Below are 56,684 nucleotides of genomic sequence, written 5' to 3'. Positions count from 1 at the left end.
TACCTGGACGTCTTCGTTCGTCTGTGCGACGTGGACCGCCGGGGTCGCTCGTGGAACGTGTGCGACGGCCTGGTGCGGGTCACGCCCGAGCGCTTCCCGCCCGACCCTTCCGGGGCACTGCGGATTCCGGTGCGGCTCTGGCCGACCGCGTACCGCTTCGCCGCCGGGCACCGACTGCGGGTGCAGGTCTCCGGTGGCGCCCATCCACGGTGGGCCCGCAACCCCGGCACCGGGGAACCCCTCGGTACGGCGGTGACGCTGCGTGCCGGTTGGCGACAGGTTCTGCACGATCCGGCGCATCCCTCGGCGCTGCTGTTGCCAATCGTCCACTCTGACCCGCGGCAGTCTCCAGTTTGCACTGACCTGCTCTGAGCTGGGCGTTTGTCCAAAACGCGGGCTATGGTTGAGTCAACGCCCGGCGCCGTGCACCAGTAGACCGGGCTCGTCCGAAGCCCAGCACCGCGTACGCGGTGTGACGTCGTGCCCGGTCCCCGCCTCTCGGAAAGGGGGACCCCCATGACCCGGGCCCCGGCTAATCTTCTGGCCGTCCGAAGCCTGCTCCTCACTCACCTCGACAACGCCCCCGGGCCAGACGACCTGGACCCGGGCGAGGTCGGCATCGTCGGCGACTCGGCCCACCGGGGTGGCTACCACTGCGGATCGGACCGGGTGGTCACGAACGACTACTCGGTGGTCGAGTCGCCCCGCGACCGGGCCGGGCTGACCCTCGACGCGGCGGCGCTGGACGTCGGCCAGTTCAATGTCCGCTCCGGTGGTCGTACGAACACCCTGCCCAGCTTCTCGGTCTGGTGCGTCGCGCAGTGCGTCGCGAACGCGGCCGACGCCCGGGACATCCGGGAGATCATTTACAGCCCCGACGGCACCACTGTGCGGCGGTGGGACCGCCTCGGCAAGCGCACCAGTGGCGACAGTTCCCACCGCTGGCACACCCACTTCAGCTTCTTCCGCGACGCCATCAAGGCGGGCCGCGACCAGCGGCCCCTGTTCCGCCGGTACCTCAGCTCCATCGGACTCCTGGAGGACGACGACATGACCCCCGAAGAACACAACTGGCTGGCCACCGTCCACAAGAACCTCACAGTGCTGGACGGCCGTAACCCGATCGGGCAGATCTACACCCGGATGGCGGTCGGTGAGGATGCCACCGTCCCGAACTTCGTCTCGGCGCACCCGACGCTGACGTCGCTCGCCGCCCAGGTGAGCGCGTTGCAGGCGGCGCTGACCGCGCTGTCCAACCGGGACTTCACCGACGAGCCGGCGATCGTCCAGGGCGTCCTGGCGTCGCTGACGCCGGAGAAGATCGCCGCAGCCATCCCGCCCACCATGGCCAAGCAGGTCGCCGACGAGTTGGCCCGCCGGCTGGTCGCCTGAGCGAGGGGCGGCCCGAGGCCGCCGAGCCGCCCCTCTTGGCGCATCCGCAACGGCTCTTGAGCAATAGTTATTGCGCAAGAGCTGTTGCGGATGCCATCCTGTCGGCATGGACAGCTCCGACGTACGCCAGATCACCGACTCCCGGGTGCTGGCCGCCATGTCCCACCCGCTGCGCCGCCGGCTGATGGACGTGTTCAAGGTCCACGGGCCCTCCACCGTCGGGCTGCTCGCCGAGCGCACCGACCAGGCCCCCGCGAACGTCAGCCACCACCTCAAGGTCCTCGCCGCCGCCGACCTGGTCACCGAGGCGCCCGAGTTGGCCCGGGACCGGCGCGAGCGGTGGTGGCGCCTGGTCACCCGAGCGCTGAGCTGGTCCAACGCCGACTTCGACGCCGACCCGGCGGCCCGAGCGGTCGCCGACGCCGCCACCTCGCTCAACCTGGACCGGCACGTCGCCCTGGCCCGGGCCTGGCACGCCGCCGACGAGAGCACCCAGGCCACCTGGAACGACGCGCCGTTCTCCACCGACCACTGGCTACGCCTCACACCCGAGGAACTGGCCGAGCTGAGCCGCGAGATGATCGACGTCCTCGCGCGCTGGGCCGACCGGGAGCCACCCGACGACGACGCCGACCGCAGGCCGGTCTTCGTGTTCGTCCACGGCATACCGGCCAAACCGTGACCACCGCCACCCGCGACGACACCCTCGACGTCCGTCCGACCGGAGGGCTGCTGCGGCACCGCGACTTCCGGCTGCTCTGGGCCGGCCAGGCGGTCAGCAGCGTCGGCAGCAACGTCACCACCGTCGCGCTGCCCCTGGTCGCGGTCGCCGTCCTCGACGCCGGCACCTTCCAGGTGGCGGTGCTCACCGCCGCGGCCTGGCTGCCCTGGTTGCTGATCGGCCTGCCGGCCGGCGCGTGGGTCGACCGGCTGCCCCGCCGACCGGTGATGGTGATCTGCGACCTGCTCTGCGCGGTGGCCTTCCTCAGCGTGCCAGTGGCCGCGCTGGTGGACCGGCTCACCGTCGCGCACCTGCTGGTGGTCGCCCTCAGCGCGGGCGCCGCGCGCGTCTTCTTCGAAACCGCCGACCAGGTCTACCTGCCGGTGCTGCTGCGACCCGAGCAACTGCCGGAGGGCAACGCCAAGCTCCAGGCGACCCAGACAGTGAGCTACGTCGTCGGACCCGGCCTCGCCGGTCTGATCGCCCAACTCGTCGGTGCCGTCGCCGCGCTGCTGCTGGACGCGCTCACGTTCCTGCTCTCCGCGGTGTTCCTGCTGCGCATCCGCACCCGCGAACCACGCGTACGCCCCTCGGAGCGGTCCCGATCGCTGCGCCGCGACATCAGCGAAGGTTTGCGCTTCGTCATCAGGGACCCGTACCTGCGGGTGCTCACGCTCTTCGGCGCGGCCAGCAACATCGGGCTGACCGGATACCAGGCCGTCCTGGTGGTCTTCCTGGTCCGCGAACTGCGTCTCGAGCCGGGCCTGGTGGGCGGGCTCGTCGGGGTGATGAGCGCCGGCGGAATCATCGGCGCGCTGCTCGCTACCACTGTGGCCCGGCGCTTCGGCACCGCGCGGGCGCTACTGATCGCGGCGGCGTTCACCGGCCCGCCCGCGCTGCTCATCCCGCTCGCCGCACCCGGCGTCGGGCTGGCCTGGCCCGCCCTCGGCGGCCTGCTGATCGGTCTCGGGGTGGCCATCGGCAACGTGGTCAAGGGTGCCTTCCGGCAGACCTACACGCCGCACCACCTGCTGGGCCGGGTGACGGTGAGCATGCATCTGCTCAACTACGGCACGATCCCGCTGGCGGCCGTGCTGGCCGGTGCCATCGGCGCACGTTACGGCGTCGAGACGGCAATTGTCGTGATGACCGCCTGGCTGGCGCTCACCCCGTTGATCCTGCTGGTCGGGCCAATCCGGAGGCGGCGGGACCTGCCCGCCGCCCCGGCGGCGTCTTGAGTGCGCTGCGACGGCGGCCGGAGACCGGCCGCCGTCACCGGCACGGAGCTACATCGGGCGGACGTTGTCCGCCTGCGGACCCTTCTGCCCCTGGGTCACCTCGAACTCGACCTTCTGGCCCTCGTTGAGCTCCCGGTAGCCGCTCGAAGCGATGGCGGAGTAGTGGACGAACACGTCCGGCCCTCCACCGTCCTGCTCGATGAAGCCGAAGCCCTTTTCCGAGTTGAACCACTTAACCGTGCCGGTTGCCATGCATCTCTCCCTGTTCAAAGCGGCTGACCCTCGGCCTCTGGCCGATGATCGCCCGTACCTGTTCGACAGTAACGGGCAAAACCCCGATCCGCTGGCCGAAGTGCCGTAGGTATTTGACTGAACTCGGGTGAACTCTGCGCGGCGGCATGCGAAACCCGCCCCGACCAACCGCCGCTGGGGCATGCTTGCGCCGATGAGAGATGCCGCAGCCGACGCGCTGACCGAGCTGGAACGCGAGATCCACGCGCCCGGTGCCGGTCTGGACCGGCTCCGGCTGATGCCCACTCCGTTCGTCCCCGAGGTGCGGCTGCACCTGGCCGAGGACGCGATCGTCTGGTGGGCCCGGATGGAAGCAGCCGCCGGACACGCGCTGCCAGCGCCGTACTGGGCGTCCGCCTGGGCCGGAGGACAAGCCCTGGCCCGCCACCTCCTGGACCACCCGGAGCTGGCAGCCGGCCGCCGGGTGCTCGACCTCGCCGCCGGGTCCGGACTGGTGGCCATCGCCGCCGCGCTCGCCGGCGCCGCGGAGGTCATCGCCAACGACATCGACCCGTACGCCGTCGCGGCCGTCACCCTCAACGCGCGGGCCAACCACGTCGCCGTCGACGCCACCGGGGACGACCTGCTCGACAGCACCGAAGCGAAGGTCGACCTGGTCGTCGCCGGAGACGTCTTCTACGACCGCGCGATGGCCGACCGCATGCTGCCCTTCCTGCAGCGGGTCGCCGCCGCAGGCGCCGACGTGCTGGTCGGCGACCCCGGCCGTGGACACCTACCCACGGACCGCCTGACCGTGCTGGCCGACTACCCGGTACCCACCACCGAACCGTCGGTCGACTCGTCGCTACGCCACGTGCAGGTGCTGCGCCCCGCCTGAGGCGGACCCCGACTCAGGGGCGACCCCGAGGCGGATACCAGGGGTCACTAAGGGCTACGACCCGATGTCCGAAGTGGTGCCACGGCCATAGCGTCGACGCATGACGCAATGGCTGGCCCAGATCGGAGAACTACCGATTCTGCTGCTGATGGGTGCGCTCGGGCTCGTCATGCTCTTCGACGCCGTACCCCTGCTGGGTGTCCTGGTCCCCGGCGACGTCGCGATCCTCGCCGCCGTCGGCGTCGGCCGCCCCAGCGCCGGGTTGGCCACCTTCACCGCGGTGCTGGTCGGCTGCCTGGCCGGCTGGTCGCTGAGCTTCCTGGTCGGCCGGCGCTACTCCGACCGACTGCGCGACAGTCGCGTCGGCGGCTGGATCGGCGAGGCACGCTGGACAGCGGCCGAAGGAATCCTGCGCCGCGGCGGCGGCCGGATGATGATGGTCGCGCCGTTCCTGCCGGTCTTCAACGCGCTGCTGCCACTGGCCGCCGGCGGGCTGCGGATGTCGTACGGCCGATTTCTCGGCTGCGCGACGATCGGCGCGGCCGCCTGGGCCGGTCTCTACCTCGCCCTGGGCACCGCGTCGCGGTCGGTGGCCGGGCTGCTGCCGGGCGACCCCAGCCCGCTGCTGGTCACGATGGGGGTCGGGCTGGTGCTCGCCTCCATCGCGTTGCTGGGGGCGCGGCGGCGGTTGTTCTCCGTCGTTGGCTGAGCTTTCTTCGTTCGCGGGGGCGCGGGGGCGCTTGGGCGCGGGGGCGCTTGGGCGCTTGGGCCGGGTTGCGGTGGGTGGGGGGCGGGGGCCCGCCGTGCCCGGCTCCGGGCGGTCAGGCTTGATCCCTGCGCCGGGCACGGCGGGCCCCCGCCCCGTCGTGGTTCCGGTTTGTGCGAGGGTGCCGCCTTCGCCGGTGGGTTTTGATCTTGGTTGTTCTTGGTCGACGTTGGGTCTTCTGGTTGGTGGTGGGGTAGTGGGTTACCAGCCTCTGGCTTTCCACTGGGGGAGGGCGGGACGCTCGGCGCCGAGGGTGCTGTCCTTGCCGTGGCCCGGGTAGAACCAGGTGTCGTCCGGGAGTTGGTCGAACAGCTTGTGCTCGACGTCGCCGATCAGCGCCGCGAAGCGCTCCGGGTCCTTGTCGGTGTTACCCACCCCGCCGGGGAAGAGACTGTCGCCGGTGAAGAGGTGCGGGGTGCCGGCCGGGTCGCGGTAGAGCAGCGCGATCGAACCCGGGGTGTGCCCCTTGATGTGGATGACCTCCAGCGCGCAGTCGCCGACCGCCACGGTGTCGCCGTCGGCCAGCCGCTCCGCCTCGATCGGCAACCCTGACGCGTCATCGGCGTGCACCAACGCCCGGGCGCCGGTCTTGGCGACGACCTCCTCCAGCGCCACCCAGTGATCCATGTGCTGGTGGGTCGTCACCACGGCGGTGAGCCCACCGTCACCGATCAGTTCGAGCAGCCGGGGCGCCTCGTTGGCGGCGTCGATCAGCACCTGATCACCGGTGCCCGTGCAGCGCAGCAGGTAGGCGTTGTTGTCCATCGGACCCACCGACAGCTTGCTGATGGTCAGCCCGTCCAGCTCCCGAACCGCCGGTGCGCCGCCGTGCGTGACGTCTCCGCTGTATGTCATGACGTTTTCTATATCCATTCCGGTGGAGTAGGCAGGGGACCGTCAGGGATGACGGAGAGCAGGGCGCCGTCGGCGCGGCCGATCAGCCAGGCGGCGAGGTCGGGGGCGGTGCCGGCGACGACCGGGGCGTCCACGCGTTCCCCGATCACCACCTCATGCTCGCTGCCGTCGAGGCGCAGCACCATCGACGGCGGTGTCGGCCCCGTGGCGTGATGACTGGCCGCCTCCCGCAGCAGACGGTGGGCGAACGTCTCCGACCAGTCCGCGGCCCGGTAGTCGACGGCCAGATCGAGGTGATGCACCTCGATCTCCCGCAGCCGGCCCCAGACCAGCAGCGCCGCCGGCCACGGGCCCCTACGCGCCTGCACCGTCGCCGCCCAGGCGTCGGCCGGCATCGCCGCGACCGCCTCGGAGAACAGGTCCGCGGTGCGTCGCAGGTCGTCCAGGTGCGCGGCCGGTGGCCGGTCCGAACCGGCTTCGATGTCCGCGGTGCGGGCGTCCAGCGAGGCGTACATCGGCAGCGCCGCCCCGGTGCGGGCCGCGGTGAGCAGGTTGACGAAACCGTCGGCGTTGCGCGCCACATGCGCCAGCACGTGGCCGCGCGTCCAGCCCGGCAGCAGCGACGCGGCGGCCAGGTCCGCGGTGTCGAGGGAAGCGGCGCTACGCAGTAGTCGGCTGGTCGCCGCGTCCACCTCGCCCATCAGCAACAGCGGATCCGTGGTCACCCGTCGACCCTAGCGGTCCGCCGTCGCGCCGTCGCCGCGGAAATCGCTTTCGGCGCGTCGGTGCGGGACCTACCGTCAGCGGCAGACGCGGCACCGGGACATCGGACGGAGGTGGTGATCATGCCGGACGTGGCACGCGTGTTCCGCCATCACCAGCTTCGACACCGATGAGGATGCCATGACGATCGATCTGACCGCCCTCGGCTGGGACGCCGAGCGGACGGCGTACGCCGCGCGCCGCGGCGAGCACCAGCCGGGTCGGGTGGCCCGGGTGGACCGGGGGGTCTGCACGGTGCTCACCGCAGTCGGCCCGGTCCGGGCCAGCCTGGGTGGGGCGGTGCTGACCGTCGCCGCCCGGGACCCGTCCGCGCTGCCCTGCGCCGGGGACTGGGTGCTGCTCACGCACTGGCCGGACCGCCGCGTCACAGTCGAGGCGGTGCTGCCGCGGCGAGGCGCGCTGATCCGGCGTACCGCCGGCAAGGACGCCAGCGGTCAGGTGCTGGCCGCCAACCTCGACGCCGCCGCCGTGGTGGAGCCGGTGCACCCCGAGCCGGACGTGGGCCGGATCGAGCGGCTGCTCTCCCTGGCCCACGAGTCCGGCGCCCGGCCACTTGTCGTACTGACCAAGGCGGACCTCGCTGCCGACCCGGCCGCGCTGGCCCGCCAGCTGGCCGCCGTCGCCCCCGGGGTGCCGGTGCTGCCGGTCAGCGCCGAACGTGGCCTCGGGCTGGAACCGCTGCGCGCCGAGGTGACGCCCGGCCGCACCCTCGGCCTGCTCGGCCCGTCCGGTGCGGGCAAGTCGAGCCTGGTCAACGCCCTCGTCGGGGCGGTGATGATGCCCACCCAGGCGATCCGGCGGGTGGACGGCAAGGGCCGGCACACCACCACCTGGCGGGCCCTCGTACCCATCCCCGGTGGCGGTGCGGTGATCGACACGCCCGGCGTCCGGGCGGTCGGCCTGCTCGACGGCGCAACCGGGCTCGACCGGGCGTTCGCCGACATCGCCGGGCTGGCCGAGGGTTGCCGGTACGCCGACTGTGGCCACGACGGCGAGCCGGCCTGCGCGGTCCGGGAGGCGCTGCACACCGGCGAGCTCTCCACCCGTCGGTGGGAGAGCTGGCGGCGGCTGCAGGGTGAGGTGGCCCACGAGAGCCGACGGCGGGAGGCCCGGGTGGCGGCGGAGCGACGCGGGGGGTGGCGTTCGGCCCGGCGTCGGGCCGCGCGTCCGCCGACGCCCGGCGGCTTCTGACCGGCGCCTGCGGACCGCGCGTGCGCGGGGTTTGTGGGCGGCGCTTTGGCGGGCGTGTGGGCGGCGGGTACGCGGGGCGTATGGGCGGCGCGGCCGACCGGGCTGAGCTGGGGGAATGTGCGGGCGAGGGAAACTGTCATACCTCGGGGCTAGAGTTGCCGAGGCGTGTTTTCCGCGCCCGCACGACCGCTCAAGACCACCCAGAGCGGGACAGATCCTTCGCTTCATCTTCTTCCGGGAGTACACGCACAGTGGCCGACCGACTGATCATCCGTGGCGCGCGCGAGCACAACCTGCGTGACGTCAGTCTCGACCTGCCCCGGGACGCACTCATCGTGTTCACCGGGCTGTCCGGGTCGGGCAAGTCGAGCCTGGCCTTCGACACGATCTTCGCCGAGGGGCAGCGCCGCTACGTCGAGTCGCTCTCGTCGTACGCCCGGCAGTTCCTCGGTCAGATGGACAAGCCAGACGTCGACTTCATCGAGGGCCTGAGCCCGGCCGTCTCGATCGACCAGAAATCCACCTCGCGTAACCCGCGCTCGACCGTCGGCACCATCACCGAGGTCTACGACTACCTGCGTCTGCTCTACGCCCGCATCGGTGAGCCGCACTGCCCGGTCTGTGGTGAGCGCATCTCCCGGCAGAGCCCGCAGCAGATCGTCGACCGGGTCCTCGCCATGGCCGAGGGCACCAAGTTCATGGTGCTCGCCCCGGTGATCCGTGGCCGCAAGGGCGAATATGTCGACCTCTTCGCCGAGCTCCAGGCCAAGGGCTACGCCCGGGCCCGGGTCGACGGCGTGGTGCACCCGCTGACCGAGCCGCCGAAGCTCAAGAAGCAGGAGAAGCACACCATCGAGGTGGTGATCGACCGGCTCACCGTCAAGCCGAGCGCCAAGCAGCGGTTGACCGACTCGGTCGAGGCCGCCCTGGGTCTGTCCAGCGGCTTGGTCCTGCTCGACTTCGTCGACCTTCCCGAGGACGACCCGGACCGCGAGCGCCGCTACTCCGAGCACCTGGCCTGCCCCAACGACCACCCGCTCGCCATCGAGGATCTCGAGCCTCGGGTGTTCTCCTTCAACGCGCCCTACGGCGCCTGCCCGGAGTGCACCGGCCTGGGCACGAAGAAGGAGGTCGACCCGGAGCTGCTGGTCCCCGACCCGGAGCGCAGCCTGCGCGAGGGCGCCATCCAGCCCTGGTCCACAGGGCACAACCTGGAATACTTCCTGCGCCTGCTGGAGGCGCTCGGCGAGGCCCAGCACTTCGACATCGACACCCCGTGGCGGGCGTTGCCAGCGCGGGCGCAGAAGACGATCCTGCACGGCTCCGACGATCAGGTGCACGTGCGCTACCGCAACAAGTACGGCCGTGAGCGTTCCTACTACACCGGCTTCGAGGGCGTGGTGCAGTGGATCGAGCGCCGGCACTCCGACACCGAGTCCGAGTGGTCCCGCGACAAGTACGAGGGCTACATGCGCGACGTGCCGTGCGCGGCGTGCGGCGGTGCCCGGCTCAAGCCCGAGGTGCTCGCGGTCACGCTGGCCGGCAAGAGCATCGCCGAGGTCTGCAACCTGTCCGTGGGGGAGTGCGCCGACCTGCTCGCCGGCATCGAGCTGACCGACCGGCAGAAGATGATCGCCGAGCGGGTCCTCAAGGAGATCAACGCCCGGCTGCGGTTCCTGCTCGACGTCGGCCTGGACTACCTCTCCCTGGACCGCCCGGCGGGCACGCTCTCCGGCGGCGAGGCACAACGCATCCGGCTGGCCACCCAGATCGGCTCCGGCCTGGTGGGCGTGCTCTACGTGCTCGACGAGCCGTCGATCGGGCTGCACCAGCGCGACAACCACCGACTGATCGAGACCCTGATCCGGCTGCGTGGGCTCGGCAACACCCTGATCGTGGTGGAGCACGACGAGGACACCATCCGCACCGCCGACTGGATCGTCGACATCGGGCCGGGCGCGGGTGAGCACGGCGGCAAGATCGTGCACAGCGGCTCGGTGCCGGCGTTGCTGAAGAACAAGGAGTCGATCACCGGGGCGTACCTGTCCGGTCGGCGGTCGATCCCGACGCCGACGGGCCGCCGCCCACAGGACCCGGCCCGCGAGCTGGTGGTGCACGGCGCGCGGGAGCACAACCTGCGCAACCTGACCGTCTCGTTCCCGCTGGGCCAGCTGATCGCGGTCACCGGGGTCAGCGGCTCGGGCAAGTCGACGCTGGTCAACGACATCCTGTACGCGGTGCTGGCCAACCAGATCAACGGCGCCCGGCTGGTGCCCGGCCGGCACACCCGTGTCTCCGGGCTGGAGCACGTGGACAAGGTCGTCGGCGTGGACCAGTCGCCGATCGGCCGCACACCGCGCTCCAACCCGGCCACCTACACCGGCGTCTGGGACCACGTCCGCAAGCTCTTCGCCGAGACCACCGAGGCGAAGGTGCGCGGGTACGGCCCGGGTCGGTTCTCCTTCAACGTCAAGGGCGGGCGCTGCGAGGCGTGCTCGGGTGACGGCACCATCAAGATCGAGATGAACTTCCTGCCCGACGTGTACGTCCCCTGCGAGGTATGCAAGGGCGCCCGGTACAACCGGGAGACCCTGGAGGTGCACTACAAGGGCAAGACCGTCTCGGACGTGCTGGAGATGCCGATCGAGGAGGCCGCCGAGTTCTTCTCCGCCATCCCGGCCATCCACCGGCACCTGAAGACCCTTGTCGACGTCGGCCTGGGCTACGTCCGCCTCGGCCAGCCCGCGCCGACCCTCTCCGGTGGTGAGGCGCAGCGGGTCAAGCTCGCCTCCGAGTTGCAGAAGCGCTCCACCGGGCGGACGGTCTACGTGCTCGACGAGCCGACCACCGGTCTGCACTTCGAGGACATCCGCAAGCTGCTGATGGTGCTGGAAGGGCTTGTCGACAAGGGCAACACGGTGATCACGATCGAGCACAACCTCGACGTGATCAAGACCGCGGACTGGCTGATCGACATGGGTCCCGAGGGTGGCCACCGTGGCGGCACAGTGCTCGCCACCGGCACCCCCGAGGAGGTCGCCGAGGTGGCCGAGAGCCACACCGGCGAGTTCCTGCGCCAGGTGCTCAAGCTCGACGGCAAGGCCAAGGGTGCGGCTGCCGCCACCACCCGGGCCGCCAAGGCCAACGGCGTGACCAAGGCGCGGACCAGCCGTAAGGTGCCGGCCGCCGCGCGTTGACCTTTCGGTGCGTGTTCGCGGGGCGGGGCGGGTCGGTTGACGACCCGCCCCGCCCCATTTGCCGGGTCGGACGAGTCGCGCGATGAACCATCCGGCACAGTTGCCCGTGTGGAGAAGTGTGGCCGGCTTTCGACCGGCAGCGGGCTAGAGAGAGGCGAGGCATGAGTGACGATCAGGCGCTGACCGGTCCGGGTGTGCAGACCCGTCGTACCCTGCTCACCGGCGTCGGGGCGGTCGGCGCGGCCGTCGTCCTGGCTGCCTGCGGCAGCGACGACGGCGGCAGCGGCAGTGACGCACCCACCAGTGGCGGCCCGGCGGTACCCAGCACCGGTGACGCCGGCGGCGGCGACCGACAGAACGCCCAGTCGTTGGCCACCACCGCCGACATCCCGGTCGGGGGCGGCAAGGTCCTCGCCGCCGAAGGTGTGGTCATCACCCAGCCCGCGGCAGGCCAGTTCAAGGGCTTCAGCCCGATCTGTACGCACCAGAACTGCCCGGTGACGAACGTCGACGGCGGCACCATCAACTGCACCTGCCACGGCAGCAAGTTCTCGATCGAGGACGGCTCGGTGAAGGCCGGCCCGGCCACCAAGCCGCTGCCGCCGAAGGAAATCAAGGTCACCGGCGACCAGATCTCGCTGGCCTGATCCGACGCGGGGCCGGCGGGCTGGCCCGGCCGCATGCTGACCGGCCGGTCGGCGGCCCGGCGTCGCAGGCTCGGCTCGCGTTTCGGCACGTCGGGGTGTCAGCGGTGTGCCGACACCCCGACTGCCGGGACGCCGAGTGGATCACGCTCGCGGTGGGCTGTCGGTGCTGCGGACTAGGCTTGTTGGCGTGGCTGACCCCTCGACCTACCGCCCCGCACCCGGCACCATCCCGGAGCTACCGGGGGTCTACCGCTTTCGCGACGGCACCGGCCGGGTGATCTACGTCGGCAAGGCGCGAAATCTGCGCAGCCGGCTCAACTCCTACTTCGGCGACGTCTGGAACCTGCACGAGCGCACCCGGCAGATGGTCACCACCGCCGAGTCGGTGGACTGGATCACCGTCGGCACCGAGGTCGAGGCGCTCCAGCAGGAGTTCACCTGGATCAAGCAGTACGACCCGCGGTTCAACGTCCGCTACCGCGACGACAAGTCGTACCCCTATCTCGCCGTCACCCTCGACGAGGAGTACCCCCGGCTGCAGGTGATGCGCGGCGCCAAGCGCAAGGGCGTGCGTTACTTCGGTCCCTATTCGCATGCCTGGGCCATCCGGGAGACCCTCGACCTGCTGCTGCGGGTCTTCCCCGCGCGGACGTGCTCCGCCGGGGTGTTCAAGCGGGCCGGTCAGGTCGGTCGTCCCTGCCTGCTGGGCTACATCGGCAAGTGCTCGGCGCCGTGCGTCGGCACCGTCTCCGCCGACGAACACCGGGCCATCGTCGACGGGTTCTGCGACTTCATGGCCGGGCGCACCGACACCATGGTCCGCAAGATCGAACGTGAGATGACCGAGGCGAGCGAGCAGCTGGAGTTCGAGCGGGCCGCCCGGCTGCGCGACGACGTGGCCGCGCTGCGCCGGGCCATGGAGAAGCAGACAGTGGTGCTCGGCGACGGCACCGACGCGGACGTCGTCGCGTTCGCCGACGACCCGCTCGAGGCGGCTGTCCAGGTCTTCCACGTCCGCGACGGCCGGGTCCGCGGCCAGCGCGGTTGGGTGGTGGAGAAGACCGAGGATCTGACCACCGGGGACCTGGTGCACCACTTCTGCACCCAGGTGTACGGCGGCGAGCACGGCGAGGCCGACGTTCCTCGGGAACTGCTGGTCCCCGAGCTACCCGCGGACGCCGACGCGCTGGCCGAGTGGCTCTCCAACCACCGCGGCAGCCGGGTGTCGCTGCGGGTGCCGCAGCGGGGCGACAAACGCTCACTGATGGAGACGGTGGAGCGCAACGCCAAGGACGCGCTGGCCCGGCACAAGCTCAAGCGCTCCGGTGACCTGACCACCCGGGGCAAGGCACTGGACGAGATCAGCGAGGCGCTCGGCATGAGCACGTCGCCGCTGCGCATCGAGTGTTTCGACATCTCCCAGATCCAGGGCACCGACGTGGTCGCCAGCATGGTGGTCTTCGAGGACGGGTTGCCCCGCAAGAGCGAGTACCGGCGGTTCATCGTCCGGGGCGCCACCGACGACCTCTCCGCGATGTCCGAGGTGCTGCGTCGCCGCTTCGCCCGCTACCTGGACGCGAGGGCCGAGACGGGCGAGGTGGGCGTGGAGTCGGGCGACGACTCGGCCGCCCCCCAGGACGCGGTCGAGCCCCAGGTCGGCGTCCTGATCGACCCGACCACCGGCCGGCCCCGAAAATTCGCGTACCCGCCGCAGCTGGTGGTCGTCGACGGCGGCGCCCCCCAGGTCGCGGCGGCCGCGCAGGCCCTCGCCGACCTGGGCATCGACGACGTGGCCCTGTGCGGGCTGGCCAAGCGGCTGGAGGAGGTGTGGCTCCCGGACGACGAGTTCCCGGTCATCCTCCCGCGCACCTCGGAAGGGCTCTACCTGCTGCAACGGGTGCGTGACGAGGCCCACCGGTTCGCCATCACCTTCCATCGGCAGCGCCGCTCCAAGCGGATGACCGAGTCGGCGCTGGACCACGTACCCGGCCTGGGCGAGGTGCGTCGCAAGGCGCTACTGCGGCACTTCGGCTCGCTCAAGCGACTCTCGGCCGCAACGGTCGAAGAGATCACCGAGGTGCCGGGGGTGGGACGGCGCACCGCCGAGGCGATCCTCGCCGCCTTGGACGAGGACACGAAGGTCGGCGACGGCACAGAGGCGAAGCCCAGCACCTGAGCGCGGCTCGCGCTCGCCCTCGTCGGGTGGTCGCGACCCCGCATGATCGTGCTCGATCCTTGTTGTAGTGGCCTCGTTGGCATGGGGAAGGCACTGTTTCCTGGATCGAGCGCGATCTTGGCCGGGCCGGGCCGGGGTGGGTCGTGCCGGGATGGGTCGGCTCGGGTGCTCACGGAGTAGACCGGCTTGGTCCACTCGGGTTTCCTGATGTCGAGGTATCCCGGCATCAGGAAACCGCGATTTCCGTGAACCCGAGTCGATCAGGTCACCCTGGCCGCCATGTCCGGTTGGCCGGCTGGGCGGGGGTGGGTCTTATGTCGGGTTTGGTGTGAAGTGTCGGGTGGTCGGAGCCACCCCGGCGGCGGAATCGTGGGCCGGCCGGGGTCGTTATACCTGGCAGACCACCGCAACAGTCCAGGTCACGGCGCGTGCCGGCCCTGCCGGGAACACCCGCCAGGCCGCCTCGGTTACATCCCCCGAACGGCCGAGCACCACCACGGCCGACCCCCGCCGGTAGGCGGAATGGCCTGCCACCGCGGATGGTTACACCCTGTCCCGACGCCGACCCCCTGTTGCGGGTCACCGGGCAGAACCCCTCGAACTTCCCCCGCACGCACCACCCCCCGTTGAGTGTCGTGCGGGTACACCCCCGATGCAGAGGAGCACGCCATCATGCGTACCGATCTGATCCGTAAGACCGCCCTGACCGCCGCCGGCCTCGCCTTCACCGGAGGCGCCATCGCCGGCCCCGTCACCACCGCCTTCGCCGCCCCCACCACCAGCAAGCCGGCCACGCAAACGCAGACCGACCGCAAGGGCCACGGTGAGCGGGAACTCGGCGTGCGCTACGAGGCGCAGCCGAACTTCTACTACTGCGGGCCCGCCGCGACCCGTAACGCCCTGAGTGTTCAGGGTAAGAACATCAACGTCGACGACATGGCCAAGGAGATGGGCACCACCGAGGCCGGCACCAACTCCATCAACGACATCACCCCCGTCCTGAACAAGGAAACCGGCAAGGCTGACGCCTACCGGTCGGTGGAGATCAGCACCCCCGACGCCGACGCCAAGCAGACCGACAAGCTGCGCGCCGACATCGTCCGCACCGTTGACGACGGCCGGGCCGTGGTCGCGAACATCGCCGGCACCAGCACCGACACCGACGGTGTCACCCACTCCTACGAGGGCGGGCACTACATCAGCGTCGTCGGCTACCACGACAACGGTGACACGGTGAAGATCGCCGACTCCGCCGACCCGAACACCGCCTCCTACTGGATCAGCGTCGAGCACCTCGCGGACTGGATCGCCACCCGCGGCTACGCCACCAGCTGACCCCACACCACCACCAGCACATGACCGAAGGGCCGGACCCCCATCACGGGGTCCGGCCCTTCGGCGTGAGCTCAGTCGGTGGCGAGGACGGCCAGGATCTGCTCGCCGTACTTGGCGAGTTTGTTCTCGCCGACCCCGCTGACCCGGGACAGGTCGGCCAGTGTGCTGGGCGCGTCGCTGGCGATCTGTCGCAGCGTGGCGTCGTGGAAGATGACGTACGCCGGGACGCCCTGCTCCTTGGCGGTGGTCGCGCGCCAGGCTCGCAGCCGCTCGAACAGCGACGCGGCGGCCGGGGTCAGCTCGGCCACGACGGTGGACGCGCCGCGCGGCTTCGATGATCGGCTCGATGCCGGCTTCTCCGGCTCACGGCGCATGGTGACCGTACGGCGGCGGGCGAGGACGTCGGCGCTCGCCTCGGTCAGCGCCAGCGTGCCGTAGTCGCCCTCCACGGCGAGGAGCCCTTCGGCGAGCAGTTGCCGGACCACGCCCCGCCACTCGGCCTCGCTGAGCTCGGAGCCGATGCCGAAGACGGTCAGCGAGTCGTGACCGTACTGGCTGATCTTGTCGGTCTGCTTGCCGAGCAGGATGTCGACGCAGTGCCCGGCGCCGAAGCGCTGGTTGCGTTCGCGGTCGAGGCGGAAGACGGCGGAGAGCAACTTCTGGGCGGCTACGGTGCCGTCCCAGGACTCCGGTGGGGTGAGGCAGGTGTCGCAGTTGCCGCAGGCGGCCGTGGTCGTCTCGCCGAAGTATTCGAGCAGTTGGACCCGCCGGCAGCGCACCGTCTCGCAGAGGGCGAGCATCGCGTCCAGGTGCGCGGCCAGGTTGCGGCGGTGGGCGAGGTCGCCGTCGGACGTCTCGATCATCTTGCGTTGCTGGACGACGTCCTGGAGCCCGTACGCCAGCCAGGCGGTGGACGGCAGGCCGTCCCGGCCGGCGCGGCCGGTCTCCTGGTAGTAGCCCTCGACGGACTTGGGCAGGTCGAGATGGGCGACGAACCGCACGTCGGGCTTGTCGATGCCCATGCCGAAGGCGATGGTGGCCACCATGACCAGGCCGTCCTCGCGCAGGAAGCGCTGCTGGTTGCGGGCGCGGGTGCCCGCGTCCAGCCCCGCGTGGTACGGCAGCGCGGCGACCCCGTTGGCGGTGAGGAACTCCGCGGTCTTGTCGACCGAGGCCCGGGACAGGCAGTAGACGATGCCGGCGTCGCCGGGGTGCTCGTCGCGCAGCAGGGTCAGCAACTGCTTGCGGGGCTCCCGTTTGGGCACGATCCGGTACTGGATGTTGGGCCGGTCGAAGCTGGCCACGAAGTGCCGGGCGTCGTCGAGTTTGAGCCGGGTCGCGATCTCGGTGCGGGTGGCGCTGGTCGCGGTGGCGGTCAGGGCGATGCGGGGCACCTGCGGCCAGCGTTCGTGCAGCATCGAGAGCGCGAGATAGTCGGGGCGGAAGTCGTGCCCCCACTGGGACACGCAGTGCGCCTCGTCGATCGCGAAGAGGGAGATGCGGCCCCGGTCGAGCAGGGCGAGGGTGGATCGGACGCCGAGCGCCTCCGGGGCCAGGTAGAGCAGGTCCAGTTCGCCGGCGACGAAGGCGGCCTCCACCCGCCGCCGGGCGTCCAGGGTCTGGGTCGAGTTGAGGAACCCGGCGCGTACGCCGACCGCTGTGAGGGCGTCCACCTGGTCCTGCATGAGCGCGATCAGCGGGGACACGACGACGGCGACCCCGTCACGGACCAGGGCCGGGATCTGGTAGCACAGGGACTTGCCGCCACCGGTGGGCATCAACACCAGCGCGTCGCCGCCAGCGACCACATGGTTGATCACGTCCTGCTGGAAACCACGGAACGCGTCGTAGCCGAAGACCCGGCCCAGCACGTCCAGGGCGTCGGAGGCGGTACGCAGGTCGGTGGGAGAGGCCATCCGGGGAGTCTACGAGCCGACGCCGACAGCGCCCGTCCGGCGCACCCGGGTCGGGTGGCCGGACGGGCGAGGCGGTCAGCCGGGCTGGCGGGACCTGTTGGCCAGGCCGCGCGGCGGGGCCTTCATCCCGACCACGATGTCGACGATCTCGATGTAGCGGGCCTTGTTGCCCATGCGGAAGGCGGTGGCCGCCGCGTTGATCTCCTCGAGGGTGTCGGCCTCGACCATGGTGACCTGGTCGTACTTGCCGTTCACTCCGGTGCACACGACGTGGGTGAGCTGTTTGGCGAAGCGGCCCAGGTCGCGGGCGTGCTCGGCGGAGATCTCGTGGATGCCCTCGCGACCGAGGGCGAAGTACTCGGGGCTGATTCGCATGAACAGGAAGCCGACGTACTTGTTCTTGTCCGCCAGGTCGTGCATCGCATCCTCCAGATGTCGGTCTGACCTGCGACGATCACGTTGAGCGTATTGACAACTACTGATCGTCATCAAGCGTGTGCGCTGTCGGGAGGGCGACCCTCGAAACGGTCCGCGGTCGCCGTCCGGCCACGGGTGCCGGGCCGCGACCTGGCGGCGGGATAGAGTCGCTGATTGACCAATCGCGGCCGAGGGCGGCCGCGGCGCCACGGCTTGGGGGTACGGGTGAGCGAGGCGCGCACAGCCGGTGACCGGATCGACGGCCCGGATGCCGATGACGAGCAGATGACGGCTGAGTCGGAGACCACCCTGGTGGTGGTCACCGGCCTCTCCGGGGGTGGCCGCAGCACTGTGGCCAGGGCGTTGGAGAACGTCGGTTACTACGTCGTGGACAACCTGCCGCAGGCCCTGATGCTGGACATGGCCGAGCTGGCGTTCAAGGCGGGCGGCGCGGCCCGGCGTACCGCCATGGTGCTGGACGTGCGGTCGCGGGCCTTCTCCACGGACCTGGCCGGGGCGATCCGGGAGCTCAAGGAGCGCGGATTCTCGCCCCGGGTGGTCTTCGTCGACGCCGACGACGAGGTGCTGATCCGGCGGTTCGAGAGCGTTCGGCGTTCGCATCCGTTGCAGGGTGACGGGCGGCTGGCCGACGGCATCGCCGTGGAGCGCGGCCTGCTGGAGGAGGCGCGTGACCAGGCCGACGTGATCATCGACACCAGCCACCTGAACGTCAACCAGCTCCGGCGCCGCATCGAGGAGCTGTTCGGCGGCGAGGACGCCCGCCGGCTGCGGGTCACGGTGTTGTCGTTCGGCTTCAAGTACGGCCTGCCGCCGGACGCCGATTTCGTGTTGGACGCCCGCTTCCTGCCCAACCCGTACTGGGTGCCGGAACTGCGGGAGCACACCGGGCGGGAGGAGGCGGTCAGCGCGTACGTGCTGGGCCAGGAGGGCGCGGACGCCTTCGTCGCCTCGTACGCCGACCTGGTCAACGCCACCACTACCGGCTTCGAGCGGGAGGGCAAGCGGTACCTCACCGTCGCCGTGGGCTGCACCGGCGGCAAGCACCGCAGTGTGGCCATCGCCGAGGAGTTGGCCAGCCGACTGCGTCACTCCGGGTTGGCGGCGAACGCCCAGCACCGCGACCTGGGGCGGGAATGACGGCCCGGCGGGTGGTGGCGTTCGGCGGCGGGCACGGCCTGTCCGCCTCGTTGCGTGCGCTGCGCCACTGCGCTCCCGAAATCGACCTCGACATCACCGCGGTGGTCACGGTGGGTGACGACGGTGGTTCCAGTGGTCGGCTGCGGGCCGAGCGGGGTGGCCTGCCGCCCGGAGATCTGCGCCAGGCGCTGGTGGCGTTGGCCGGGGACCACCCGGCCACCCGGCGCAGCGCCGGGCTGTTCCAGCACCGCTTCGCCGCCGTACCGGTGGGCGTACCCGGGCCCGGCGCGACCGGCTCGGGCCCGGCGGCGGGCGGCGACCCGGACCGGGACGGCGCGGCCCCGCGCGGCACCGACGGGGCGTCGGCCGGCACCGACGGTCTGACCGGGCACGCCGTGGGCAACCTGGTGCTCTGCGGCCTCATGGAGCTGCTCGGCGACCCGGTGGCCGCGCTGGAGCACGCCGGCGCCATGCTCGGCGCTGTGGGCCGGGTGTTGCCGATGTCCCGCCAACCGGTCGGCATCGAGGCGCGGGTACGCGGTGCCGACCCGGCCGCCCCCGACGAGGTGCGCACTGTCAGTGGCCAGCACCAGGTGGCCGTCACCACCGGCCGGGTCGAGTCGTTGCGCCTCACCCCGAGCGCCCCACCGGCGTGCGCCGAGGCCATCGAGGCGATCCGGGCGGCCGATTGGTTGATCTTCGGGCCGGGCAGCTGGTACACGAGTGTGCTTCCGCACCTGCTGGTGCCGCAGTTGGCCGACGCGATCGTGTCCACCTCGGCCCGGCGGCTGGTCACGCTGAACCTCGCCGCGGAGAAGGAGACCCTCGGGCTCTCCGTCGCCGATCATCTCGCGGCGCTGCACTGGTACCTGCCCGAACTCAAGGTCGATCTTGTGCTCGCCGATGCCAAGGCGGTGGGTGACCCCGAACCGGTCGAACGTGCGGCAGAATCGCTGGGTGCCCGCCTGGTCCTCGCCCCCGTCGCCGTTGTCGACGGGACTCCCCGCCATGATCCGGCTGCCCTGGGCGCCGCGCTGGTGCCTGTCCTGGGTGCCGATCGTTAGACACGTACGTAATCTCCGGCGACACGCCGGAACAGGTCCGTGAGGGGACGCACAATGGCGATGACGGCCGCGGTCAAGGACGAGCTGAGTCGGGTCGACGTGCCCAAGCCCTGCTGTCGGCGGGCGGAGATGGCCGCGCTGCTGCGCTTCGCTGGCGGGCTGCACATCGTTTCCGGCCGCGTGGTGGTGGAGGCTGAACTGGACACCGGGGCGGTGGCCCGGCGGCTGCGCCGGGAGGTCGCCGAGGTCTACGGCTACCCCAGCGAGATCCACGTGCTGGCCTCCGGTGGGCTGCGCAAGGGCAGCCACTTCATCGTGCGGGTGGTGAAGGACGGCGAGGCCCTGGCGCGGCAGACCGGCCTGCTCGACGTGCGGGGTCGCCCGGTGCGCGGGCTGCCCCCGCACGTGGTGGCGGCCAACGTCTGCTGCGCGGTCTCCGCGTGGCGGGGCGCGTTCATGGCCCACGGTTCGCTCACCGAGCCGGGCCGCTCCAGCGCGCTGGAGATCACCTGCCCGGGGCCGGAGTCGGCGTTGGCGCTGGTCGGCGCGGCCCGCCGCATCGGCATCACCGCGAAGAACCGCGAGGTACGCGGGGTGGACCGGGTGGTCGTCAAGGACGGTGACGCGATCGCCGCGCTGCTCACCCGGATCGGCGCGCACTCCAGCGTGCTGGCCTGGGAGGAGCGCCGGGTACGCCGCGAGGTGCGGGCCACCGCCAACCGGCTCGCCAACTTCGACGACGCCAACCTGCGCCGGTCGGCGCGGGCGGCGGTCGCCGCTGCCGCCAGGGTCACCCGTGCGCTGGAGATCCTCGCCGACGAGGCGCCCAACCACCTGACCGACGCTGGTCGGCTGCGTCTGGAGCACCGGCAGGCGTCGCTGGAGGAGTTGGGGGCCCTGGCCGACCCCCCGCTGACCAAGGACGCCATCGCGGGGCGGATCCGCCGGCTCCTGGCGCTGGCCGACAAGCGGGCCCGCGACCTTGGCATCCCGGATACGGAAGCAGCCGTCACGCCCGACATGCTCGTGGTCTGATAGGACGGTGGGGCCGCACGGTGCGCCCGGGAGCACTACCCGGCGCAGCGTGGTCTCGCACGCTCGGATAGGGTCGCTGCGTACGGCAAGGGGGCCGACACCGGCACTCCTCGTCGTGCCCCACCGCCTCGGGCGGTCAGGTCCTCAGACCGCGCGGCGGGGTGGCCGAGATGAACCGTCGACGGCCGGCTCCAACGGTCGGCGCACACCATTCCCGCCGGCCCGTTGTCTGAAGCCGGCGGACCAGAACGCGAGGAGATGGGACCTGTGACCATCCGGGTTGGCATCAACGGCTTTGGCCGAATCGGCCGTAACTTCTTCCGGGCAGTGCTGGCGTCTGACGCCGACATCGAGGTCGTGGCGGTGAACGACCTGACCGACAACGCCACGCTCGCCCACCTGCTCAAGTACGACAGCATCCTCGGCCGCCTGCCGTACGAGGTCAAGGCCACCGCCGACGAGATCACCGTCGGTGGCAAGACCATCAAGGCGTACGCCGAGAAGGACCCGTCGAAGCTGCCGTGGGGCGAGGTCGGCGCCGACGTCGTCATCGAGTCGACCGGCTTCTTCACCGACGCCACCAAGGCCAAGGCGCACGTCGACGGCGGGGCCAAGAAGGTCATCATCTCCGCCCCGGCGAAGAACGAGGACGTCACCGTCGTCATGGGTGTCAACCACGACACCTACGACCCGGCGAAGCACACCATCATCTCCAACGCCTCGTGCACCACCAACTGCCTCGCCCCGATGGCGAAGGTCCTGCACGACACGTTCGGCATCCAGCACGGTCTGATGACGACGATCCACGCGTACACCCAGGACCAGAACCTCCAGGACGCGCCGCACTCGGACCTGCGTCGTGCCCGGGCCGCCGCGCTGAACATCGTGCCGACCTCGACCGGCGCCGCCAAGGCGATCGGCCTGGTCCTGCCGGACCTCAAGGGCAAGCTCGACGGGTACGCCCTGCGGGTGCCGATCCCGACCGGCTCGGTCACCGACCTCACCGTCAACGTGGGTCGCGAGACCACCGTGGACGAGGTCAACGCCGCGCTGAAGGCCGCCGCGGACGGCCCGCTCAAGGGCATCCTGGTCTACAACGAGGACCCGATCGTCTCCAGCGACATCGTGACCGACCCGGCGTCGTGCATCTTCGACGCGCCGCTGACCAAGGTCGTCGGCAACCAGGTCAAGGTCGTCGGCTGGTACGACAACGAGTGGGGCTACTCCAACCGGCTCGTCGACCTCGTCAAGCTGGTCGGTTCGTCGCTGTGAGCATCCGGACCCTCGACGACCTGCTCGCCGAGGGGGTGTCGGGTCGGCGCGTGCTGGTGCGCGCCGACCTGAACGTCCCGCTCGACAAGCAGACCGGTGCGATCAGTGATGATGGCCGGATCCGCGCGGTGCTGCCGACTCTCGGCGCACTGGTCGAGGCCGGCGCGAAGGTTGTCGTCTGCTCGCACCTGGGCCGCCCGAAGGGCGCTCCGGACCCGCAGTTCAGCCTGGGCCCGGTCGCCGGGCGGCTCGGTGAGCTGCTCGGCGCGCCGGTGCACTTCGCCACCGACACCGTCGGTGATTCCGCCCGCTCCACGGTCGCCGACCTGGCCGACGGTCAGGTCGCCCTTCTGGAGAACCTGCGTTTCAACGCCGGTGAGACCAGCAAGGACGAGGCCGAGCGGGGTGCCTTCGCCGACCAGCTCGCCGCGTTCGGCGACGCGTACGTGGACGACGCGTTCGGTGCCGTGCACCGCAAGCACGCCAGTGTCTTCGACGTGCCGGCCCGGTTGCCACACGTCGCGGGCCGGCTGGTGCTGCGTGAGGTCGAGGTGCTCTCCAAGCTCACCGGTGACCCTGAGCGCCCGTACGTGGTGGTGCTCGGTGGGTCGAAGGTGTCCGACAAGCTCGCCGTGATCGAGGCTCTGCTGCCCACTGTCGACCGGCTGCTCATCGGCGGCGGGATGTGCTTCACCTTCCTCAAGGCCCAGGGCCTGGAGGTGGGCACCTCGCTGCTCGAGAAGGACATGGTCGACACCTGCCGGAACCTGCTGGAGCGTTCCGGCGGCAAGATCATGCTGCCGGTCGACGTGGTGGTCGCGGACGCGTTCGCTCCGGACGCGGCGCACGACACGGTGCGGGTCGACGGCATCCCGAGCCACCGCCTCGGCCTGGATGTCGGCCCGGAGACGGTGGCGGGCTTCAGTGCCGCACTGTCCCAGGCGAAGACGATCTTCTGGAACGGCCCGATGGGCGTGTTCGAGATGCCCGCCTTCGCGGCGGGCACCCGGGGGATCGCCGAGGCGATCACCAAGGCCGACGCGTTCAGCGTCGTCGGCGGCGGTGACTCGGCGGCGGCCGTCCGTGCCCTGGGGCTGGACGAGTCGTCCTTCGGGCACATCTCCACCGGCGGTGGCGCCTCCCTGGAATACCTCGAGGGCAAGACCCTCCCCGGCATCGCGGCCCTGGAGAACTGAATGTCGAGCACCACCCGCCGGCCGCTGATGGCCGGCAACTGGAAGATGAACCTCAACCACCTCGAGGCCAACCTGCTGGTGCAGAAGCTGGCGGCGAGCCTCACCGAGAAGCAGCTCACCGACGTCGAGACGGTCGTGTTGCCGCCCTTCACCGACCTGCGCACCGTGCAGACCGCTGTGGACGGGGACAAGCTGCTCATCGGCTACGGCGGGCAGGACCTCTCCCCGCACGCGTCCGGCGCGTACACCGGGGACATCTCCGGGCCGCTGCTGGCCAAGCTTGGCTGCACGTACGTGGTGGTCGGGCACTCCGAGCGGCGGGCCTACCACCACGAGGACGACGCGCTGGTCAACGCCAAGGTCAAGGCGGCGCTCACGCACGGCCTGACGCCGATCCTGTGCGTGGGGGAGGGGCTGGACGTCCGCGAGCAGGGCACCCACGTGGCGCACTGCTCCGACCAGCTCGACGGGGGCCTGGCCGGGCTCACCCCCGAGCAGGTTCGGCAGGTCGTGATCGCGTACGAGCCGGTCTGGGCGATCGGCACGGGCAAGACCGCGACCCCGGACGACGCCCAGGAGGTCTGCGGGGCGGTGCGTCAGCGACTGGCGGAACGCTTCGACCAGGAGACCGCCGACCAGGTTCGGGTCCTCTACGGCGGCTCGGTCAAGGCGTCCAACATCGCCTCGATCATGGCCCAACCGGACGTGGACGGGGGCCTCGTGGGGGGCGCCAGCCTGGACGCCGAGGAATTCGCTCAGATCTGCCGGTTCCCGGAGCACCTCGCCCGCTGATCGCTCGGTATCCTTGACACCGCCCGTCCGCCGGTCGGTGCCGCCGTGCCCGATCAGACCGGGCGAGGATCGCTACGAGAGGAACTGACCCCAGCCATGCCGATCTGGTTCGCATACACGTTGATCGTGTTGCTGGTCATCACGAGCATTCTGCTCACCCTGCTGATCCTGCTGCACCGCGGCAAGGGTGGCGGTCTGTCGAGCATGTTCGGCGGTGGCGTCAGCTCCAGCCTTGCCGGCTCCTCGGTCGCGGAGAAAAACCTGGACCGCTACACCGTTCTGGTGAGCGTCGTCTGGTTCGCCGCCATCGTCGGCCTCGGGCTCTGGCTGCGCCTCCAAATGAACAGCGGCGCCTGAGCAGGCTCAGTAAGTCGTACAATCTGCGCGCGGTTCGTCACTCGACGGGCCGCGCGCAGGCTTTTCTCCGCTGCACCGCGTCGCCCGCCGCTCCACCCCCGAAGACGGCGGGTCCCCTCCGACGACAGGAGCGAGCAGCCGTGCCGAATGGCAACGTTATCCGGGGAGCCCGGGTCGGGTCCGCACCGATGCGCCCGGACGAGCGGCACCAACCCGCCCCCCGACAGGACGTCAGCTACTGGTGCCGTAACGACCACCGGGTCGACATCCGGATCGCCGCGGACGTCGAACCGCCACCTGTGTGGGACTGCCCCCGCTGTGGCCTACCCGCCGGTCGGGACGCTCAGAACCCGCCGGGTCGGGTCCGCGCCGAGCCGTACAAGAGCCACCTGGCGTACGTGAAGGAGCGGCGCACCGCCGAGGAGGGGGAGGCCCTGCTCGCCGAGGCGCTCGCCGCACTACGCCGTCGACGCGGCGAGTAGCGGGCTCCTCCCCGCGCTCAGCGCAGGCTGCGCAGTCGGACGGGTACGTCGGCTGCGGCCGCCCGGTCCAGCAGCCAGCGGGTACGGTTCACGCCGTGTACGCCGGCCGCCGGCAACTGCACCGGCCCGGCGCCCGCCAACGCCATACCCACCGCGCGAGCCTTGTCGGCGCCGGCGGCCACCAGCCAGACCTCCTCGGCGGTGTTGATCGCCGGCAGGGTGAGGGTGGTCCGCGTCGGCGGCGGTTTCGGGCTGCCCCGCACCGCGCTCACGGGCCGGGTCTCGTAACCCACCGGGTGCTCGGGGAAGACCGAGGCCACGTGGCCGTCCTCGCCGACGCCCAGCATCAGCACGTCGAAGTGCGGCAGGGTGGCGTGCCCGGGCCGGGCGGCGCGGGCCAGTTCCTCCGTGTACGCGGCAGCAGCCGCCTCGGGGTCGTTGCCGGCCGGGCCGTCCGAGGCCGGCATGGCGTGCACCCGGGCCGGATCCAGTGGCACCACGTCCAGCAGGGCGGCGCGGGCCTGCGTCTCGTTGCGGTCGGGATCACCGGCGGGCAGGAACCGTTCGTCGCCCCACCACACGTCGACCCGGGACCAGTCCACCGCGTCGCGGGCCGGCAGCGTCGCCACCGCCCGGTACACGGCCGCGGCGACCCGACCTCCGGTGAGCACCACCGAGGCTTCGCCCCGGTCGGCCTGGGCGTCGAGCAGCTTCACCAGCAACCGGGCCGCCACGGCCTGCGCCAGCAGGTCGGCGTCGGCGTGGACGGCGACACTCGCCTCACTCATGGTTGCGCCTTCGTTTCCGGACCGCGAGGCGGTCGCTGTCGTGCCCGGGGCGGTGTGCCCGAGGTGGTCGGGGCGAGAACCCCGGAGATTGCGGGGCAGGGCCGGTGCGTACCGGCCCTGCCCGACGGTGTGCCCAGGCTGAGGGCTCAGCCCTCGCCGCTCGTGCCGATGTGCGCGGTCACCCCGGCCTCGGCGCGCTGCGCGGTGGCCGGATCCTTCCAGACGTGGACCCGCTGCGGGGGGCGCTGCTCCAGCCCTCGCAGCCCGACCGTCGCGCCCAGCGCCTCCGCGTACACCTGGTCGGCGTCGAGCCGGCGCAGCTCCTCGGCCAGCTCGTCGCCGAGTGGGCGGCGCACCAGCGGCAGGGCCCGGTCGTCCTGGCCCGTCCGTCGGAACACGGCCAGGCTGTCCTCGCGGGTCAACGTCAGCTGGTCGCCGTTGGCGCAGCTGAGCTGTACCTCCCGCATCCGAGGGAACTCGTCGCTGTCCACCCGGCGTGGGGTGATGCCGAGCCGGCTGGACAACCAACCGGCCATCAGCGCCGCCGTCGGGTCGGTGGGAGGCGCGACGATGGTCGCCTCGGTGACCCGCTCGCTGGTGGTGTCGAACGCCCCGGCGACCAGGGTGCGCCACGGGGTGATCCGGGTCCACGCCAGGTCCGTGTCGCCCGGGGCGTAGTCCCGGGCACGCTGCCGCAGCGCTTCCACCGGGTCGGCGGCCTGCGCGGAATCGGTGATCCTCCGGTCGGCCACCACCCCGAGGAAGTCGGTGGCGATCTCCGCCGGTGGCTCGCCGTGCCACCAGGTGACAACCGGTACGTCGGGAACGAGCAGCGGCATCACTACCGACTCGGCGTGCAGGGACAACCGGCCGTACATCCGGGTGACAACCGCCTCGCACGGGCCGAGCCGGCCACCCACCACGATCTCCGCGTCCAGTCGGTTGCGGTCCCGCTCGATCTCCGAGCGGACCACCACCAGGAGGCGGCACGGGTGCGCGGCGGCCGCGATCGTCGCCGCGGCCTCCGCCTCCCGGACCCGCTTCTCGTCCACGACCACGATGAGGGTGAGCGCCATGCCGCTGGCCACCCCGCCGGCGCTGCGCCGCTCGGCGGCGAGCGCCTTGACCACCTCGTTGCCGGTGGTGTCCCACAGCCCGATCATGCTCGTCTCCAGGCGCGGCCCTCACGGGCCAGCATCTCGTCGGAGGCCCGGGGGCCCCACTCGCCGGCCCGGTACGGCTCCGGGGTGGTGCCCTCCCAGGCGTGCTCCAGAGGGTCGATCACCTGCCAGCTCTGCTCGACCTCGGCCGCGTCCGGGAAGAGGGTGCGGTCGCCGATCAGCACGTCCAGCACCAGACGCTCGTACGCCTCGGGGCTGGATTCGGTGAACGCCTCGCCGTACTGGAAGTCCATGGCGATGTCGCGGACCTCCATTGTCGTGCCCGGCACCTTCGAGCCGAACTTGAGCACCACGCCCTCGTCCGGCTGCACCCGGATGACCAGCTGGTTGTTGCCCAGCGACTCCATGTCGGCGTCGTTGAACGGCAGGTGCGGCGCCTTCTTGAACATGATGGCGACCTCGGTGACCCGCCGGGGCAGCCGCTTGCCGGCCCGGATGTAGAACGGCACCTCCGCCCAGCGGCGGTTCTGGATGCCCAACCGCACCGCCACGTACGTCTCCGTCGTGGAGCCGGCGGGGACGTCCCGCTCGTCCAGGTAACCGACAGCGCGTTCGCCGCCGACCCAGCCCGGCAGGTACTGACCGCGCACGGTGTCCCGGGCGACGTCCTTCGGCAGGGTGATGGCCTTGAGCACCTTCAGCTTCTCGGTCCGGATCTCGTCCGCGTCGAAGCTGGTCGGCTCCTCCATCGCCACCAGGGCGAGGAGTTGAAGAAGGTGGTTCTGCAGCACGTCGCGGGCGGTGCCGACGGTGTCGTAGAAGCCGGCGCGGGTGCCGATGCCCACGTCCTCCGCCATGGTGATCTGCACCGAGTCGACGTACTTGGAGTTCCACAGCGGCTCGAACAGGTTGTTGGCGAACCGCAGGGCGAGGATGTTCTGAACCGTCTCCTTGCCCAGGTAGTGGTCGATCCGGAAGACGTCCTGCCGGGTGAACACGTCGTCGACGAGGTCGTTGAGCGCCTTCGCCGAGGGCAGGTCGTTACCGAACGGCTTTTCCACGACGACCCGGCGCCAACCGCCGGACTTGTCGTTGTCGGCCATCCCGGTGCGGGCCAACTGCTTGAGCACGACGGGGAACGCGGCCGGCGGGATGGAGAAGTAGAACGCCGCGTTGCCGGTGATGCCGTGGGTCTGACGCAGATCGTCGAGCGTGGAGGCGAGGGTGTCGAAGGCGGCGTCGTCGTCGAACGACCCGCCGACGAACTTGATGTTGCCGGCCAGCCGCGCCCACACCTCGTCCCGCCACGGGGTGCGGGCGTGCTTGCGGGCAGCCTCGCAGGCCAACGTCTCGAAGTCGCCGTCACCCCAGTCGCGGCGCGCGAAACCGAGCACCACGAAGCCGGGCGGCAACAGCCCTCGGTTGGCCAGGTCGTAGACCGCGGGGAGCAGCTTCTTGCGGGCCAGGTCGCCGGTCACCCCGAAGATCACCAGAGCGCAGGGCTCCGGGATCCGGGGCAACCGGCGGTCCTGCGGGTCGCGCAGCGGGTTCACCGAGCCATCGTCGGTTCGCGACTGCGGGGCTCGCAAACCCGACTCACTCCTCGCGCTCACGGCGCCCCCTCGCTTCCGCTTCAGTCACGTCGTCCATCCTCACGCCCGCAGATCACCGGCCGCGTCCAGTAGCTGGGCGACACCGGCGGCCCGGTCAGTCAGGTGCAACCGCAGCAGCGGCCGCTCCCGACCGGCGAGAGCCTGCCGGTCACCGGCGGCCTGCGCCGCCTGCAACTCACCGAAGGTGTACGGCTTGCCCGGCACCTCCAGATCCTCGGCGACCGCGCCGGTCACCTGGAGGTAGCTGCCCACCTGCGGGCCGCCCTTGTGGTACTGGCCCGTCGAGTGCAGGAAGCGCGGCCCCCAGCCGAACGTGACCGGCCGGCCGCCCGCCTGCGCCAGCAGCGACCGCAGCCGGGCCGTGTCGGCGTCGGCGAACCGGTCGAGGTACGCCATCACCGCGAGGTAACCGTCGTCGCCCAGCCCGTCGAGCAGCCAGCGCAGCACACCGGCCAGGTCCCCGGGGGCGCCCTGTGGGGCGTACACCTCGATCGCGCCCTCGGTGAACGACGGCGTCTCCGCCGGCAGGCCCGAGGCCAGGATCTTGTTGGTGTTCTCCTTGGACTCGGTGACGTTCGGCTGGTTGAACGGGTCGATGCCGAGCACCACGCCGGCCACCGCGGTGGCGTACTCCCAGGCCAGGAACTGCGCGCCCAGCGGGCCGTTGACGGCCACGTCCGGGTTGGTCCCGCCGCCCGGCATGTCACCGGGGGCCAGCGCGCCGCCGTAGCTGACGGTCAGCACGTCCGCGCCGGTGGCGCCGGGGCTCTGCGGAGACTCCACGACCACCGGGAGGATGCCCACCCCGGCCTTGCCGGTCGACTCGGCGATCAACTGCTCGGCCCAGTCGCCGAGCCCGTCGATGCCGGTGCCATCGGAGAGCAGAGCGACCTTGTCGCGGGCGAGCGTTGCCGCGGCGCCCAGGGCGGCGCCCAGCGCCAGCGCGGGGTTGTTCTGGTCCGCGCCGAGCGACGTGGCCAGCGCGTCGGCCTGGTCGAGCAGCTCCGCCACCTCGACCCCGGCCAGCGCCGAGGGCACCAGACCGAACGCGGTCAGCGCCGAGTACCGGCCGCCGACGTTCGGGTCGGCGAGCACTGTGAACGCGCCCATCTCGGCCGCTGTGGTCTCCAGCGGCGAACCCGGGTCGGTGACGATGACGAAGTGCCGGCCGGCCTCCGCCTCGGTCATCCCGGCGTCCAGGAACGCCTGCCAGTACGCGCGCCGGTGGCTGTCGGTCTCCACCGTCGACCCGGACTTGCTGGCCACCACCACGACGGTGCGCTCCAGCCGGTCACCGAGCGCCGCCCGAACCTGACCCGGGTCGGTGGTGTCCAGCACTGTCAACGGGCGACCCAGCGTCCGGGTGATCACCTCGGGCGCGAGCGACGAACCGCCCATGCCGGCGAGCACCACGTGATCCAGGTCGGCCAGCTCCGCGGTCAGCTCGGCCAACTGGACGAGCAGCTCGCGGCTGCGCCGGTGGGTGTCCACCCAGCCCAGCCGGATCTTCGCCTCGGCTTCGGCGTCCGGACCCCACAGGCTCGCGTCCTTGCCCGCCAGCTTGCCGGGGACGCCGGCCTTGACCAACGCGTCCCGAGTCGAGGCGGGCGCGGCCTTGTCGACCGCGTCGGCTCCGTACACGGCGAGCCCGGCGGCTGCCTCCACCGGCCCGGCGAGAAGGTCGCTCATGCCGTCACTCCGCTTCGCTCGCTGCGCTCGCTCATGCGTTACCACCGGCCTTCTCGGCGGCCTTGGCGTTGCCCTTGGCCGCCTTGTTCGGGGCACCCTTGCCCTTGGCCGCCGCCTCCAGGGACTTGCGGACCCCGTCAAGAAGCTCCTGCCAGCTGGCCTCGAACTTCTCCACGCCCTCGCGCTCCAGGGTGACGATCACGTCGTCCATGTCCACCCCGACCGACTCCAGGTCGGCGAAGACCTTCCGAGCCGCGTCGTAGGCGCCGGTGATGGTGTCGCCGCGGGTCTCGCCGTGATCGGCGTACGCGTGGATGACCGACTCCGGCATGGTGTTGACGGTGCCGGGCGCGATCAGCTCCTCGACGTAGATGACGTCCCGGTAGTCCGGGTTCTTCGTCGAGGTGGACGCCCACAGCGGCCGCTGCGGGTGCGCGCCGGCGGCGGCGAGCGCCTTCCAGCGGTCGGAGGAGAAGACCTCGGTGTAGCGCTCGTACGCCAGTTGCGCGTTGGCGACGGCGGCCTTGCCCTTGAGGGCCTTCGCCTGGTCGGAGCCGACCTTCTCGAGCCGCTTGTCGACCTCGGAGTCGACCCGGGAGACGAAGAACGACGCCACCGAGCCGATCTTGGACAGGTCGTGGCCGTTCGCCTTGGCCTGCTCCAGACCGGTGAGGAACGCCTCCATGACCGCCGAGTAGCGGTCCAGACCGAAGATCAGCGTGACGTTGACGCTGATCCCCTCGGCCAGGGTGGCGGTGATCGCCGGGAGGCCGGCCTCGGTGGCCGGGATCTTGATGTACAGGTTGGGGCGGTCCACCAGCCACCACAGGGCCTTGGCCTCGGCCACCGTCCGGTCGCTCTCGTGTGCCAGCCGGGGGTCCACCTCGATGGAGACCCGGCCGTCGACACCGTCGCTGCCGTCGTACGACGGGCGCATCACGTCGCAGGCCCACCGCACGTCGTACGTGGTGAGCATGCGCACCGACTCCTCGACCTCGACGCCACGGGTGGCGAGGTCGTGCAGCTGCCAGTTGTACTCGTCGGCGTCACTCAGCGCCTTGGCGAAGATCGTCGGGTTGGTGGTGACGCCGGCCACGTGCTTCTCGCGGCGCAGCTGGTCCAGCCCGCCGGAGCTCAAACGCACCCGGGAAAGATCATCGAGCCAGACCGCCACACCCGCGGCGGTGAGCTCATTCAGCTTGTCCGTCATGCCATCCACGCTCCCTCAGTTGCCGGTCGTGAAACCGGTGATGTCGCCCACCCGGGCCAGCGAGGCGTGTGCTGCCGCCACGATCCGGTCGGGGGTGAACCCGAACTGCTCGAAGAGCACGGTGTGCGGGGCGCTCGCTCCGTAGTGCTCCAGGCTCACGCTCTCGCCCAGGTCACCGACGACTCCGCGCCAGGACATCGCGATGCCCGCCTCCACGCTCACCCGTGCCTTTACCCCGCGCGGGAGCACCGACTCCCGGTACGCCTCGTCCTGCTCGTAGAACCATTCCTGGCAGGGCATCGAGACGACCCGGGTCGGGGTGCCGTCGGCCTCCAGCCGCTCCCGGGCGGTCAGGCAGAGCTGCACCTCGGAACCGGTGCCGACGATGATCACCTGAGGCTTGCCGTTGGACGCCTCGGCCAGCACGTAGCCGCCCTTGGCCACGCCCTCCGCGCCGCCCAGGACGTCGCGGTCCATGGTCGGCAGCGGCTGACGGCTCAACGCCAGCGCGGTCGGCCGGTCGGTGTGCTCCAGCGCCTGCCGCCAGGCCCAGGCGGTCTCGTTGGCGTCCGCCGGACGGACCACGTCCAGGCCCGGGATGGCGCGCAGCGCGGTCAGGTGCTCCACCGGCTGGTGGGTCGGGCCGTCCTCGCCGAGGCCGATCGAGTCGTGCGTCCAGACGTAGGTCACCGGCAGCTTCATCAGCGCGGCCAGCCGCACCGACGGACGCATGTAGTCGCTGAAGACCAGGAACGTGCCACCGTACGGGCGGGTGCCACCGTGCAGGGCGATGCCGTTGAGGATCGCGCCCATGGCGTGCTCACGGATGCCGAAGTGCAGCGTGCGGCCGTACTCGTGGCCCGGGAAGTCCTTGGTGGCGTGGGTGGCCGGAATGAACGACGGCTCGCCCTTCATCGTGGTGTTGTTGCTCTCGGCCAGGTCGGCCGAGCCGCCCCACAGCTCCGGGAGCACCGGCGCGAGCGCCTCCAGCACTTTGCCGGAGGCGGCCCGGGTGGCCACCCCCTTGGCGTCCGCGGGGAAGACCGGCAACGCGTCGGTCCAGCCGTCGGGGAGTACGTGACCAGCCAGCCGCTCGTAGAGCGCGGTGCGCTCCGGGTTGGCCTTCTTCCAGGCGTCGAACGCGGTGGTCCACTCCTGCTGGGCGTCGGAGCCCCGGCCCATCACGGTGCGGGCGTGGCTGAGCACGTCCTCGTCGACCTGGAAGGTCTGCTCCGGGTCGAAGTCGAGGATCCGCTTGGTGGCCTTCACCTCGTCGGCGCCGAGCGCCGAGCCGTGGATCTTGCCGGTGTTCTGCTTGTTGGGCGCGGGCCAGCCGATGATGGTGCGCAGCGCGATGAAGGACGGTCGGCCGGTTTCCGCCTTGGCGGCGACCAGCGCCGCGTACAGCGCCTCGGCGTCCTCGTGGTAGTCGCCCTGGTCGGCGTCGCCGCTGCGCCAGTCGACGGTCTGCACGTGCCAGCCGTACGCCTCGTAGCGGGCGGCCACGTCCTCGCTCTTGGCGATCCGGGTGTCGTCCTCGATGGAGATCTCGTTGTCGTCGTAGATCACCGTGAGGTTGCCCAGTTGCTGGTGCCCGGCGAGGGCGCTGGCCTCGTGGCTGATGCCCTCCTCGATGTCACCGTCGGAGACGATGCACCAGATGTCGTGGTCGAAGACGGACGCGCCGAGCTCGGCCTCGGGGTCGAACAGGCCGCGCTCGCGGCGGGCAGCCATGGCCATGCCGACGGCGTTGCCCAGACCCTGCCCGAGCGGGCCGGTGGTGGTCTCGACGCCCGGCGTGTGCCCGTGCTCGGGGTGCCCCGGCGTCTGCGAGCCCCACTGCCGCAGCGACTTGAGGTCGTCCAGGCTCAGCGGGTAGCCGGAGAGGAACAGCTGGATGTAGAGCGTCAGGCTGGAGTGCCCGGCGGAGAGAACGAACCGGTCGCGGCCGGGCCAGTTCGGGTCGGCCGGGTTGTGCCGCATGACGCGGTTGAAGAGGAGGTACGCCGCGGGCGCGAGGCTCATCGCGGTGCCCGGGTGGCCGTTGCCGGATTTCTCTACGGCGTCCATGGCCAGCACGCGGACGGTATCTACGGCCCGGCGATCGAGGTCGGACCAGTTCAGTGCGGAGTGCTCGGGTCGTTTAACAGCCACGATGGTTGTGCTCCTCGGCAGATGGGCGGAACCCTCACCGATGACCTTATCGAGCGTCCCTAAACGCGCGCCCGGGGATCTCAGCATGGTGTGCGCTACGTGACGATCCGGATGCTCGGTTCAACCCTGTGGTGTGACGGCCCGCACCGTTGTCGGGTCGGCCGGGCAGCCAAAACGACGACGCGTAGTGTGTGGGTCGGTATGCGGGCCCGTGCGGTCCCGACCAATCCGATCTCCCCGTGCCCGATGCCGGAAGGTGGCAATCCGTGAGCATGATCACCGAGCGCCCCGCGAGCAACCCGGCCGGGCCACACCCGGCGCGGGCGGCCGAGGGCCCGGTGGCCCGGCGGGACGTACGCGCGGTCCTGTCGTCGTACGTGGCGCTCACCAAGCCGCGGATCGTCGAGTTGCTGCTGGTCACCACCATCCCGGCGATGATGCTCGCCGAGGGTGGGCTGCCGTCGCTGTGGCTGATGGCCATCGTGCTGATCGGCGGCTCGCTCGCCGCCGGCGCGGCCAGCGTCCTCAACTGCTACATCGACCGCGACATCGACCAGCTGATGCGGCGTACCAAGCGTCGCCCGCTGCCGGCGCACACCGTGTCGCCGCGCAGCGCGCTGATCTTCGGTCTGGTGCTGGCGGCCGTGTCGGTGGCCCTGATGGCGGCGTTCACCAACCTGCTGGCCGCCGGGCTGACCCTCGCCGCGATCGCCTACTACGACCTCGTCTACACCCTGTGGCTCAAGCGTTCCACCCCGACGAACACCTTCTGGGGCGGCGCCTGCGGGGCGGCGCCGGTGCTGATCGGGTGGGCTGCGGTGACCGGCTCGCTGGCGCCGGCCGCCTGGGGGCTCTTCGCTGTCGTCTTCTTCTGGCAGATGCCGCACTTCTACCCGCTCGCCATGAAGTACAAGGACGACTACGCCCGAGCCGGCATTCCGATGCTGCCCGTGGTGGCCTCGACCCGCCGGGTGAACGCCGAGATCCTGATCTTCGCGTGGCTCACAGTGCTCACCTCCCTGGCCGTCTGGCCGCTGGGGCTCAGCGCGATCTACGGGGTGCCGACACTGGTGGTGGGTGCCATCTTCGTTGTCGAGGCACACCGGCTCTGCCGGCGCGCCACGCGCGGCGAGGCGGTCAAGCCGATGCGGCTGTTCCACTGGTCGACGACGTACCTGACGATCGTCTTCGTGGCCGTCGCGCTCGACGCGCTGATCTGACCCGTCCCGCACGGTCCGGCTCTGGCCCTTCACGTCCACGGCAGTGGCCTCCGCCTGTCTGCTTCGCCTGGCTGTCGGCTTCCCCGCGCGGAGCGGCCCCGGCTCGTCGGCCCTCGCATCGTTTGTCAGTAGTCACGCCGTGGCTCTGACTGGCGAGCGGCACCGATGATCTCCTGACTAATCATGGACGTGGATGAGTTGTCCGGGTTTAACGTCACATCAGAGTAACTTTCAGCATGAGTCGGATGGGCTCAACCTGGGGTGGTTCGAGGGTGATTTCCCGACGTGCTTTGAGCGTAAAAGTCAGTAAATAAACGGACAGTGAACCTGTGGTCGTCCTTAAACCTGTAGGTAATTGGCATCACAAAAGGTTCATGGTTCTCGCCCCACGGGGTGCAACTCTGCTTAGGCTTCGCGTCATGGCAGATGGTTCCGATACGACGCTGACGGCCGAGCAGACCACCGGCGAGCAGGCGCCCCAAGGCCTGGTCGCGGGCCTCAAGGCGTTCGCGGCCGGACACGGCGGCGCGAAGGCGGTCATCGAGTACGTCGGCAAGCGTGGCGCGCGGATCGTCCTGGTGGGTTCCGACGGCGAGTGGGGCGACCAGTTCGCCGACGACACCGTCACCGCCCGGGAAGCGTGCGCCAAGGCGGGAGTCACCGTCGAGAACGCCTGGGAGCGTGAACTGATGGACCAGATGCGTCCGAGCAACGACCTCTGGCGGTCGATGGCCCGGCGCACGATGGCCCGCTGAAATAGACAGCTGAATTGACCACATATCACCAGTCGACCCGGGGGGAACCCCGGGTCGCTCTCGTCACCTGCTCCGACCTGGCCGACCTCGACCCGGACGACCGGCTGGTCCTGGCCCCGCTCGCCGCCCGTGGCGTCGCCGTCCAGACCGCCGTCTGGGACGACCCCGACGTCGACTGGTCGTCCTACGACCTTGTCGTGCTCCGCTCACCCTGGGACTACGCGCTCCGCCGCGACGAGTTCGTGTCCTGGGCGGCCACCGTGCCGACGCTGGTCAACCCGGCGGACGTGGTCCGCTGGAACACCGACAAGCGCTACCTCGCCGAGCTGAGCGCCGCCGGGGTGCCAACCGCGCCGACGTCGTGGATCGAGCCGGGGGAGAGCTGGCAGCTGCCCGCCGAAACCGGCGAGTACGTGCTCAAGCCCGCGGTCAGCGCCGGCAGCCAGGACACCGGCCGGTACGACCTGGCCGACCCGGAACACCGGGACCTGGCCGCCGCACATGTTCGCCGGCTCTCCGACGCCGGCCGGGTCACCATGGTCCAGCCGTACCTGCGGGCCGTCGACACCGAGGGCGAAACGGCCCTGCTCTTCCTGGCCGGCCCCGAGGGGCTCGCGTTCAGCCACGCGATCCGCAAGGGTCCGATGCTGTCCGGGCCGGACCTCGGCCCGGACGGGCTCTACAAGGCCGAGGAGATCACCGCCCGCACCGCCCGCCTCGAACAGCTGGCGGTGGCCGAGCAGACCCTTGCGACGGTGCCCGGCGGCACCCGACAGCTGCTCTACGCCCGGGTCGACCTGATCCCCGGCCCGGACGGCGAGCCGGTCCTGGTCGAGCTGGAGCTGACCGAGCCGTCGCTCTTCATCGGGTATGCGGACGGCGCCCCCGACCGCCTCGCCACCGCGATCACCACGCACCTGGCCCGCAACGCCTAACCCCTCACCCCCGAACGACCGCCCGTGCCGGCGTGCCGCCCGTGCCGGCGTGCCGCCCGTGCCGGCGTGCCGCCCGTGCCGGCGTGCCGCCCGTGCCGGCGTGCCGCCCGTGCCGGCGTGCCGCCCGTGCCGGCGTGCCGCCCGTGCCGGCGTGCCGCCCGTGCCGGCGTGCCGCCCGTGCCGGCGTGCCGCCGCCCGCAAGATCGCGCAACATCCTGGTTGTAGTGGCTTCCCGGCGGTCCGTGGCCACTACATCCTGGTTCGAGTGCGATCTTGGCGGCCGTGGGCGGCCAAACCCGGGTCCCGGTCTTCCCGGGGGCGGGTTCGCCGTCAAGATCCGCGCAATATCAGGGATGTTGCTGTCTCCCCGTGTGTCGGAGGCAGCAACATCCGGGAAGTTGCGGAGATCTTGGCGCGGGGCGCGGGGCGCGGGGCGCGGGGCGCGGGGCGCGGGGCGCGGGGCGCGCTTGCGGGGTGACGTTCGTTGTGGGGCAGGCGTTGCCGGCCAGGTGCGCGGTGATTGCGGCGCGCGGGTGATCCGGGCCGGGGCGGCCTTGCGGTTAGGCGGTGACTGGTACCGGGGCTGCGTCGGTCGGGGTGGCCTGGGGGGCCGGCGCGACCGGGCGGCGTTCCCGGGTGGACCACTGCACCGACAGGGCGGCCAGCAACACCAGGCAGGAGCCGAGCATGTGCGCGCCGACCAGGAGCGCCGGCACGTGGGTGAAGTACTGCACGAAGCCGATCAGACCCTGACCCAACTCCACGGCGACCAGGATGATCGCGGCGCGGGTGGCCCGCTGCGCGCCGACGGCGCGGAACGCGAAGATCAGCGCCACCGAGAGACCGATCAGCAGGAAGACCCCGTCCGCGTGCACTTGCGAGATCGTCTCCGGGTCGAGCCCGTTGCGAGCGGCGCCGTGGTCGCCGGCGTGCGGGCCGCTGCCGGTGACCCAGGTGCCGACGACCAGCACGGCGACGGTGACGCCGGTGGTGACCCGGGCCAGCGCGCGCAGCGGTGCGGGCACCACGGCCACTGTCGGGCCGTCGGGGTCGCCGATGCGTCGCCAGAGGGCGTACGCGGCGGCGATCACGGCCATCGAGGCGAGGAAGTGCAGCCCGACCACCCACGGGTTGAGGTTGGTCAGCACTGTGATGCCACCGATCACCGCCTGGGCGGGGATGCCCAGGAAGACTGCCACGGCCAGTGCGAGGAGCCCGGGTCGGCGGGGCCGGTGCAGCAGTACGGCCAGCACGGTGGCCAGCGCGATCAGACCCACAGCGAAGGTCAGCATGCGGTTGCCGAACTCGATCACCCCGTACACGCCCATCTCGGGCGTGGTGACGTAGGAATCGTCGGTGCACCGGGGCCAGGTGGGGCAGCCGAGGCCCGAGGCGGTCAACCGGACGGCCCCGCCGGTGACGACGATGCCCACGTTCGCGATGATCGAGGCGAGCGCGAGGCGGCGCAGCAGGATGCCGGAGACCGGACGGACGATTCGGTTCACGGCGCAAATCCTACGCACCGTAGTGATCGAGGTTCGTCCGACTCCGTCGGGTCGGTGGTTGGGATCACCGGGGCCCGGGTTTGCGACCCTCCGGGTAATTACGTAACGTTGGCGTTGTGAAAAACGCGGCGGCGCTCTCCGGGCACCAACCGACGGCCGTACCGGCCCTCGGTGCGTCCGCGTCCGCGCCTGTCGTGACCACGTCGGCGGGCCTCGCCGGCCCGGCGGCGGCCGAGGTCTCCACCCGGGATCGGGTCACGCAGTTGCTGCTGGAGCAGGGTGCCACCACCGCCGCGCAGCTTGGCGCGGCGCTCGGGCTCAGCCCGGCGGCGATCCGCCGGCACCTCGACGCGATGCTTGCGGACGGTGACGTGTACGCCCGCGAGCAGCCCGTGCAGGGCAGTCGCGGTCGGGGGCGCCCGGCCAAGGTGTTCCTGTTGACCGAGGCCGCCCGGGTCCGCTGTGGCACACACCACTACGACAACATGGCCACCGCCGCGCTGCGCTGGATCGCCCGCAGTGGCGGTTCGGACGCGGTCGAGGCGTTCGCCACCGAGCAGGTGTCGGCTCTCGAGTCCCGTTGTCGGACGGCGATGGAGGACGCTGGCGACGAGCCTCTCGCCCGAGCCGAGGCACTCGCCGCGGCGCTCACCGGCGAGGGTTACGCTGCCAGTGCGACCACGATCGCCTCTGGCGGCCAGCTCTGTCAGCACCACTGCCCGGTGGCGCACGTGGCCGCCGAGTTTCCTCAGCTGTGCGAGGCCGAGACCGCGGTCATCTCCCGTCTGGTCGGCACCCACGTGCAGCGTCTGGCCACCATCGCGCACGGCGACGGGGTGTGCACCACGCACATCCCGACCCAGCCGGGCCGCGCTCAATCCGGTAATCCCGTAACCACTGTGAGGACAGATAGATGACCGAGCAGATCGTCCAGCCCCTGACCCAGGAAGAGCAGCTCGCCGCCCTGGGCCGGTACGAGTACGGCTGGTCCGACCCGGACGCCGCCGGGGCGGTCGCCCAGCGCGGTATCAACGAGGCGGTGGTGCGGGACATCTCGGCCAAGAAGAACGAGCCGGCGTGGATGCTCGACCTGCGGCTGAAGGGCCTGCGGCTGTTCGGCCGTAAGCCGATGCCGGCCTGGGGCGCGGACCTCACCGGGATCGACTTCGACAACATCAAGTACTTCGTGCGGTCGACCGAGAAGCAGGCCACCAGCTGGGAGGACCTGCCCGAGGACATCAAGAACACCTACGACCGGCTGGGCATCCCGGAGGCGGAGAAGCAGCGGCTGGTCGCCGGTGTCGCGGCGCAGTACGAGTCGGAGGTCGTCTACCACAAGATCCGTGAGGACCTTGAGGAGCAGGGCGTTCTCTTCCTGGACACCGACACGGCGCTGCGCGAGCACGAGGACGTCTTCAAGGAGTACTTCGGCACGGTGATCCCGGTCGGCGACAACAAGTTCGCCGCCCTGAACACCTCGGTGTGGTCCGGTGGCTCGTTCATCTACGTGCCGAAGGGCGTGCAGGTCGAGATCCCGCTGCAGGCCTACTTCCGGATCAACACGGAGAACATGGGCCAGTTCGAGCGGACGCTGATCATCGTCGACGAGGGTGCGTACGTGCACTACGTCGAGGGCTGCACCGCACCGCTCTACTCCTCCGACTCGCTGCACAGCGCGGTCGTGGAGATCATCGTCAAGAAGAACGCGCGCTGCCGCTACACGACCATCCAGAACTGGTCGAACAACGTCTACAACCTGGTCACCAAGCGCGCCGTCTGCCACGAGGGCGCGACCATGGAGTGGGTCGACGGCAACATCGGCTCCAAGGTGACCATGAAGTACCCGGCGGTCTACATGACCGGCGAGCACGCCAAGGGCGAGGTGCTCTCGGTGGCGATGGCCGGCGAGGGTCAGCACCAGGACGCCGGCGCCAAGATGGTGCACGCCGCGCCGCACACCTCCTCGACCATCGTGTCGAAGTCGATCGCCCGTGGCGGCGGCCGCACCTCGTACCGGGGTCTGGTGCAGGTGCTGGAGGGTTCGCACCACAGCCGGAGCACCGTCAAGTGCGACGCGCTGCTGGTCGACACCATCTCCCGCTCGGACACCTACCCGTACGTCGACATCCGTGAGGACGACGTGTCGATGGGTCACGAGGCGACCGTCTCCAAGATCAGCGACGACCAGCTCTTCTACCTGATGAGCCGGGGCCTGAGCGAGGACGAGGCGATGGCCATGATCGTGCGCGGCTTCATCGAGCCGATCGCCAAGGAGCTCCCGATGGAGTACGCCCTGGAGCTCAACCGTCTGATCGAGCTTCAGATGGAGGGCGCGGTCGGCTGACGCCGCCGCTCCCCGTGGCGGGCCGGAACCTCGGCCCGTCACACCTGGCCCCAACTCGTCGTCACGGAACAGACAGACCAAGGAAGAAATGACTACCCAGGCTTCCGCGCCGCCGCCCAGCACCAAGTCGCAGGCGCTGCGCTCGTACGACGTCGCCGACTTCCCGGCCCTCACCGGCCTGGAAGAGGAGTGGCGTTTCACCCCGCTCAAGCGCCTCCGCGGCCTGACCAGTGACGCGCCGGCCGCGACCGGCTCGGTCCGACACGAGTACGGTGACCTGCCCGAGGGCGTCGCCATCACCCGGATCGGCCGGGACGACGAGCGGGTCGGCAGCGTGCTGACTCCGGTCGACCGGGTCAGCGCGTTGGCCTACGGTGCCGCCGCGGACGCCCTGCTGCTGCGGGTGGCCCCGGACGTGGTGCTCGGCGAGGCGGTCCGGCTGCGGGTGGTCGGCGAGGGTATCGCGCAGCCGGCCTTCGGTCACACCTTCGTCGAGGTGGGCCGGTTCGCCGAGGCGACAGTGGTGCTGGAGCACGTCGGGTCGGCCACCCTGGCCGACAACGTCGAGGTGGCCGTGGCGGACGGCGCGAAGCTGACGCTGGTCACTGTCGCCGACTGGGCCGACGACGCGGTCCAGGCCCAGCACCTGAAGATCAAGCTGGGCCGGGACGCGAAGGCCATCCACATCCAGGTCTCCCTGGGTGGCGACCTGGTCCGGCAGTTCACCAGCGTGGAATACACCGGGCGCGGTGGCGAGGCCGAGCTGTACGGCGTCTACTTCGCCGACTCCGGCCAGCACCTTGAGCACCGGCAGCTCGTCGACCACAGCGTCCCGGACTGCCGCAGCTACGTCGGCTACCGGGGCGCTCTGCAGGGCGAGAGCGCGCACACCGTCTGGGTGGGCGACGTCCTCATCCGGGCCGAGGCGACCGGCACCGACACGTACGAGATCAACCGGAACCTGCTGCTCACCGACGGCGCGCGGGCGGACTCCGTACCCAATCTGGAGATCGAGACCGGCGAGATCTCTGGTGCCGGCCACGCCAGCGCGACCGGCCGCTTCGATGACGAGCAGTTGTTCTACCTGATGGCCCGGGGCATTCCGGAGAGTGAGGCCCGCCGGCTGGTGGTCCGCGGTTTCTTCGCCGAGCTGATCAACAAGATCCCGGTGGAGTCGCTGCGTGAGAGCCTCGGAGATGCGATCGAGGCTCGGCTGACCAAGGCGGGCGCTTGATGATCCGCATCTGCTCCACCGAGGACGTGCCGAAGGGCACCGCGATCAGCGCGGACGTCGACGGCACGCCGATCGCCCTGGTGCACGGCGAGGACGGCGGCTTCTACGCCGCGTACGACGAGTGCTCGCACGCCTCGGTCGCGCTCTCCGAGGGCGAGGTCGACGGCTGCACGCTCGAGTGTTGGCTGCACGGCTCGCGCTTCGACCTGCGCACCGGCGAGCCGACCGGCCTGCCCGCCACCGAACCCGTCCCCGTCTACCCCGTCGAAGTCCGCGACGGCGACATCTACCTCAGCCTGACGCCGAGTAATGGAGTGACCCGATAATGAGCACCCTGGAGATCCGCGACCTGAAGGTGTCGGTCAAGCTGCCCGAGGGTGAGCTCAAGCCGATCCTGGCCGGCGTCGACCTGACCGTGAAGTCGGGCGAGACCCACGCGATCATGGGCCCGAACGGTTCCGGCAAGTCCACCCTGGCGTACTCGATCGCCGGTCACCCCAAGTACGAGATCACCGGCGGCACGGTGACCCTCGACGGCCAGGACGTGCTGGCCATGACGGTCGACGAGCGCGCCCGCGCCGGCCTCTTCCTGGCCATGCAGTACCCGGTCGAGGTGCCCGGTGTCTCGGTCGCGAACTTCCTGCGGACCGCGAAGACCGCCATCGACGGCGAGGCGCCGAAGCTCCGTACCTGGGGTGGCGAGCTGCGCGGCGCGATGGAGCGTCTCCAGATGGACCCGGCTTTCGCCCAGCGCAACGTCAACGAGGGCTTCTCCGGTGGTGAGAAGAAGCGGCACGAGATCGTCCAGCTGGAGCTGCTCAAGCCGAAGATCGCCATCCTCGACGAGACCGACTCCGGTCTCGACGTGGACGCGCTGCGCGTGGTCAGCGAGGGCGTCAACCGGGTTCGCGACAACGGTGACACCGGCGTGCTGCTGATCACCCACTACACGCGGATCCTGCGCTACATCAAGCCGGACTTCGTGCACGTCTTCGTGGCCGGCCGGATCGTCGAGCAGGGCGGCCCGGAGCTTGCCGACAAGCTCGAGGCCGAGGGCTACGAGCGGTACGCCGCCGGGGCCGGCACGGCCAAGGCCTGAGCGGGAGAGGCGCTGCCGAGATGACCAGCATCGCGATCCCCTCGGGGATGCCGCAGTACGACGACGTGCCGCGTTTCGACGTGGCCCGGGTGCGCGCCGACTTCCCGATCCTGGGTCGGGACATCAACGGGCACCCGCTGGTCTACCTCGACAGCGCCAACACCTCGCACAAACCGCGCCAGGTGCTCGACGTGCTCGACGAGCACTACGCGCGGCACAACGCCAACGTGTCGCGCTCGGTGCACACCCTGGGCACCGAGGCCACCGAGGCGTACGAGGGGGCGCGGGCGAAGATCGCCGCGTTCATCAACGCGCCAAGCGTCGACGAGGTGGTGTTCACGAAGAACTCCACCGAGGCGATCAACATCGTGGCGTACGCCTTCTCGAACGCCTCGCTGCGCCCGGACGCCGACCCCCGGTTCCGGCTCGGCCCCGGCGACGAGGTGGTGATCTCCGAGATGGAGCACCACTCGAACATCGTTCCGTGGCAGCTGCTCTGCGAGCGCACCGGCGCGACCCTGCGCTGGTTCCCCGTCACCGACCAGGGGCGGCTGGACGAGTCGGGCCTGGAGGATCTGGTCACCGAACGGACGAAGATCGTCTCGCTGGTGCACGTGTCGAACATCCTCGGCACCGTCAACGCCACCTCCCGGATCACCGCGCGGGTCCGCGAGGTGGGCGCGCTGCTGCTGCTGGACTGCTCGCAGTCGGTGCCGCACCTGCCCATCGACGTGGTCGACCTGGACGCCGACTACATCGTGTTCACCGGCCACAAGATGTGCGGTCCGACCGGCATCGGTGTGCTCTGGGGTCGGGGTGAGCTGCTGGCGGCCATGCCGCCGGTCTTCGGCGGCGGCTCGATGATCGAGACGGTCACCATGGCCCGCTCGACGTTCGCCGCGCCGCCGGCCCGCTTCGAGGCGGGCACCCCGCCGATCGCCGAGGCGGTCGCGCTCGGCGCGGCGGTCGACTACCTGACCGGCATCGGGATGCAGGCCATCCAGTGGCACGAGAAGGAGCTGACGGCGTACGCGCTGGACGCTCTCGGCTCGGTACCGGACCTGCGGATCTTCGGTCCGACAGTGCCGGTGGGCCGGGGCGGCACCATCTCGTTCGCACTCGGTGACGTGCACCCGCACGACGTGGGTCAGGTGCTCGACTCGCTCGGCGTGCAGGTGCGGGTGGGTCACCACTGTGCCAAGCCGGTGTGCAGCCGGTTCGGTGTTCCGGCCATGACCCGGGCGTCGTTCTACCTCTACACCACCACCGAGGAGATCGACGCTCTGGTGGCCGGTCTGGAGCAGGTGCGGAAGGTGTTCGACTGATGCAGCTCGACCAGCTCTACCAGGAGATCATCCTGGACCACTACAAGCGCCCGCACGGGCGTGGCCTGCGCGATGCCGACGACCCGGGTGACCAGGTCGCGGAGGCGCACCACGTCAACCCCACCTGCGGTGACGAGGTCACCGTCCGGGTGGCCACCGACGGCACGGTGCTGCACGACATCTCGTACGACGGGATGGGCTGCTCGATCAGCCAGGCATCGGCGAGTGTGCTGCACGAGTTGCTGCGTGGTCGCGGCGCCGGGGAAGCATTCGAGGTGCACGAGGCGTTCGTGGAGTTGATGTCCGGACGTGGCCAGGTCACGCCGGACGAGGACGTGCTCGGTGACGGGGTTGCTTTCGCGGGTGTGGCCCGTTACCCCGCCCGGGTCAAGTGCGCGCTGCTGCCGTGGATGGCGTTCAAGGACGCCGCGGCACGCGCCGGTGTGGGTGTGAGCCCGGAGGTGAAGGCGTGAGCGAGCGTCAGCGAGCGAATGACACAGTGGTGCCGTGTGGCATCACGCAGCGATGCGGAGGGACGGCATGAGCGAGCGTCAGCGAGCGAATCAGTGGTTCAGCGCGTTGGTGCCTCATGGCGTCACGGAGCGAAGCGGAGGGACGGCATGAGCGAGAACACCGCAACTGAGGCGACGCCGGAGGCCAGTGACACCCCAGTGGTGCCGCAGACCGACGCCGCGACGACCGATGGCACCGGTGACGCCGCTGCTCCCGCGGGCGGCGTCAGCAAGGCGATGATCGCCGACATCGAGGAGGCGATGAAGGACGTCGTCGACCCGGAGCTCGGCATCAACGTGGTCGACCTGGGCCTCGTGTACGGCGTTCACGTCGACGACGAGAACGTCGCCACCCTGGACATGACGCTCACCTCGGCGGCCTGCCCGCTGACCGATGTCATCGAGGACCAGACCCGGCAGGCGCTGACCACCGGCCCCGGCGGCGGCCTGGTGAACGACATCCGGATCAACTGGGTGTGGCTCCCGCCGTGGGGCCCGGACAAGATCACTGACGAGGGCCGGGACCAGCTCCGCTCCCTCGGCTTCAACGTCTGACCTGATCCCACGTCGTCGAGCGCGGTACCCGTCCGGGTGCCGCGCTCGACGCGTTTCCAGGCCGACCGAAAGTAGTGGAACGGATCGTTCCGGTCTGCTAAGCTGAACTCATCAAACGGAGCGGAATATTCCGCTCCGGCAGCGGGTGGGTCAGCTCGCTGGAAGCCGGCGGAGAGGGCAGGACGATGGGCGAGATGGCGGCGGGGCAGTGGCGGATCGTGCTCGAAGAGGCGCACGAGGCGCTTCGGACGGCAGTCGAGGGGGTTCCGGCCGACGCCTGGGAGCGGCCCACCCCGTGCGAGCGGTGGAACGTCACCCAGGTGCTTCAGCACGCGGTCGGCGATCAGCTCGCCTTCGCGGCGGCGATCGACGGCGGGCCGGGGCCGGTGGAGGACCCGTTCGCGCCGTCCGGTCAGATCGACGGTGACAAACTCGCTGGCCTACGCGCCGCCCTCGACGCGTCCGCGAGGGCCTGGAACCGTGTCGCCGACGACGATCCGGAGGTGCCCACGCCGCTGCCCCAGGGCAAGCTGCCCGCCGAGGTCGGCGCCGTGGCGTGCGCCCTGGATGCCGCAGTGCACGCCTGGGACATCGCGGTGGCCACCGGCCAGCCGTCCCCGCTCGGCGTCGAACTGGCCCGCCCCCTGCTGGTGGTGGCCCGGCAGATCGTCGAGCCGCTGCGGGCCTACGGCGCGTACGCCCCGGCGATCGACGGCGCTGCGGAAGCCGACGAGGTCGCGGCCCTGCTCTCCTACCTCGGTCGCGACCCCCGCTGACCCGGGTGCGTCATTGATCGGCCCTGAACAGGTCAAGATCGTGCTCGATCGTTGATGTAGTGGCCTCGGCGCAGCGCCGAGGCCACTACATCCTGGTTCGAGGCGTACGTCCCAAGCCCCTCCCGGTCTCGGCGGCGCTGTGCGTCGCGGGGCGCGGGGCGCGGGGGAAAATCGGTGGCGGGGGCGCGGGTCCGGCGCGGAGGATGCGCGTGTGATTGAGGCGTACCCGTTGCAGGTTCCTGTCCGTGCGGCGACTGCCGTGCGCCGACAGCGGCCGTTCCGGGGACGAACCTCGACCCGCCACCGACGTCCGTGACCCGGGCGTTCCTCGCCGGCCTGGTCGCCGGCTACGGCGTCGCCATTCCCGTCGGCGCGATCGCGATTCTCATTCTGGGCCTCAGCGCCCGTACCTCGTTTCGGGTGGGTGCGGCGGCGGCGCTCGCGGTGGCTACCGCCGACGGGCTCTACGCGGTGGTGGCCGTCCTCGGCGGCGCTGGCCTGGCCGGGATCATCGCGCCGGTCGCGGGGCCTCTGCGGGTGGTCGCTGCCGTGGTCCTGCTGGGTCTCGCCGGGCACGGACTGTGGCGAACGTGGTCCGCGCACCGCTCACGGGTGACGCCGACGGCACGGGCCGGTCGGGGCATGGGCACTCCGGGCCGTGCCTACGCGGCGCTGCTCGGGTTGACACTGCTGAACCCGATGACGGTCCTCTACTTCACGGCGCTGGTCCTCGGCCGTCGGGACACGGCCGACTCGGGGGTGCTCGCCGTGGCGCTCTTCGTGGCCGGGGTGTTCGTGGCGTCGGCGAGCTGGCAACTGGTCATCGCCGGCGGTGGCACAGTGGTCGGCCGGGCGCTGACCGGGCCGCGCGGCCGGCTGGTCACCGGCCTGCTCTCCAGCGCGCTCATCGCCGCGCTGGCGGTGGCCGCGCTGCTTCCGAGCTAGCGGGCCCGTCGGAGCGTGCCGGGCCCGTCGGAGCGTGCCGGGCCCGTCGGAGCGTGCCGGGCCCGTCGGAGCGTGCCGGGCCCCGCGGGCCGCCCGGGGGTCCGCGCGGGGCCGCTGTGCCGTACGGTCGGGCGATGACCAGTCGACCCGCAGCCGGCGGAGGCCGGTGGGTCGAGGTCGACCCGGCCCGCGTCGGCCGCTGGGTCGAGGGCTTCGCCGACCGGCACGGCCCGCCCACCACCAGCGCACAGGAGTACGGCCTGCTGCTCGCCGCCCCGGACGGGGCAACCGCCGAGTTGTACGCCCCACCGGGTGCGCCGACCGGGGTGGATGTGGCCGGGTTCGTGGCCTCCGCCGTCATGCCCCGCCGCATCGGCCTGCTGTTGGCGCGCAAGGGCGCTGTGGCGCTCGGGGTGGCCGAGGGCGGCGACCTCGCCGTCTCCAAGGTGGACACCCGGTACGTCCAGGGGCGCACCGCCGCGGGGGGATGGTCGCAGCACCGGTTCGCCCGTCGGCGTGACAACCAGGCGAAGGCTGCGCTGGGTGACGCGGCGGACCTGGCCGTACGGCTGCTGTTGCCGGAGGTGGCGACGCTCGCCGCGCTGGTCTGCGGCGGTGACCGGCGGGCGGTGGACGGGGTGCTGGCCGACCGGCGGTTGGCCCCGCTCGTGCCGTTGCGGGCGGAGCGGCTGCTCGACGTGCCGGAGCCGCGACACGCGGTGCTGGTCGCGGCGGTGGGTGCGGCCCGGGCGGTACGGATCCTGGTGCGCGACCCCGACTGACCTCGGCCTTCACTGACGCCGTCGCCGTCGCCCTCACTGACGCCGTCGCCGGTGGCGTCGGTGGGGAGATGATCGCCACCCAAAACGGGGTTCGCGGCGTGCTGCCCGGCCGGCCGCCGGAGGATGGGCGCGTGGAGTTTCTGGTTGACATGGTGACGACGGTGCCGCAGGGAACGTCGGAGGACGGGGTCGCCGACATGCGTGCGCGAGAGGCGGCTCGTTCGGCCGAGCTGACGGAACAGGGCAACCTTCTGCGGCTGTGGCGGCCGCCGCTGTCGCCGGGGGAGTGGCGTACGTGGGGGCTGTTCCAGGCCGCCGACGCGGACGAGTTGGAAGCCGTCCTCGCGTCGATGCCGCTGCGCGCCTGGCGGCGCGAGACCGCGACGCCGTTGACACCGCACCCGAACGACCCGGGTCAGCCGCCTCGCTGACCCTGCGAGGGCACGCCGGCTCGACAGGCACACAACGGGGCACGTCCGTCAGCAGGGAGATCATCATGTCCGAGGCCCAGATTCTGCGTACCGTCCTCGACCGGTGGAAATCGGCTGTCGACGCCCACGAGCCCGATCGGGTCGCTGCGTGCTTCACCGACGACGCGATCTTTCAGGGGTTGCAGCCGTACACGGTGGGTCCTGCCGGCGTCGCCGCGTACTACGCCGGACAGCCGCTCGGCCTGACCGCCGCGTACAACATCAGGGAGATCCGTCGTCTCGCCGACGACGTGGTCCTCGGCTACCTGGAGGTGGAGTTCGGCTTCACCGACCGACCGGCCCTGACCGTCAACCTGGGCGTGCTCCTGCGGCGGGTCGACGACGACTGGCTCATCGGCCACTACCAGGTCTCGCGGCTCACCTGACCCGGGAGCTTCGGCGGAAATGACGATCGTGGCAGGCCTCGCCGAGGGCCTGCCACGATCTCGGAGCGGATGTCAGAGCTGGTCGGTGCCGAAGGTGTCGCAGGTCTTCGGGTCGCCGCGGTCGTAGCCCTGGTTGAACCAACGCTTGCGCTGCTCGGACGTGCCGTGGGTGAACTGGTCGGGGTTGACCTGCCCGCCGGAGCGCTCCTGGATGCTGTCGTCGCCGATCGCCTCCGCGGCCTGCACGGCCTCGCTGATGTCAGTCTGGGTGATGGACGTGAACAGCGGTTCCTGGCCGGTCTTGTCCTTGCTCTCGGTGGCGTGCTTGGCCCAGGCGCCGGCGTAGCAGTCGGCCTGCAGCTCCAGCCGTACGGAGGCGGAGCGGGGGCCGCTCTGGTCGCCCTGGCCGGCCTTCGCGTTGGTGCCGAGCAGGTTCTGGACGTGGTGGCCGTACTCGTGGGCGAGCACGTACGGCTGGGCGAACTCGCCCTTGGCACCGAACCGGGAGGCCAGCTCGTCGTAGAAGCTCAGGTCGATGTACACCTGCTTGTCGGCGGGGCAGTAGAACGGGCCGACGCCCGAGTCGGCCTGCCCGCAGCCGGTGTTCACGGAGGCCTGGAAGAAGTTGGTGTCGGTCGCCTCGTACTTTCCGTTGCCCAACTCCGGGTACGCCTTCTGCCAGTAGGCCTGGATGCTGTTGACGTAGAGCAGGTTGCGGCAGCGCGCGTCGTCGAGCCGGTCGGGGTTGGCGGTGGAGCACACCTGCTCCAGGTCGCTGCCCCCGGCCTGGCCGCCCTCGTCGCCATTGGTCATGGCGTTCAGGCCGAACCCGCCGCCGAGCAGCGCGACGAGCACGGCGACCACGATGCCGATGATGCCGCCCCGGCCACCGCCGCCGGGGATGGGGATGCCCATGCCGCCGCCCCCACCGCCGGATCCACGCCCGAGGTCGTTGGCCTGGGAGGTGTCGAGCTCGGCCCGCTCGTTGAGTTCCATGGTGACCCCGATCGCCGTATGCCGGTGAGTGTCTTTTGTGTGTCGTTTCGTCCATCGAGTGCCGGACGGGGTCCGGACAGGCGTTCCGATACCCGATGATCTTGATCGGTAATCCGGGCGGGACGTCCGACGGCGCCCGGTACACTTGTCAGGTGCTGCGCTGCGAAGGCTGAACCGCCCCGCGCCGTCGGGCCCCTTGAGCCCGCCGGCCGTTTCGCGTGCCCCGAGTCAGCCTTCCGAACCCCGAGAGCGAGCCCGCAAACATGATCACTGTCACCGGCCTGGAACTGCGTGCCGGTTCCCGGATCCTGCTGTCCGACACCACCCTGCGCGTGCAGCCCGGTGACCGGATCGGCCTGGTCGGTCGCAACGGCGCCGGAAAGACCACCACGCTGAAGGTGCTCGCCGGCGAGGGGCAACCGTACGGCGGCCAGATCGACCAGCGCAGTGCCATCGGCTACCTGCCGCAGGACCCGCGCACTGGTGACCTGGAGGTCACCGGCCGCGACCGGGTGCTCTCCGCGCGCGGCCTGGACGTGCTGATGGCGCAGATGCAGGAGGTCGAGGCCCGTCTCGCCGAGGACGCCACCGACAAGCTGGTCCGTCGGTACGGCGCGCTGGAGGACCAGTTCGCTGCCCTCGGCGGGTACGCGGCCGAGGCTGAGGCCGCACGGATCTGTGCCAACCTCGGCCTACCGGACCGGGCGCTCGCGCAGACCATCGGCACCCTCTCCGGTGGTCAGCGTCGCCGCATCGAGCTGGCTCGGATCCTGTTCCGCGACGCCGGCGAGAACGGCGGCGGCATCCTGCTGCTCGACGAGCCCACCAACCACCTCGACGCCGACTCGATCACCTGGTTGCGGGGCTTCCTCGCCAACCACAAGGGCGGCCTGATCGTGATTTCCCACGACGGGGCGCTGCTGGAGTCGGTGGTCAACAAGGTGTGGTTCCTCGACGCCACTCGGTCGGTCATCGACGTGTACAACCTGGGTTGGAAGGCGTACCTGGAGGCGCGCGAGACCGACGAGCGACGCCGCCGCCGGGAGCGGGCCAACGCGGAGAAGAAGGCCGGCGCGCTGATGGCGCAGGCCGACAAGATGCGGGCCAAGGCCACCAAGACCGTTGCCGCGCAGAACATGGCCCGCCGCGCCGAGAAGCTGATCTCCGGCCTGGAGGAGGTGCGGGTCTCCGACCGGGTGGCCAAGGTGCGTTTCCCCAGTCCCGCGCCGTGCGGCAAGACCCCACTCACGGCGACCGGCCTCTCCAAGTCGTACGGATCACTGGAGATCTTCACCGACGTCAATGTGGCGGTGGACCGGGGCTCCCGAGTGGCCATCCTCGGGCTCAACGGCGCGGGTAAGACGACCCTGTTGCGGATGCTTGGCGGGCTGCTCAGCCCGGACACCGGCGAGGTGCACGCGGGGCACGGCCTGCGGTTGGGCTACTACGCCCAGGAGCACGAGACGCTGGACGTGGAGCGGACGGTGCTGGAGAACATGCGCGCCGCCGCCGTCGAGCAGTCCGACACCGACCTGCGCAAGATCCTCGGCGCGTTCCTGTTCTCCGGTGACGACGTGAACAAGCCGGCCGGCGTGCTGTCTGGCGGCGAGAAGACCCGGCTGGCGCTGTCCACTCTGGTCTGTTCCGGCGCCAACGTGCTGTTGCTCGACGAGCCGACGAACAACCTCGACCCGGTCAGCCGGGAGCAGGTGCTCGACGCCATCGCCAACTACCCGGGCGCGATCGTCCTGGTCACCCACGACCCGGGTGCGGTGCTGGCGCTCAAGCCGGACCGGGCCATCCTGCTGCCCGACGGTGACGAGGACGCGTGGAGCGACGACCTTCTTGAACTGGTCGAGCTGGCCTGACCGAGGCTGCTCGGTCGGCTCTCAGCCGAGCAGGTCGGCCAGTCGGTCGAGCACGCCGGAGCTGACCAGGATCACCAGCCCGATGGCGATGAAGATCGTCGGCACCAGCCAGGCGCCGGCGCGCTCGACCAGCCGGACCACCCTCCGGTGCCCGCCCAGCCAGGCCCCGGCCACGCACCAGAGCGCGATCAGCAGCACAAAGACCAGCAGGAACACGGCGCTGTCTGCCACACCGAGGGCCCGGAAGACGGGTACGTAGACAGCGACGTTGTCGGCGCCGTTCGCGATCGTCACCCCGGCCACGCCGAGTGCTCCGGTGACGACCGCCGGTGCCTCGTCGTCGCCCGAACTGCGCAGCGCGCGTACGCCGAGCGCTATCGGCAGCAGGCCGAGCAACCCCGTCCACGGGTCGGGGACCACCAGGAGTCCACCCGCGACCACCGCGCTGGCAAACGCGAGCGCGCCGATGCCGAGGTATTGTCCGGCGACAATTTCCCAGGTGCGGGGTTGGCCGGTGGTGCGCGCCGCGACGAAGAACAGCGTCAGGATGACGATGTCGTCGATGTCGGTGGCGGCGAAGACCACGGCCGCCGCGCCGGCGGTGCTCAACAGGTCGATCACGAGCGAAGGCTACGGGCCGTCGGCAGCCGCCAGCTCCCGGCGGTGGTACGCGCGGACGCCGTGACGGGCCGGATCGCCAGGATCACTCTATCGGGAAGCTGACATTGCATAGCGTGTCGGTTGGCGAAGAGTTGATATCTGGCGCATGATCGTTCGAGGCGGTCTAATAGGTGGGACCGTATCCGAACCGCACAGTCTGGGACGTGAGGACACAGCATGGCAGCCACTGGCACAGCCACCAGCACTGAGAAGGGTCGCCGGATCGTCGGAGCCGAGCGTCAGACGCTCGCCAAGGACCTGGTAAAGCGGTACACCTCGGGGGAGAGCATCCGCGCGTTGGCGGCCTCGACCGGCCGTTCCTACGGGTTCATCCACCGAGTGCTCACCGAGTCCGGCGTGCAGCTGCGTCAGCGCGGTGGCGCCCGGCGCCGCAAGAAGGCGTGACCCGCCCCTCAGCGTCGTCCACCAGCGCCGCGCCCCGGGACGTCCGGTGACCGCCGAGGCGACCGGGGTTCGGCTGACTTGCGACGGGCCGGTCGCCACGGTGACGTTGTGCCGGCCCGACGTGCTCAATGCCCAGACGCCCGCGATGTGGCAGGCGATGAGCGACTTCTCTCGCGATCTGCCCGGCGACGTGCGGGTGGTGGTGGTCCGCGGTGAGGGTCGCGCGTTCTCAGCCGGCCTCGATCTCGCGGTGGCGGGCGCCTCCGGCCCGGGGTCGTTCGCTGAGCTGGCCACGCTGCCCGAGCAGGAGTGCGCCGAGCGCATCGCGGAGTTCCAGGCCGGTTTCACCTGGCTGCACCGGCCGGATGTCGTCTCCGTCGCGGCCGTGCAGGGCCACGCGATCGGTGCCGGCTTCCAGCTCGCGCTCGCCTGTGACCTGCGAGTGCTGTCAGCGGACGCGAAGCTGTCGATGGCCGAGGTGACCCTCGGTCTGGTGCCCGACCTGGCTGGCACGAAACGCCTCGTCGAGTTGGTCGGCTATTCACGGGCGTTGGAGATCTGTGCGACAGGCCGCCGGTTGGACGCCGCCGAGGCGGACCGGATCGGGTTGGCCACCCTTGTCGTACCCCCGGCCGAGCTGGACGACGCGGTGCGGGACCTGACCGCCGGCCTGCTCTCCGGGGCCCGCGACGCGGTGGTCGAGATCAAGGCGTTGCTCGCCGGTGCGGGCGGGCGGTCGCACGCCGACCAGCAGCGCGCCGAGCGGGAGGCGCAGACCCGTCGGCTGCGTGACCTCGCCGGCACTGGAGAATAGGTAAGGACCGCACGGGAAGATCCGGGTTACGACCGAGGTTGTCACACTCGTCGGGAGAATTGACCTGACGGTGCGGTCCGCCCGGCAACCCGGAGGTGAGCGATGTCCAACCCGATGTCCGGCGGTGGCATGGCCGGGTGGAGCATGCTCCGGTCGATGCGCAACCGCGACGAGGTCTCCAGCCACCGGCTCAAGCGGGGGGTGGCCCGCCGCATCGTCGCCTTCGCCCACCCCTACCGGCGCGACATCATCGTCTTCCTGGCCACGGTGGTGTTGGCCGCCATCATCGGCGTGGCCACTCCGGTGCTCGCCGGTGACGTCATCAACGCGATCAACCGGGGCGGCACCGAGGCCGGGCGGCTCGTGGTGCGGCTCGCCCTGTTCATCGCCGCGCTGGCGGTCGCCGACGCGCTGCTGTCGCTGGCCCAGAGGTGGTATTCCGCCCGCATCGGCGAGGGCATCATCTTCAACCTGCGCACCCGGGTCTACGACCACGTGCAGCGGATGCCGTTGCAGTTCTTCACGCGTACCCAGACCGGCGCCCTCGTCAGCAGGCTCAACAACGACGTGCTCGGCGCCCAGCGGGCGTTCACCTCCACCCTGTCCGGCGTGGTCAGCAACGTCATCCAGTTGGTGCTCACCGCGGCGGTGATGTTCACCCTCTCCTGGCAGATCACCGCGCTGTCGCTGGTGCTGCTGCCGATCTTCATCATTCCGGCCCGCCGGGTCGGTCGACGGCTGGCGGACATCACCCGCGAGGCGTACAACCTCGACGCCAAGATGAACGCGACAATGACCGAGCGGTTCGGGGTGGCCGGCGCGCTGCTGGTGAAGCTCTTCGGCCAGCCCGAGATCGAGGCCCGCCGGTTCGGCGACCGGGCCGAGCGGGTCCGCGACATCGGCATCCAGTCCGCTATGTATTCCCGCACGTTCTTCGTGGCGATGCTGCTGGTCGCCTCACTGGCGCAGGCGCTGACCTATGGCCTGGGCGGCTGGCTCGCGGTGACCGGCGGCGTCAGCGCCGGCACCGTGGTGACGCTCGCGCTGCTGCTCACCCGCCTGTACGGGCCGCTCACCGCGCTCTCCAACGTCCGGGTGGACGTGATGAGCGCGCTGGTCTCCTTCGACCGGGTCTTCGAGGTGCTCGACCTCAAGCCGGGCATCGTGGAGAAGCCCGACGCGGTGCCGGTGCCGGTGGGCGCTGGCCGCGTCGACTTCCGCGACGTGCGTTTCCGCTACCCGAGTGCCGCCGAGATCTCCCTCGCCTCCCTGGAGGAGGTCGCCACGCTCGACCGGACCGTCAACGAGCCGGTGCTCAAGGGGGTCTCGTTCAGCGTCGAGCCGGGGCAGATGGTCGCGCTGGTCGGCCCGTCCGGGGCGGGCAAGTCGACACTGTCGATGCTCATCTCCCGGATCTACGACGTCAGTGACGGGCAGGTGCTCGTCGGCGGGGTGGACGTGCGAGATGCGACGCTCGCCTCCCTGCGCGACGAGATCGGTGTGGTCACCCAGGATTCGCACCTGTTCCACGAGACGATCGCCGAGAATCTTCGCTACGCCAAGCCGGACGCCACCGACGACGAGATCTGGGCCGCCCTGGCCGGGGCGCAGGTGGCCGATCTGGTTCGGGCGCTACCCGACGGTCTGGACACCACAGTGGGGGAGCGCGGCTACCGGTTCTCCGGCGGCGAGAAGCAGCGCATCGCCATCGCGCGACTGCTGCTCAAGGCCCCGTCGATCGTGATCCTCGACGAGGCGACAGCACACCTGGATTCGGAGAGCGAGGCGGCGGTGCAGCGTGCGCTGTCGGTGGCGCTGGCCGGACGTACCGCGCTCGTGATCGCGCACCGGCTCTCCACAGTGCGCGACGCCGACCAGATCCTGGTGCTGGACGGTGGGCGAATCGTCGAGCGGGGGCGGCACGAGGAGTTGGTAGCGGTCGGTGGGCTCTACGCCGAGCTGTACCGCACCCAGTTCGCTGTCGCCGACTCGCCCACCCCGTTCGTCGACGCGACAGGTCCCGAGCCGGTGGTGATGCCGCTGGGCACCTACCGCGCCGACGAGGTGCTGCCGCCCGCCGCCGCCAACTGACGTCTTCGCCGCGCTGATCATCTCGGGTTCCTGGAAGTCGGGGCGTCCCGGTCGCAGTGACCGCCCGACTTCCTTGAAACCGTGTCGATCAACGGTCGGCTGGTCCGGCGGGCCGAGGGTCTGGTAGCTCGGTCGCCGCCCGCAGCTCGGCGAACGCCAGGCCCAGGGTGACCGGGGTGAAGTGCGCGTTCAGGCCGCTGGGGTTGGGCAGCACCCACAGCCGGGCGTCGGCCAGCGACTCCGGCTGCGGCCCGAAGGTGGCCTTGGGCCGTTGGAAACCGATCCGGTACGCGGTCACTCCCACCACTGCCACCCAGCGCGGCCGGTACCGGGCCACCTTGTCGGTCAGGATCGCCGCGCCGTCGAGGAGTTCCTCGGCGCTCAGCTCGTCCGCGCGGGCGCTGGCCCGGGCGGCCATGTTGGTGATGCCGAGCCCGAGCGCCGGTAGTTCGTCCTGTTCGCTGGGGTGCAGCAGCCGAGGGGTGAACCCACCCCGGTGCAGGGCGGGCCAGAACCGGTTGCCGGGTCGAGCGAAGTGCCAGCCCGTCGCGGCTGACCACAGGCCCGGGTTGATGCCGACGAAGAGCACCTCCAGCTCCGGCGCCAGCACGTCGGGAATGGTCCGGTCCGCAGCCGCCGCCAGATCAGCCCGGGTGGGTCGGGGATGCCGGATGCCGGAGGGGCGGAGCGGGTCGGGGGTCACAGCCCGCGCAGCGCGCCGCCGTCGACCGGCAGGGTGATCCCGGTGAGGTAGCTCGCGGCGGGGGAGAGCACGAATGCGGCCACCCGGCCGAACTCGGCGGGGTCGCCGATGCGGCGCAGCGGGATGCCGGCCTCCGCCTCGGCGCGGGCCCGCTCCGGGTCGCCGGTCGCTCCGAACAGTTCCCGGTTGCGGTCGGTCATGATCCGGCCGGGCAGCAGCCCGACCACTCGGACCCCCCGTGGGCCGTAGTCGTCGGCGATGTCCTTGGCCGCGCCGACCAGGCCGGGCCGCAGGCCGTTGGAGATGCCCAGGCCGGGCACCGGGCCGCGAGCCGAGGTGGAGAGCACCAGCCCGATCGCGCCGCCCTCGGGCAGGGCGTTGGCGATGGTGCGGACCGCGCGGATGGTGCCCAGGAAGACGGTCTCGAAGGAGAGCCGCCACTGCTCGTCGGTGACCGCTGCGGCATTGCCCGGCGGTGGCCCGCCGACCGAGATCAGCGCGCCGTCGAGCCGGCCGAAATGCTCCTGCGCGGCGGCGACGAGCTTTCCCGGGGTCTCCGGGTCGGTCAGGTCAGCGGTCAGCCCGACGGCGTGCTCCGGGCCACCCAGCT

55 protein-coding genes (2 of these 55 cut by a window edge) are annotated in these 56,684 nt (G+C 70.8%); 39 read left to right on the top strand and 16 right to left on the bottom strand.

Annotation, left to right across the window (positions count from 1 at the left end):
* From OHB44_RS24375 to OHB44_RS24360, 4 genes are all read left to right on the top strand, one after another.
* A protein-coding gene (locus OHB44_RS24375) for a CocE/NonD family hydrolase (RefSeq protein ID WP_330438396.1) crosses the window boundary here: on the top strand, positions 1-372 show its final stretch. The gene continues 1,320 nt to the left of window position 1, outside the view; only the last 372 of its 1,692 coding nucleotides appear in the window; its start codon lies beyond the left edge, outside the window; the stop codon is at positions 370-372.
* A gap of 144 nt (positions 373-516) precedes the next feature.
* Positions 517-1,392, top strand: a complete 876-nt coding sequence (locus OHB44_RS24370) for a hypothetical protein (RefSeq protein ID WP_238685532.1) — start codon at positions 517-519, stop codon at positions 1,390-1,392.
* Between the two features lie 106 nt (positions 1,393-1,498).
* Positions 1,499-2,074, top strand: a complete 576-nt coding sequence (locus OHB44_RS24365) for an ArsR/SmtB family transcription factor (RefSeq protein ID WP_330438395.1) — start codon at positions 1,499-1,501, stop codon at positions 2,072-2,074.
* Positions 2,071-3,351: an MFS transporter gene (locus OHB44_RS24360; protein ID WP_330438394.1), complete on the top strand. Its 1,281-nt coding sequence runs from the start codon at positions 2,071-2,073 to the stop codon at positions 3,349-3,351. The genes OHB44_RS24365 and OHB44_RS24360 overlap by 4 nt, the downstream gene beginning before the upstream one ends.
* 48 nt (positions 3,352-3,399) lie before the next feature.
* On the opposite strand, the gene OHB44_RS24355 is transcribed toward OHB44_RS24360, so the two are convergent.
* Positions 3,400-3,603, bottom strand: coding sequence for a cold-shock protein (locus tag OHB44_RS24355; RefSeq protein ID WP_007462771.1), 204 nt, complete (start codon positions 3,601-3,603; stop codon positions 3,400-3,402).
* A 193-nt stretch (positions 3,604-3,796) separates the two neighbouring features.
* Between OHB44_RS24355 and OHB44_RS24350 the strand changes: the two genes are divergently transcribed.
* Positions 3,797-4,480 (top strand): class I SAM-dependent methyltransferase, encoded by a 684-nt coding sequence (locus OHB44_RS24350; protein ID WP_323181927.1) that lies wholly within the window; start codon positions 3,797-3,799, stop codon positions 4,478-4,480.
* 100 nt (positions 4,481-4,580) lie between these two features.
* On the top strand, positions 4,581-5,189 hold the full coding sequence (locus tag OHB44_RS24345; RefSeq protein WP_266304944.1) for a DedA family protein: 609 nt from the start codon (positions 4,581-4,583) through the stop codon (positions 5,187-5,189).
* Positions 5,190-5,447: 258 nt separating this feature from the next.
* Here OHB44_RS24345 and OHB44_RS24340 read toward each other — a convergent pair whose 3' ends face one another.
* On the bottom strand, positions 5,448-6,101 hold the full coding sequence (locus tag OHB44_RS24340) for an MBL fold metallo-hydrolase (RefSeq protein WP_238685528.1): 654 nt from the start codon (positions 6,099-6,101) through the stop codon (positions 5,448-5,450).
* 8 nt (positions 6,102-6,109) lie between these two features.
* The gene (locus OHB44_RS24335; protein ID WP_238685527.1) at positions 6,110-6,826 is read right to left on the bottom strand and encodes a maleylpyruvate isomerase family mycothiol-dependent enzyme; all 717 of its coding nucleotides are present in this window, start codon (positions 6,824-6,826) and stop codon (positions 6,110-6,112) included.
* A 178-nt stretch (positions 6,827-7,004) separates the two neighbouring features.
* Between OHB44_RS24335 and rsgA the strand changes: the two genes are divergently transcribed.
* The 5 genes from rsgA to OHB44_RS24310 all read left to right on the top strand — a co-directional run bounded on the left by rsgA (position 7,005) and on the right by OHB44_RS24310 (position 15,430).
* Positions 7,005-8,075 (top strand): ribosome small subunit-dependent GTPase A, encoded by a 1,071-nt coding sequence (gene rsgA / locus OHB44_RS24330; protein ID WP_238685526.1) that lies wholly within the window; start codon positions 7,005-7,007, stop codon positions 8,073-8,075.
* Between the two features lie 251 nt (positions 8,076-8,326).
* The gene (uvrA, locus tag OHB44_RS24325) at positions 8,327-11,272 is read left to right on the top strand and encodes an excinuclease ABC subunit UvrA (protein ID WP_238685525.1); all 2,946 of its coding nucleotides are present in this window, start codon (positions 8,327-8,329) and stop codon (positions 11,270-11,272) included.
* A 161-nt stretch (positions 11,273-11,433) separates the two neighbouring features.
* A complete protein-coding gene (locus OHB44_RS24320) occupies positions 11,434-11,919 on the top strand; it encodes a Rieske (2Fe-2S) protein (RefSeq protein WP_238685524.1) in 486 nt (161 codons plus the stop codon).
* A gap of 187 nt (positions 11,920-12,106) precedes the next feature.
* Positions 12,107-14,095 (top strand): excinuclease ABC subunit UvrC, encoded by a 1,989-nt coding sequence (gene uvrC, locus OHB44_RS24315; RefSeq protein WP_330438393.1) that lies wholly within the window; start codon positions 12,107-12,109, stop codon positions 14,093-14,095.
* Positions 14,096-14,767: 672 nt separating this feature from the next.
* Positions 14,768-15,430, top strand: coding sequence for a C39 family peptidase (locus OHB44_RS24310; RefSeq protein ID WP_330438392.1), 663 nt, complete (start codon positions 14,768-14,770; stop codon positions 15,428-15,430).
* A 71-nt stretch (positions 15,431-15,501) separates the two neighbouring features.
* Here OHB44_RS24310 and recQ read toward each other — a convergent pair whose 3' ends face one another.
* Positions 15,502-17,346 carry a DNA helicase RecQ gene (recQ, locus tag OHB44_RS24305; protein WP_330438391.1) on the bottom strand — a complete coding sequence of 615 codons (1,845 nt, stop codon included), beginning with the start codon at positions 17,344-17,346 and terminating at the stop codon, positions 15,502-15,504.
* Positions 17,347-17,421: 75 nt separating this feature from the next.
* The gene (locus tag OHB44_RS24300) at positions 17,422-17,766 is read right to left on the bottom strand and encodes a hypothetical protein (RefSeq protein WP_266304950.1); all 345 of its coding nucleotides are present in this window, start codon (positions 17,764-17,766) and stop codon (positions 17,422-17,424) included.
* A 282-nt stretch (positions 17,767-18,048) separates the two neighbouring features.
* On the opposite strand from OHB44_RS24300, the gene rapZ reads away from it, so the two are divergent.
* The 8 genes from rapZ (at position 18,049) to OHB44_RS24260 (ending at position 25,119) form a co-directional block, all read left to right on the top strand.
* A complete protein-coding gene (gene rapZ / locus OHB44_RS24295; protein ID WP_238685551.1) occupies positions 18,049-18,921 on the top strand; it encodes an RNase adapter RapZ in 873 nt (290 codons plus the stop codon).
* Complete coding sequence (locus OHB44_RS24290) at positions 18,918-19,985, top strand: gluconeogenesis factor YvcK family protein (RefSeq protein ID WP_238685520.1); 1,068 nt, start codon at positions 18,918-18,920, stop codon at positions 19,983-19,985. The genes rapZ and OHB44_RS24290 overlap by 4 nt, the downstream gene beginning before the upstream one ends.
* Positions 19,986-20,039: 54 nt before the next feature.
* Entirely contained in the window at positions 20,040-21,020 is a 981-nt protein-coding gene (whiA, locus tag OHB44_RS24285) for a DNA-binding protein WhiA (RefSeq protein WP_210785006.1), read from the top strand.
* A gap of 267 nt (positions 21,021-21,287) precedes the next feature.
* On the top strand, positions 21,288-22,292 hold the full coding sequence (gap, locus tag OHB44_RS24280; protein WP_238649250.1) for a type I glyceraldehyde-3-phosphate dehydrogenase: 1,005 nt from the start codon (positions 21,288-21,290) through the stop codon (positions 22,290-22,292).
* On the top strand, positions 22,289-23,488 hold the full coding sequence (locus OHB44_RS24275; protein WP_238685519.1) for a phosphoglycerate kinase: 1,200 nt from the start codon (positions 22,289-22,291) through the stop codon (positions 23,486-23,488). Before gap ends, OHB44_RS24275 begins: the two co-directional genes overlap by 4 nt.
* The gene (gene tpiA, locus OHB44_RS24270; protein WP_238685518.1) at positions 23,489-24,280 is read left to right on the top strand and encodes a triose-phosphate isomerase; all 792 of its coding nucleotides are present in this window, start codon (positions 23,489-23,491) and stop codon (positions 24,278-24,280) included.
* Between the two features lie 96 nt (positions 24,281-24,376).
* Positions 24,377-24,637, top strand: coding sequence for a preprotein translocase subunit SecG (gene secG, locus OHB44_RS24265; protein ID WP_030337344.1), 261 nt, complete (start codon positions 24,377-24,379; stop codon positions 24,635-24,637).
* Between the two features lie 140 nt (positions 24,638-24,777).
* Positions 24,778-25,119, top strand: a complete 342-nt coding sequence (locus tag OHB44_RS24260; protein WP_112588349.1) for an RNA polymerase-binding protein RbpA — start codon at positions 24,778-24,780, stop codon at positions 25,117-25,119.
* Positions 25,120-25,136: 17 nt separating this feature from the next.
* On the opposite strand, the gene pgl is transcribed toward OHB44_RS24260, so the two are convergent.
* The 6 genes from pgl to tkt all read right to left on the bottom strand — a co-directional run bounded on the left by pgl (position 25,137) and on the right by tkt (position 33,694).
* A complete protein-coding gene (gene pgl, locus OHB44_RS24255; protein WP_238685517.1) occupies positions 25,137-25,907 on the bottom strand; it encodes a 6-phosphogluconolactonase in 771 nt (256 codons plus the stop codon).
* A gap of 146 nt (positions 25,908-26,053) precedes the next feature.
* The gene (locus OHB44_RS24250) at positions 26,054-27,070 is read right to left on the bottom strand and encodes a glucose-6-phosphate dehydrogenase assembly protein OpcA (RefSeq protein ID WP_238685516.1); all 1,017 of its coding nucleotides are present in this window, start codon (positions 27,068-27,070) and stop codon (positions 26,054-26,056) included.
* Positions 27,067-28,581: a glucose-6-phosphate dehydrogenase gene (gene zwf, locus OHB44_RS24245; protein ID WP_238685515.1), complete on the bottom strand. Its 1,515-nt coding sequence runs from the start codon at positions 28,579-28,581 to the stop codon at positions 27,067-27,069. Before zwf ends, OHB44_RS24250 begins: the two co-directional genes overlap by 4 nt.
* A gap of 99 nt (positions 28,582-28,680) precedes the next feature.
* On the bottom strand, positions 28,681-30,330 hold the full coding sequence (locus tag OHB44_RS24240; RefSeq protein WP_238685514.1) for a glucose-6-phosphate isomerase: 1,650 nt from the start codon (positions 30,328-30,330) through the stop codon (positions 28,681-28,683).
* A 31-nt stretch (positions 30,331-30,361) separates the two neighbouring features.
* Positions 30,362-31,540: a transaldolase gene (tal, locus tag OHB44_RS24235; RefSeq protein ID WP_330438390.1), complete on the bottom strand. Its 1,179-nt coding sequence runs from the start codon at positions 31,538-31,540 to the stop codon at positions 30,362-30,364.
* A 15-nt stretch (positions 31,541-31,555) separates the two neighbouring features.
* Complete coding sequence (gene tkt, locus OHB44_RS24230; RefSeq protein ID WP_266304953.1) at positions 31,556-33,694, bottom strand: transketolase; 2,139 nt, start codon at positions 33,692-33,694, stop codon at positions 31,556-31,558.
* A gap of 266 nt (positions 33,695-33,960) precedes the next feature.
* Here tkt and OHB44_RS24225 point away from each other — a divergent pair, with 266 nt between their 5' ends.
* From OHB44_RS24225 to OHB44_RS24215, 3 genes are all read left to right on the top strand, one after another.
* Positions 33,961-34,914 (top strand): heme o synthase, encoded by a 954-nt coding sequence (locus OHB44_RS24225; RefSeq protein ID WP_238685512.1) that lies wholly within the window; start codon positions 33,961-33,963, stop codon positions 34,912-34,914.
* 419 nt (positions 34,915-35,333) lie between these two features.
* Positions 35,334-35,669: a hypothetical protein gene (locus OHB44_RS24220; RefSeq protein WP_238685511.1), complete on the top strand. Its 336-nt coding sequence runs from the start codon at positions 35,334-35,336 to the stop codon at positions 35,667-35,669.
* Between the two features lie 14 nt (positions 35,670-35,683).
* Positions 35,684-36,604 carry an ATP-grasp domain-containing protein gene (locus tag OHB44_RS24215; protein WP_330438389.1) on the top strand — a complete coding sequence of 307 codons (921 nt, stop codon included), beginning with the start codon at positions 35,684-35,686 and terminating at the stop codon, positions 36,602-36,604.
* A gap of 560 nt (positions 36,605-37,164) precedes the next feature.
* Here OHB44_RS24215 and OHB44_RS24210 read toward each other — a convergent pair.
* Entirely contained in the window at positions 37,165-38,127 is a 963-nt protein-coding gene (locus OHB44_RS24210) for a COX15/CtaA family protein (protein ID WP_238682681.1), read from the bottom strand.
* Between the two features lie 98 nt (positions 38,128-38,225).
* Here OHB44_RS24210 and OHB44_RS24205 point away from each other — a divergent pair, with 98 nt between their 5' ends.
* The 13 genes from OHB44_RS24205 to OHB44_RS24145 all read left to right on the top strand — a co-directional run bounded on the left by OHB44_RS24205 (position 38,226) and on the right by OHB44_RS24145 (position 48,537).
* The gene (locus OHB44_RS24205; protein WP_372488267.1) at positions 38,226-39,026 is read left to right on the top strand and encodes a helix-turn-helix transcriptional regulator; all 801 of its coding nucleotides are present in this window, start codon (positions 38,226-38,228) and stop codon (positions 39,024-39,026) included.
* A complete protein-coding gene (gene sufB / locus OHB44_RS24200; RefSeq protein ID WP_091403689.1) occupies positions 39,023-40,453 on the top strand; it encodes a Fe-S cluster assembly protein SufB in 1,431 nt (476 codons plus the stop codon). Before OHB44_RS24205 ends, sufB begins: the two co-directional genes overlap by 4 nt.
* An 88-nt stretch (positions 40,454-40,541) precedes the next feature.
* Positions 40,542-41,687: a Fe-S cluster assembly protein SufD gene (gene sufD / locus OHB44_RS24195; RefSeq protein ID WP_238682680.1), complete on the top strand. Its 1,146-nt coding sequence runs from the start codon at positions 40,542-40,544 to the stop codon at positions 41,685-41,687.
* Positions 41,687-42,013 carry a non-heme iron oxygenase ferredoxin subunit gene (locus tag OHB44_RS24190; RefSeq protein ID WP_091403693.1) on the top strand — a complete coding sequence of 109 codons (327 nt, stop codon included), beginning with the start codon at positions 41,687-41,689 and terminating at the stop codon, positions 42,011-42,013. Before sufD ends, OHB44_RS24190 begins: the two co-directional genes overlap by 1 nt.
* A complete protein-coding gene (gene sufC / locus OHB44_RS24185; RefSeq protein ID WP_238682679.1) occupies positions 42,013-42,786 on the top strand; it encodes a Fe-S cluster assembly ATPase SufC in 774 nt (257 codons plus the stop codon). Before OHB44_RS24190 ends, sufC begins: the two co-directional genes overlap by 1 nt.
* A gap of 20 nt (positions 42,787-42,806) precedes the next feature.
* Positions 42,807-44,111 carry a cysteine desulfurase gene (locus OHB44_RS24180; RefSeq protein ID WP_330438388.1) on the top strand — a complete coding sequence of 435 codons (1,305 nt, stop codon included), beginning with the start codon at positions 42,807-42,809 and terminating at the stop codon, positions 44,109-44,111.
* A complete protein-coding gene (gene sufU, locus OHB44_RS24175) occupies positions 44,111-44,584 on the top strand; it encodes a Fe-S cluster assembly sulfur transfer protein SufU (protein ID WP_091403700.1) in 474 nt (157 codons plus the stop codon). Before OHB44_RS24180 ends, sufU begins: the two co-directional genes overlap by 1 nt.
* A gap of 147 nt (positions 44,585-44,731) precedes the next feature.
* Positions 44,732-45,178 (top strand): metal-sulfur cluster assembly factor, encoded by a 447-nt coding sequence (locus OHB44_RS24170; RefSeq protein WP_330438387.1) that lies wholly within the window; start codon positions 44,732-44,734, stop codon positions 45,176-45,178.
* Between the two features lie 185 nt (positions 45,179-45,363).
* Entirely contained in the window at positions 45,364-45,954 is a 591-nt protein-coding gene (locus OHB44_RS24165) for a TIGR03086 family metal-binding protein (RefSeq protein WP_238682676.1), read from the top strand.
* Between the two features lie 312 nt (positions 45,955-46,266).
* On the top strand, positions 46,267-46,899 hold the full coding sequence (locus OHB44_RS24160) for a LysE family transporter (protein ID WP_238682675.1): 633 nt from the start codon (positions 46,267-46,269) through the stop codon (positions 46,897-46,899).
* Between the two features lie 134 nt (positions 46,900-47,033).
* Positions 47,034-47,681 carry an acVLRF1 family peptidyl-tRNA hydrolase gene (locus OHB44_RS24155; protein WP_330438386.1) on the top strand — a complete coding sequence of 216 codons (648 nt, stop codon included), beginning with the start codon at positions 47,034-47,036 and terminating at the stop codon, positions 47,679-47,681.
* A gap of 131 nt (positions 47,682-47,812) precedes the next feature.
* Complete coding sequence (locus tag OHB44_RS24150) at positions 47,813-48,112, top strand: muconolactone Delta-isomerase family protein (protein ID WP_330438385.1); 300 nt, start codon at positions 47,813-47,815, stop codon at positions 48,110-48,112.
* Positions 48,113-48,177: 65 nt separating this feature from the next.
* Positions 48,178-48,537, top strand: coding sequence for a YybH family protein (locus OHB44_RS24145; protein ID WP_330438384.1), 360 nt, complete (start codon positions 48,178-48,180; stop codon positions 48,535-48,537).
* Between the two features lie 72 nt (positions 48,538-48,609).
* On the opposite strand, the gene ypfJ is transcribed toward OHB44_RS24145, so the two are convergent.
* Entirely contained in the window at positions 48,610-49,533 is a 924-nt protein-coding gene (gene ypfJ / locus OHB44_RS24140) for a KPN_02809 family neutral zinc metallopeptidase (RefSeq protein WP_266304963.1), read from the bottom strand.
* Positions 49,534-49,796: 263 nt separating this feature from the next.
* Between ypfJ and OHB44_RS24135 the strand changes: the two genes are divergently transcribed.
* Complete coding sequence (locus OHB44_RS24135; protein ID WP_238682670.1) at positions 49,797-51,401, top strand: ABC-F family ATP-binding cassette domain-containing protein; 1,605 nt, start codon at positions 49,797-49,799, stop codon at positions 51,399-51,401.
* A 21-nt stretch (positions 51,402-51,422) separates the two neighbouring features.
* Here OHB44_RS24135 and OHB44_RS24130 read toward each other — a convergent pair whose 3' ends face one another.
* Positions 51,423-52,022 (bottom strand): cadmium resistance transporter, encoded by a 600-nt coding sequence (locus OHB44_RS24130; protein WP_238682669.1) that lies wholly within the window; start codon positions 52,020-52,022, stop codon positions 51,423-51,425.
* Between the two features lie 216 nt (positions 52,023-52,238).
* Here OHB44_RS24130 and OHB44_RS24125 point away from each other — a divergent pair, with 216 nt between their 5' ends.
* The 3 genes from OHB44_RS24125 to OHB44_RS24115 all read left to right on the top strand — a co-directional run bounded on the left by OHB44_RS24125 (position 52,239) and on the right by OHB44_RS24115 (position 55,371).
* A complete protein-coding gene (locus OHB44_RS24125; protein WP_007462679.1) occupies positions 52,239-52,466 on the top strand; it encodes a helix-turn-helix domain-containing protein in 228 nt (75 codons plus the stop codon).
* A 46-nt stretch (positions 52,467-52,512) separates the two neighbouring features.
* Positions 52,513-53,280, top strand: a complete 768-nt coding sequence (locus OHB44_RS24120) for an enoyl-CoA hydratase/isomerase family protein (RefSeq protein ID WP_238682668.1) — start codon at positions 52,513-52,515, stop codon at positions 53,278-53,280.
* A gap of 114 nt (positions 53,281-53,394) precedes the next feature.
* On the top strand, positions 53,395-55,371 hold the full coding sequence (locus tag OHB44_RS24115; protein WP_330441273.1) for an ABC transporter ATP-binding protein: 1,977 nt from the start codon (positions 53,395-53,397) through the stop codon (positions 55,369-55,371).
* A gap of 88 nt (positions 55,372-55,459) precedes the next feature.
* Here the strand turns inward: OHB44_RS24115 and mug are convergent, their stop codons facing one another.
* Complete coding sequence (gene mug / locus OHB44_RS24110) at positions 55,460-56,074, bottom strand: G/U mismatch-specific DNA glycosylase (RefSeq protein WP_330438376.1); 615 nt, start codon at positions 56,072-56,074, stop codon at positions 55,460-55,462.
* Positions 56,071-56,684, bottom strand: partial view of an SDR family oxidoreductase gene (locus OHB44_RS24105; RefSeq protein ID WP_330438375.1) — the 3' portion only. 148 nt of this gene lie beyond the right edge of the window; 614 of the gene's 762 nt are visible here — the last part of the coding sequence; the start codon falls outside the window, past its right edge — the gene reads right to left on this strand; its stop codon occupies positions 56,071-56,073. Before OHB44_RS24105 ends, mug begins: the two co-directional genes overlap by 4 nt.

This window comes from Micromonospora sp. NBC_00821 (genome assembly GCF_036347035.1).
GTDB classification, from domain to species: domain Bacteria; phylum Actinomycetota; class Actinomycetes; order Mycobacteriales; family Micromonosporaceae; genus Micromonospora; species Micromonospora hortensis.
This window is presented reverse-complemented; position numbering and strand designations above follow the sequence as displayed.

Excerpts from the sequence above, each read along its gene's own strand:
- OHB44_RS24365 (WP_330438395.1), top strand. The coding sequence starts at position 1,499 with ATGGACAGCTCCGACGTACGCCAGATCACCGACTCCCGGGTGCTGGCC.
- secG (WP_030337344.1), top strand. The coding sequence starts at position 24,377 with ATGCCGATCTGGTTCGCATACACGTTGATCGTGTTGCTGGTCATCACG.
- OHB44_RS24155 (WP_330438386.1), top strand. The coding sequence starts at position 47,034 with ATGACCAGTCGACCCGCAGCCGGCGGAGGCCGGTGGGTCGAGGTCGAC.
- OHB44_RS24240 (WP_238685514.1), bottom strand. The coding sequence starts at position 30,330 with ATGAGCGACCTTCTCGCCGGGCCGGTGGAGGCAGCCGCCGGGCTCGCC.
- sufB (WP_091403689.1), top strand. The coding sequence starts at position 39,023 with ATGACCGAGCAGATCGTCCAGCCCCTGACCCAGGAAGAGCAGCTCGCC.
- OHB44_RS24190 (WP_091403693.1), top strand. The coding sequence starts at position 41,687 with ATGATCCGCATCTGCTCCACCGAGGACGTGCCGAAGGGCACCGCGATC.
- OHB44_RS24340 (WP_238685528.1), bottom strand. The coding sequence starts at position 6,101 with ATGACATACAGCGGAGACGTCACGCACGGCGGCGCACCGGCGGTTCGG.
- OHB44_RS24165 (WP_238682676.1), top strand. The coding sequence starts at position 45,364 with ATGGGCGAGATGGCGGCGGGGCAGTGGCGGATCGTGCTCGAAGAGGCG.
- ypfJ (WP_266304963.1), bottom strand. The coding sequence starts at position 49,533 with ATGGAACTCAACGAGCGGGCCGAGCTCGACACCTCCCAGGCCAACGAC.
- OHB44_RS24135 (WP_238682670.1), top strand. The coding sequence starts at position 49,797 with ATGATCACTGTCACCGGCCTGGAACTGCGTGCCGGTTCCCGGATCCTG.
- OHB44_RS24115 (WP_330441273.1), top strand. The coding sequence starts at position 53,395 with ATGTCCGGCGGTGGCATGGCCGGGTGGAGCATGCTCCGGTCGATGCGC.
- OHB44_RS24125 (WP_007462679.1), top strand. The coding sequence starts at position 52,239 with ATGGCAGCCACTGGCACAGCCACCAGCACTGAGAAGGGTCGCCGGATC.
- OHB44_RS24310 (WP_330438392.1), top strand. The coding sequence starts at position 14,768 with ATGCGTACCGATCTGATCCGTAAGACCGCCCTGACCGCCGCCGGCCTC.
- sufU (WP_091403700.1), top strand. The coding sequence starts at position 44,111 with ATGCAGCTCGACCAGCTCTACCAGGAGATCATCCTGGACCACTACAAG.
- recQ (WP_330438391.1), bottom strand. The coding sequence starts at position 17,346 with ATGGCCTCTCCCACCGACCTGCGTACCGCCTCCGACGCCCTGGACGTG.
- rapZ (WP_238685551.1), top strand. The coding sequence starts at position 18,049 with ATGACGGCTGAGTCGGAGACCACCCTGGTGGTGGTCACCGGCCTCTCC.
- OHB44_RS24170 (WP_330438387.1), top strand. The coding sequence starts at position 44,732 with ATGAGCGAGAACACCGCAACTGAGGCGACGCCGGAGGCCAGTGACACC.
- OHB44_RS24355 (WP_007462771.1), bottom strand. The coding sequence starts at position 3,603 with ATGGCAACCGGCACGGTTAAGTGGTTCAACTCGGAAAAGGGCTTCGGC.
- OHB44_RS24370 (WP_238685532.1), top strand. The coding sequence starts at position 517 with ATGACCCGGGCCCCGGCTAATCTTCTGGCCGTCCGAAGCCTGCTCCTC.
- whiA (WP_210785006.1), top strand. The coding sequence starts at position 20,040 with ATGGCGATGACGGCCGCGGTCAAGGACGAGCTGAGTCGGGTCGACGTG.
- rsgA (WP_238685526.1), top strand. The coding sequence starts at position 7,005 with ATGACGATCGATCTGACCGCCCTCGGCTGGGACGCCGAGCGGACGGCG.
- OHB44_RS24345 (WP_266304944.1), top strand. The coding sequence starts at position 4,581 with ATGACGCAATGGCTGGCCCAGATCGGAGAACTACCGATTCTGCTGCTG.
- sufD (WP_238682680.1), top strand. The coding sequence starts at position 40,542 with ATGACTACCCAGGCTTCCGCGCCGCCGCCCAGCACCAAGTCGCAGGCG.
- OHB44_RS24220 (WP_238685511.1), top strand. The coding sequence starts at position 35,334 with ATGGCAGATGGTTCCGATACGACGCTGACGGCCGAGCAGACCACCGGC.
- tpiA (WP_238685518.1), top strand. The coding sequence starts at position 23,489 with ATGTCGAGCACCACCCGCCGGCCGCTGATGGCCGGCAACTGGAAGATG.
- OHB44_RS24320 (WP_238685524.1), top strand. The coding sequence starts at position 11,434 with ATGAGTGACGATCAGGCGCTGACCGGTCCGGGTGTGCAGACCCGTCGT.
- OHB44_RS24290 (WP_238685520.1), top strand. The coding sequence starts at position 18,918 with ATGACGGCCCGGCGGGTGGTGGCGTTCGGCGGCGGGCACGGCCTGTCC.
- sufC (WP_238682679.1), top strand. The coding sequence starts at position 42,013 with ATGAGCACCCTGGAGATCCGCGACCTGAAGGTGTCGGTCAAGCTGCCC.
- OHB44_RS24145 (WP_330438384.1), top strand. The coding sequence starts at position 48,178 with ATGTCCGAGGCCCAGATTCTGCGTACCGTCCTCGACCGGTGGAAATCG.
- OHB44_RS24350 (WP_323181927.1), top strand. The coding sequence starts at position 3,797 with ATGAGAGATGCCGCAGCCGACGCGCTGACCGAGCTGGAACGCGAGATC.
- OHB44_RS24250 (WP_238685516.1), bottom strand. The coding sequence starts at position 27,070 with ATGATCGGGCTGTGGGACACCACCGGCAACGAGGTGGTCAAGGCGCTC.
- OHB44_RS24180 (WP_330438388.1), top strand. The coding sequence starts at position 42,807 with ATGACCAGCATCGCGATCCCCTCGGGGATGCCGCAGTACGACGACGTG.
- tal (WP_330438390.1), bottom strand. The coding sequence starts at position 31,540 with ATGACGGACAAGCTGAATGAGCTCACCGCCGCGGGTGTGGCGGTCTGG.
- pgl (WP_238685517.1), bottom strand. The coding sequence starts at position 25,907 with ATGAGTGAGGCGAGTGTCGCCGTCCACGCCGACGCCGACCTGCTGGCG.
- OHB44_RS24300 (WP_266304950.1), bottom strand. The coding sequence starts at position 17,766 with ATGCACGACCTGGCGGACAAGAACAAGTACGTCGGCTTCCTGTTCATG.